Source organism: Microcoleus sp. T2B6, assembly GCF_036700475.1.
Taxonomy (GTDB): Bacteria; Cyanobacteriota; Cyanobacteriia; order Cyanobacteriales; family Microcoleaceae; genus Microcoleus.
The window spans coordinates 1-49,730 of record NZ_JAUBOZ010000058.1 but is presented as its reverse complement, the minus strand read 5'-3'; the positions used below and the strand labels follow the sequence as shown (position 1 = coordinate 49,730).

Below are 49,730 nucleotides of genomic sequence, written 5' to 3'. Positions count from 1 at the left end.
TCGGCTTTTTGACTTCGACTGCTAACTCTGGCGTAGAGGATGGTTGGTTTAGTAGATGGAATATTGACAACTGAGTCTCCGTCGTATCGTCGCTGTCCTGATGGTGTTCTGTACGCTTTGATTTTCCCTTCTTTCTCCCACCGTTAAGCGTGTTTTTGAACATACTCCGAGTCGTTGAATAGCGATTCTTGGTGGTACATATTTGGACATATCTGGGTTTGGTTAGGTGAATTATTCCCGTATACACCAATTGTCTAATTTATCACGGAAATGTCTAAGAAAAGCCCGTCCTAGGGATTACTCCTCACCCGACTTTTGGCAAGGGTTTTGGATGGAGTGGAAAATCCTTTTGCGATCGACGTTTCAGATGTTGCATCCTGGTTTGGGATTTCGGACAAGACGGCCCGCGAATGGCTGCTTGAGTGGACTGAAGGTAGTTTGATCCATCCAGTTTTAGCAGGTTCTGGGTCAAGAGTCCGCAGTTACGCACTAGCTGAAGAGTGGATCGCTGCTTGTTTCAAAATAAGGGAATCAGTTTCGGAAAATAGCGGAAGTTAATTTGAGCATTTAGCCCCTAATTTGAGGGATCTTTCACGAATTTACAAGGTTTTCGGCTGTTTTGAGTCTAAAAATAACGGAAGTAGGTTCGGAAAAATAACGCCTATTTAGCTTAGTTGGGGGTGCCATCGCACTCCGAAAAGAATAGTCCTGGATGCACGGGTGGTCAGAAACCGGGTTTTTTCCAAAATACTTGGTTGAGGCCCGCAGAAACGGCCAAAAACCCGGTTTCTAACGTAGCCTACTGACTAAACTGTTGAGCGTAATAGCCAGCATAGCGAGATCCCTTTTCCAGCAACTCCTCGTGCGTCCCCGATTCCACAATTCTGCCTTTTTCCAAAACTAAAATGCGATCGGCTCTCCGCACAGTAGCCAAGCGGTGCGCGATAATAAACACCGTGCGATCGCGCATCAATCTTTCCAGCGCTTCTTGTACTAAACCTTCGGATTCCGAATCCAGCGCCGATGTCGCTTCATCCAAAATCAATATTCTGGGATCAAGCAGAACTGCACGGGCGATCGCAATTCTTTGTTTTTGTCCCCCAGATAAATTTACACCCCTTTCTCCCACCCAAGTTTGATAGCCGTCAGGAAACTGACTAATGAATTGATGAGCGTTAGCAATCTCCGCAGCTTTTTGCACATCTTTCAGTTCATAATAAGATTGACCGAAAGCGATATTTTGAGCGATCGTACCCGAAAAAAGAATAGTTTCCTGCGGTACAATTCCAATTTGCCGCCGCAGAGTATTTAACGTGACATCTTGAATATCAATACCGTCAATTAAAATCTGTCCCGCTTGCGGATCGTAAAATCTCGGTAGCAAATTTACTAAAGTAGTTTTACCCGCACCGGATGCACCAACGAGAGCAATCATTTCTCCCGGAAGCACCAACAAACTCATGTTTTGCAGAATGGGTGTCTCTGAGTTATAGGCAAAATTAATGTTGCGGTATTCGACTTTGCCTGTAACATGGGGAAGTTCGATCGCCCCAGGCTTTTCGACTACTGTTGGTACAATTGCTAATAGTTCAAAAATGCGATCGCTAGAAGCTTCTCCCTGCTTAAAATCTCCGTAATTAGCAGTTGTAATAGCAATGGGGTCAATTAAAAGTGCCACCCCTGCGATATAACTGATAAATTGAGTACCTGTGAGATTTCCTTGAGCAATTTGCCAACCTCCCAGGAAAAAGAGCAAAATCACGCTCATCGCTTCCAAAAAGCCAACTACAACGAACTGAAGTGCTTTTACTCTTTCTGACAAATACTTAGCGCGGCGGTTGTGTTCTGCTTCTTCTGCAAAGCGGGCTATTTCGTAGTCTTCAGCCACAAATGCTTTGATTAAACGAATGCCGCTGAATACTTCTGTCAGCAAAGCGGATAAATCAGAGATGCGATTTTGACTTTGGCGTGAATAACTCAGCAATCTTTCGCCAAACCAGCCAATTAAAATAGCCATCAGCGGTGCAATAATTAATGCACCCAAGGTTAATTGCCAGTTGAGATAAATCATATATCCCATGACGGCAATTAGCTGCAAAACACAAGGGATAAACTGATGAAAAAATTTATTTACTACTTCGCCAATGCGGTCAATATCTTCGGTGAGGCGGTAGGATAAGTCTCCGGTTTTGGCGGTTTCAAAGTAGCCGATATTGAGAGTTTGAAGATGGGAGTAGACTTTTTTGCGAATTTCTAAAGCAATAGTCAAAGCAGCTTTGGCCATCAGTGTATCTTGACCGTACTGGGCTGTACCGCGAATTAGAAAGATAATGGCGCTGAGTGCCGCAATTTGAGCGAAGCCTTGTAAATCTCCTTTACCTATAAATTTGGCTGTTTCGCCAACTAGCCACGCTATAATCGGCCAAAATATGGTAAATACTACGGTACAAGCTAATGCTTTACCGATGGTTTGTTTTTGGGGACGGAGGTAGGGTAAGATTTGCCAGTATGTCGATCGAGTTTTCAAGATATTTTGCCCTCGCAAATTCTGTTTTTGGGGATCTCTGCAAGAATATTCAAACTTCGATCCCCCCTAACCCCCCTTAATAAGGGGGGGACAAGATTATTATTCAAAGTCCCCCTTATTAAGGGGGATTTAGGGGGATCTGTGGGTCACTCATTGCGTAAGTCATAGAGATATCTGAGCCAGAATATGATAACAGCGATCGGACAAATCTCAACAATCATTCTTGAGCGTCTGCATGAGTAGCTACTACCTTAGCCCCCGCGACAACTGCACCCAGAAAGGTGGCTGACTGTCCGGGTGCAAGAGTAACTGGTTGAGCGAAGATAAATCCGTTGTCAATTAAATTGCCTGACTCGTCCAAAACTTCATAATTGACTTTGACATTCTTGATTATTTTGCAGCCTTGATTAAGCACTTGACCGCTGAAAAAGTTGCCGTCATAATTGGCCGCCGCGATTGACACTTTTGCAGCGATGTTGGAACCGGGAATGCAAGTTTTGGCAGTTCCAGATGCTGGCTGTTTATCGCACAATCTGCCCAAGTCTACTGTTTTGCCGTCGGGGGTTTTCATGTAGCAAAACGGCTCATCAACTGGTGAATTTTGAGCCAGTGTATTTGTAGCGTCTGCCAGCAAAGGACGAGCAGATATCGGCGATATTAGCAAACTCGATAAAGCTACGGTTAAATGTAAAATGTTCATATTTATTCAGGATTTTTTCAAGTTAATTTTACTAAATAGTTTACCTAAAATTTCCGCTTACATATCTATTATATATAAATAGGTTTCAGTTAATGTTATAAAAATGAGATTGCGTAGCTTGGACACGAATGAACTAACCCTCCGTTTCACTCCACCCAAATTTTTCGCGGCAAGGATGTGTTGGGTTTCGTTCCTCAACCCAACCTACAAATCTAAAAAGCTCACTGTCAACTGTCAACTATTTAAATTATGCTATCATAAGACATCACACTTTAGAAAATAAAGTCATGGTCGTTACTCAAAATAACCCAGGACAAAAAACGTTAGAACTGATCGTAACTTGGGAGAAGTTGCCCGACGACTTCCAATTAGAAGAAAAACCAGTGGAGAATACAGGTCAACCGCTAATTGCTGGTGCACTGCGAGAAATCTTAGAACTGAGAGGATTTATCGGGCCACGAATGCTGATAGCCAGCAACTTTGGCATTTGCGCTACTGTCAACGGCGAGTTAGTAATCAAAGCACCAGATTGGGTTTATGTACCGTCGGTACTGCCTGCCGAATCGAGAAGAGACCGCAAAAGTTATACCCCAAACTTGGAAGGAGAAATCCCGACCATTGTCATGGAATTTTTGTCGGAAACAGACGGCGGCGAATATTCTGTCAAACGTACTTTTCCTCCGGGAAAGTGGTTTTTTTACGAACAAATTCTGCAAGTACCAACTTACATCATTTTTGACCCAGAAACTGGCTTGCTGGAAGTATATCGCTTGCAAAATGGCAACTACGAATTAGAATTTCCCGACGCGGAAGGTCGCCACTGGATGGCAGATATTGGTTTGTATTTAGGAACGTGGCGGGGGGAGAAAGAACAACGTTCAGGCTATTGGTTGCGCTGGTGGGATGAAGCAGGAAATCTGCTTTTATGGGGTGTAGAACAGTTAGCAGCAGAACGCCAGCGGGCCGATCGCGAACGTGAACGGGCCGAACGACTGGCTGAATATTTGCGCGATCGGGGAATTAACCCGGACGAGATTATTTGATAAGTTGTACGCCATAAGCTGTTGGGCATCTAAATTGTATTTTGGGGCGGGCTAGAAGCCCAACCCCTACTCCCCACAAGAATTAGATGCACGGGCTAGGAGCAACGGCAAACAAGAATTAGATGTACACCTTACGAGCTTATCTAATACTCGGCTTTCTATTCCCAAGATTCCGCGCTCCGGGAATTTTTCGGCTCGGACGGGGACTGTTCAAACTGCTCGCAGTTCGAGTATTCAAAGCATTAGCAGAAGGTATCAAACCCAAGTCTTGCAAAATTTCAAAAGCCGCCCTTTGTCCAGTTTCACAACCGCCTTCCATGTAACCTTGATTTTCCAGCGAAGTGTGTTCCCCGGCAAAATATAAATTGCCAACTCGTTCGCCTTCAACGCCGTACATTTGCGTCCACTGTCCGACTAAATAGCAGGAATAAGAACCTTTGAAAAAGCGTTCTCCCGGCCAATAAGCTCGCACAGCTTTGCCGGATCGCAAATTTCTCACTCCGGGAAAAACTCTTTCAAATTGGTTTAAAAATCTTTGTGCTTGGTCTTCTGGAGTTCCCGCACCGATCGACAAACCCTGCTTTCCTCCTGTAAAATTAGTAACTAAACCGTTAGGAGTAGGGGCGAAAGGCGTAGCTTCCCAGGTACTCTGGAATCCTAAATCGCTATAAACAGAAGCTGTCGATCGATAAAGTTCCCGCCAAATTCGGCTGCGGTAGCCAGTAATTAACTTAGAATTAGTACCGTAACCCAATTGCTCGATCGCCCTACGCTTCGGTTGTGGCAAAGGTACGTTAATTTTAACGTCTCGCAGAGTGCTAAACGGCAAAGTTAACAAAACTCGCTCGTAAGTGCGATCGAAGGCGCTTTGTCCCGATCGCAAATTTACGCGATAGCGGCCATCCGGCAAAAGAGTAATCGCTTCCAAAACCGTCCCCGCCTCGATCGAACCAGATAATTGACCGGCTAAACTGTTGATAATTTGACTGTTGCCGCCGTCAATTTGATAACGCTCATCGCTGTTGCCGTACAATTCAAAACTGCCAGATTCAGCACCGATTAAAAAAAGCAGATTTAACGCCGACTGTTCTTCAGGATCTCGACCGTATTCTCCCGTATAAGCAATGCGGAGTAACTGCCGGACAATAGTGCTAGTATCAGCTTGGTCTACATATTCAGCGATCGAAAGATTGTCCAATCTTTCCGCTGCTTCCGTAAAATCAAGATAGCTAATTTCATCGCCAACCGCCTGCAAATCTGCACTAATTTTACTAGCTAGGGGCGCAAAATCGGCGATTAATTGCTCAAGAGAAAAGCGCCGTCCTTCAAAGAAAAAAGTATCCTTCACCAGTCCACTCTGCACTTGGGCTAAGTCGATCGCCCGCAAACCCAATTCCGTCGCCAGCGAGATTAAATTAGTATGACCGGTGTCAATAAATTCTCCCCCCAAATCCGCCGGAATTAGCGTTCCAGCCACCTTGGGAATAGTGCGTATCCGCCCCCCCACGCGGTTAGTTGCCTCGATTATATCGGCGCGCACGCCCGCTTGGCCCAAGCGATAAGCCGCCGTCAAACCCGCAATCCCTGCACCCACAACCAAAATCGGCGATCGTCCGCCCTGTTGAGCAAAAGCTCCCCCTCCATCCCTGGTAAAAGTCGCAGCAGCGGCCGCCCCCGCAGCAGCTAAACCCCCGTGCAGCAACTGGCGACGAGATATGGCAGAATTAGGAATGCGATTCCCTACGGGATAGCTTCGCTTCACGCTCAGCATCCCCAGCAGTTCATCAGCCGGAATGCCCGTTTCCCTTGATTTCTGGGCAATACTCGCAGCGCGGCGCAGCATTGCCATCAGTGCAGACTTAGCCATAATTAAGACATCCTCACAAAACAAAACTTTGATGTAAACTGGATTCTCGATCGTGCACTTTCCAGACTAAAGCCCAGAGAGATTTTTTTAATAATGCTAACCCTCAGAACGCTGTTCGACAGGAAATTTTATCTCGAAAACAACCCAGATGTCGCCGTAGCAGTTGCCAGAGGCACGGTATCGAGTCCCTTCGATCACTACCGAAAAATTGGCAAATTTGAAAATCGCGACCCGAATGCCCTGTTCGACGCCAGCTATTATTTAGACACCAATACAGATGTAGCGGTATCAGCCAAACTCAACGGCTTTTCAGCAGCCGATCACTTTATTAGATTCGGTCAATTTGAACGACGCAACCCCAACCCTTTCTTTGATATTGGTTTCTATCTAGGAAGCAACCCAGACGTTCAGATAGCAGTCCAAACAAATCAATTTACCCCATTTGAACACTACTTAAAAGCCGGTCAATTAGAAAACCGCAAAGCCAGCATTTTCTTCGATCCCAGCTTTTATCTAGAAAAATATCCGCTGGTAGCAGCAGCAGTCCAAAGCGGCGCAGTTCAAAGTGCGATCGACCATTACATTCAATTCGGTCAACAAGAAGGACTGTTGAGCACTCTCCCCGATCCCGCAGACAATTTGAACGTAGCAAAAAGCCTGGGTATTCTCACAGAAATTCAAACTGCGAGCGATTTTGTGGGATCTGCTGAACCCGCCGACATTTACAGTTTTATCCTCAATACTCCCAGCCTTTTCAGTGTAACTATTGACGGTTTGAGTGCAGATGTTGATGTAGAATTAATTCAAGATCTCAACGGCAACGGCGCAGTTGGATTAGACGATATTATTGCTTCGTCTAACAATTTAGGCACGTCTTCAGAAACAATTGTCAGCAATGGGGCTTTACCTGCGGGGACTTATTTTGTCCGCGTTTCTCAATTTCAAGGCGATACAAATTATGACTTGAGATTGCTTTCCGCTCCTTCTCCCACGCCGCTTCTATGACATGAGGGTTTACACTCGAAGGCAGCCAAAATAGGAAGGTGGAAGACCGAATGCAGAATTACATAAAAATTTATAATTAAATAATTCTGCGGGATTGTCAGTTAGAGACTGTCCGGTTAATGACTTATAATATAATTGTTTGTTGTCATCCTCTTAAGAGAAGAGAAGACTTAAGCCCTCACTACAAACCTAATTATAAATTTTTGACCGTACTTGATATTAAAACAAACAATTCTCTTTTCCATCTTCTATCTTCCATTGGGCTGATCTTTCAATTATTAGTTTCGGGCCCGCTGGGAGAGGGCAAAGATTGAACAGGTGCCGGAGGCCAATTAGAGCGACTTCTGCTTAGAGTAGTAGACACCAAAGCATAGCCCAAAACAGCCGGAAGGACGATCGCACTCAGAAACACGATCGTCGCAGCCCAAGTCATCGCATTCGAGAGCGGGCCGTAATGAGTGCGGTAAGGGTCAAACAGTGGTAAATTAGGCATCGGCGCGTCCCGCAGCGCGATCGGACGTTTGAACCGCACCCGCCTGTCGTCTAGCTTTTCGAGCAAAATCCAGCCAACTTCCGCCTCTTCCTGGCATAGCTTGTGAAAAATCGCAGGATTGCGGAACAAATCGTTGCTAGCCCGCACAATCTTGTACTCCCAAACCGTCAAATCAACAGAATTGGGATCAGATGGGGGAGTGCCATTGGAGCGCGCATTTTCAGGCGCATTAAAATTATCCTCTTGAGATTCGTACCGAGTCAAAACTTCCTCCTCCTCATCGCATTTTTGCCCCGCATCCAATTGCTCGTGGTTCACCAAAAGACCCACAAGCCCAGCCTCCAAGCCGAGACTGCCAATCATCAAACTCCAAATCAGAATTTCCACCATAAAAGGAGTTAAAAGTTAAAAATCAAAAACTCAAAAGACTCGCTTTTAACTTTCAATCTTTAATTTTTAAATAGCCTTCTACCACACAATCTGCACCCACCGCGCGCCAAGAAATCCGCTCTAAAGTCAAAGCCTCAGTCATTGCCGAAAAGCCCAAATCTCCCACAGGAGTTGGAGCTCCTTGGCCACCGACAATTTTAGGAGCAATAAAAGCCATAATTTTTTGAACTGCACCCTCAGCAATTGCCCTCGCGGCCAAAGTGCCGCCGCACTCCCAGAGTACAGAAAGAAAAGATCGATCGTACAAATAACCCATAACATTAGTCGGCGTCAGCGGCGACAATTCCACAACTTCCACCCCTTTTGCGATCAAAAATTCCTGAAATTCCGGGTTAACCCCAGGCTCAGTCAGCACCAAAGTAGCCGCCACAGAGGTTTCCCACAACCAAGCCGACTTCGGCAAATCCAGAGTGCGACTCATCACCACCCGCAGGGGATTATTCCTATCAGGCTGGTGGCTCGTCAGTAGGGGATTGTCCAGACGCACCGTATTTCCCCCAACAATCACAGCATCGCAGCCGACGCGCACCCGGTGTACCTCGCTCCGAGCCTCCTCGCCTGTCACCCAAGCGCTGTGGCCGCTACTGGTAGCAATTTTACCGTCCAAAGTCATTGCATATTTCAAAATTCCAAAAGGCCGGCGGTACAAAATCCGGTGCACAAAAGCCTCGTTGAGTTTCTGGCAAGCTTCCCCTTCCACTCCCGCCACCACTTCAATGCCAGCCTCTCGCAACCGGGCTAGCCCAGTTCCAGCTACCAAAGGATTCGGATCGACCATGCCAGCCACTACTTTTGCCACCTTGGCGTTAACTAAAGCTTCGGAACAAGGGGGAGTCCGGCCGTAGTGGTTGCAGGGTTCCAGGTTCACGTAGACAGTCGCTCCTTCGGCGAGTTCCCCCGCTTCCCGGATCGCAAAAACTTCGGCGTGAGGTTGACCGGCACCGGGATGAAACCCTTCGCCGACAATCTTGCCGTCTCGGACAATTACAGAACCGACAAGGGGGTTGGGTGCGGTTTTGCCGAGAGCACGGCGAGCCAATTCTATGCAGCGGCGCATCATGGCTCGATCGAACTCTTGAACTTCGCTGTTTTCCAGTTGTTTTGTACCTTGCTGCTGTCGGTTAGCTAAGCTGGCGATCGCTTGAGCGTGCGCCGGAAAAGTTTCCATAAGATTTTGGTATTATATCTATCCCTGAGTGTACTGAACTTTGATGCTAATTTTGGCTGCGATCCGACGATCGATTGCGGCGGGGGAAAACTGTACGTTACCACTGAGATATTGCACCATTCTCAATTAGCCTTTATGAACAGGCTTTTCGGCCTGTTCCACAAAAGATAAATTTTCTTGTGGAACAGGCCGAAAAGCCTGTTGCTGACAAGGGTGCAAGATGTGAGTTACAGGAGTGAAAAGCAATTTAGGACATCGACCACGCACGATCGATCGCATAGCTTTAAGATTAAGAAACAATAGCAGGTGCTTGAGAAAAGAATGAGTCAGGACATGAAGCGGGAATTTGCCAGCCGCGACGAATTAATTGCCTACCTGCGCCAACAGTTCCCCGAAGTCGCCGCCGGGGACAGCAGCGTACCCCCGATCCTCGGCGGGCGGAAAGCAGCCGAGACAGCCCTGCAACAAATTGACCCCGGCAAGTACGCCTCAACCCGCAATTTCCTCAACGGTGCGGTAACGCGCTTGTCGCCCTATTTGCGCTACGGAGTTTTGAGTCTTGCGGAAGTCCGGGATGCCGTACTGGAGAAGGTGCGGCATCGAGAAGAGGCAGTAAAACTCGTCAACGAGTTGGGTTGGCGGGATTATTGGCAGCGACTGTACGCCGAATTGGGCAACGGGATTTGGCAAGACCGGGAACCCTACAAAACTGGTTACACTGCTAAAGATTACAGCGAAACTCTGCCGCAGGATGTCGTCGAGGGCACGACTGGTTTGGTTTGCATCGACAGTTTCAGTCGCCAGTTGCGAGAAACTGGTTATTTGCACAACCACCAGCGGATGTGGACTGCCGCTTATCTCGTACACTGGCGCCACGTGCGCTGGCAAGCCGGAGCTCGCTGGTTTTTGCAACATTTGCTAGATGGAGATCCGGCGAGCAATAATCTTTCTTGGCAGTGGGTAGCAAGCACTTTTAGTCACAAACCTTATTTTTTTAATCGGGAAAATTTGGATCGTTACACTAAGGCGGTTTATTGTCGGGATTGTCCTCTGTATGGGCAATGCGATTTTGAGGGAACTTACGAATATTTGGAAGGGAAGTTGTTTCCTAATGGAGAAAAGGTCGATCGTACCGGCGGTTCTAAAAGTTGGCAAGGCCCTAAAAAAGGTCGCAGAAATTAAAAAGTCAGTTGTCAGTAGTCATTAGTCAGTAGTCATTAGTCATTAGTTATCAACAGTTAATAGTTAACAGTCAACCGTCAACAGTCAACCGTCAACAGTCAACAGTCAACAGTCAACAGTCAACAGTCAACAGTCAACAGTCAACAATTCCCAATTTATGAACAATTCGATTATTTGGCTGCACGGCGACTGTTTGAGTCCTGAAGGCCCGGCTTTTCAAGCGCACCCAGAGGCACCGGCAATCTGGGTTTGGGATGATGCGCTGATTGATGAATGGCAGTTGAGTCTCAAACGAATGGTGTTTATTTACGAATGTTTGCTGGAGTTGCCGGTAGTTATTCGGCGGGGCGATGTGGCTGCGGAAGTTATCGCTTTTGCGATCGAATCCGGCGCAAATCAAGTGGTAACTACCGAAAGTCCCAGTCCTCGGTTTCAGGATATTTGCCGGGAAATTAAGCGATCGCACCCAGTAGAAGTTTTGCCACCGGAAGCCTTTGTCCGCTACGATGGTTACATTGATTTGAAGCGTTTTTCTCGCTATTGGCGCGTCGCTGAAAAATATGTTTTCTAATGGGGAATTGGGAAATGGTAACTAGAAATTGGTAACTGGTAATTGGTGTTAAATCCATTAAGTCCTGTACACTGCTCGTTGCCAAACTTCAAGCGAGCATCTCATATTTGTAAAAACAGTTCTTCTGCCCCCTTCCTTCTGCCTGTTTCCTCCTGCCTCCTGCCTCCTGCCTCCTGCCTCCAACTTCTAGCTTGCCTGCTTTCATTGAGATGCTCCCAACTTCAACTCCCCTTCAAACGCTCCAACAGCCATTGAAATCTTGATGCCGCCAAATCGGGATTTTCGACATTTTGGGGGATGCCGTCCTCGCCGTCGGGATCTTCATATATTAAACCATCACTATCATCGCCGAAGCGTTTGACTGTACCCCGCAGTCTCGACGACAGAAATTTGGTAATCGCCCGATAAAACCGCAGGGAAAAAAGCACGTCTTGCTCTAGTTTTTCAGTTAGCAGTCGCCGGGGAATTGACAGGATGAGGCACTCTTCAATTGCCGTGACGCTAGCAGAAGGAAGCCTCCCGTCTACAAAAGACATTTCGCCTAACACTTCGCCAGAAATAATTTTTCCGATTTCTTTGTCGCCCAAAGATGATACCGCAACGCTCAAAGTTCCCTCCAAAACTATGTACAGGGCGTCTAAGGGCTTACCTTCGGTGATCAGGGTTGTGCCGGGGAGGACTTGGGTGCGGGTGCCGTTGGCGAGCATCCAATCGATGTCGCGATCGCTCAATTCGCCTAATATCACTAGAACTTTGCTCATAAAGTCAGGTTGAGATGAGATAATTTGTATTTTTTTACTTGTTTAGTTGCGTGCTGTTGTTAGATGGTCAGACCCTGAGCGAAAGCGAAGGCTAAACTTTACAAATAGAACACTAAATTTTACACAATTTTCATAATATTCACTAATTTTGACACGATCGAGCCACAAATCTTTCTCGGATCGGTGGTATTATTCTACATTACTTGTCCTGGACCCTGCAGCAGCCGATCGCGTTGTATTAACTGCACTTGCTTGGGGCGGCGGGGTTGCCCAAACTGTTTTGACAGCTTGCTGTCTCTTGGTTTCGAGCTAGTGCCCCCTCAAAAACCGGGTTTTTCCGGCGTGGCTGCGAGTGCAGCGCCCCCAAGTACAGTATTGTAGAATGCAAGCGAGACGCGCGATCGACCCATCAATTAAACAGGATTAAGGATGGAATCATCCCTAGGATTGATTTTTTGCCGATCTATCGGTAAATTTAAATTAGCCTCTAAACCCGCCGTCCGTTCTTGAATCTAATCAGCTTGAGAGTTGACTATTCAACAGTAAAATGGCAATCTAGGAACAACACAACTCATATTTGTGTCTTTTTTGAGCAAAGCTCTCGATGTTCGCCCTCAAACACTTACACTTTTAACACACCCTTCATTGAGGAGTTTCTATGAATAGTCTATTTTCCAAGTCTACTTTTGCGTTAATAAATCTTGCAGCTTTAGCTGTTTGTTGCAGTACCATGTCAGCGAAAGCTGAAACTGGCAACTTGCCCGATGTCGCTACAACTGCAACAATCGCAGCTCAAAATATTGACCAAATTTCTGAGCCGACGGCAACTTCAGCAGTTAAACCCGACGCAGAAACAACGGCTAGTAATAAAAAAATTGATTCTATCAGTTGGAGCGAACTAACAGAAGTGGCAGAGCCAGCAGCCTCTGAATCGGCAGCCAACTTGCAAGTATCTATGGCTGCACCCGAAAAATCGGAAGCAGTAACATCTGAAATTGCTGAGACAGAAACAGCGCAAAATACATCCATTGCTGCTGAGACCCAAAAGTCGGAAGAAACCGCTAAAATTGCTGATAATGGTGTCAAAGTGCAGTCAACAGTCGAGACTGCCAAAAAGAGCGATCGACCTACCTCAATTGTTGCCCAGACCAATAATCTGGAAGTAACTGCAACGAAGGAAGAAAAAGAAGTCCAAACAGCACAAGAATTGTTGAGCAATCCTGTCAGCACTTCCGCCTCAGCTTTGACAAACCAACCGAAAGTTGCTGAAAAACCGGCAACTGTCTCGGAACCAACTGAAAAAGTAGCTCAAGGAACTCAAATCCGACCAGGCCGAGCTACTCGTTCTGGGCCCAGCTACATCGGCATTGGCGGCAATCTAGGTTTTGGCGGAGATTCAGCTTTAGGCGACGGTTCATTTGCGATTATTAGCAAAATCGGTTTGACGAACAATTTATCGGTGAGACCGACTGTTTTGTTCCGCGACAACTTAGCTTTTCTAGTTCCCGTTACCTTCGATTTTGTATCTCAAGATGCCGTCGAAGTCAGCGAGGATTTTGTGATTACTGCGGCTCCTTATGCAGGTGCTGGCGTGCTAATTTCTACCGGCGGTGACGGTACTTTTGGCTTCCTGATTTCGGGGGGTGTAGATGTGCCGCTGTCGAGAAATTTAACAGCAACAGCGGGACTGAATGTTGGTTTTGTAGACGGAGCTGAAGTGGGATTGTTAGTCGGTGTCGGCTATACGTTCCCGAATATTGCCCGGTAGTGTTGCTGTTTGAGCAAACGCAGGACAAATAAATATGTGCGGGGTTGGCTGTAGGAATACAGTCAACCCTTTTTGATGATGGAAAATCTGTCTATGCGATCAATGTAGGGTGCGCCACAAGCACAGAGCGGTAATGTAGGGTTGGAAATCTTCGTAGAAACCTGGTTTCTTTACTCGTCCTGGACGCACAAGCCCGATCGATGAAGGATAATAGGTCGTTTCAGCCATCAATCTAAGTCCAGAAAGCCGGAATATTCGTGACAGTGTGCAAGTCTGATAGTTGTATAATAGACAGACTAGCCAAGCGTAAAAAGTAGAATCCTATGCCGCAGGGAATCTTCAACAAAATCCTCAATCAGCTTGACACTCTGGAACTGCTAGAACTACAGCAACTAGAGCGCGCTATAGGGATATATCTGGCCCAGAAAGAACAAACTGCTCAACGGACAAAATTGCACCAAGCGCTGTTAACTTCTGGTTTAGTAAAAAAAATCAAGCATTCTTCTGGGAGTCAGCAAACAGAACGGCGACTAATTCAGGTACAGGGTAAGCCTGTTTCTGAGACAATTATTGAGGAACGCCGCTAGATGACAATTTATTTTGTAGATAGCAGTGCGCTGGTCAAACGCTACATTAATGAAATAGGTTCGGCATGGGTTTTGAGTTTGTGCGATCCTGCACTTAACAACGATATATTGATTGCTGCTATTACAAGTGTTGAAATTGTTGCTGCAATTACCATAAGGTCGCGCGGCCGAAGTATCAATGCGACAGATGCTACAGCAGCGTGCAATCAGTTCAGGAGTGACCTACAATCTTAGTATCAGGTTGTAGAATTCACCGAAAGCATTATTAACTCTGCAATGGCATTAGCTGAAACCTACGGATTGCGAGGCTATGATGCTGTGCAGCTAGCAACAGGCTGTGGCATAAATAACCTTTGCACAGCTAACAGTTTGCCTGCGATGACTTTTGTATCTGCTGACGGGGAGCTGAATGCAGCAGCAACAAGTGAGGGTTTGATAGTTGAAAATCCCAACAATTACCCGTAAGGTTGCAAGCCCGTACAGTAAAAACCGCACAAATCTCGTTTGTAGCCGAGTATCGGGATGCTCCCGGATCGATCGTACTTTCTCACCAACCACCCGAAAAAACCGTGACCAAAACAGAAATCTTAGCAGCACTCAAAAATCTGACAGCAGAAGAACGCCTAGAAATCATCGAAACAGCTTCGCGGATGATGCGCGAAGAAATAGAAGAAAAAGCCCAGCGCAAAGCTGAGAGAAAGCGGAGACTCAGAGCCGCAGCCGAAGCAGCGGTTCCTTTGTATGAACCAGGAGGGCCGCTGCACGATTTGTGGTCGCCCGACAGCGAACCGTATTTCGATTCAGAGGAAGAATACCTGAGCGCAGGGGTAGAAACTAATGCGTAAGGGCGAAGTGTGGCTCGTCAGACTAGATCCAACGGTGGGAGATGAAATCGGCAAAACTAGACCTGTTGTGGTTGTCAGCGATGATGAAGTGGGAAATTTGCGCCTCAAAGTAATTGTTCCAATTACAGCATGGAACGATCTTTTTTCCCCGCTTGATTGGATGGTGCAGCTCGAACCGACATCAGAAAATGGCTTGGCCAAACTCTCCGCCGCCGACGCTTTTCAAGTCCGTTCCGTTTCTCAACAAAGATTTCTCCGACAACTCGGAACCCTGTCCGAGACAATTATGGAAGAAATTACAGAAGCACTGACAATTGTTCTGGATCTAGATTGAATAACTAGGCAACAGCGTACAAATAGTGTTATTTATAGATAGATTGTATGGCGCGATGGCCTAAATGATTCCTATACAACTTACACTCAAAAATTTTCTCAGCTATCGCGAAGCTGCTTTAGACTTTCGCGGCTTGCACACTGCTTGCATTTGCGGGCCTAACGGTGCTGGCAAATCCTCCCTCTTAGAAGCCATATCCTGGGCACTTTGGGGCTGTTGCCGCAGCGATACGGAAGACGATATCATCCATATCGGCGAAATTGATGTGCGCGTTGATTTCACTTTCTCCACCGGCGGCCAAATCTACCGGGTGATTCGCAACCGTCGGCGCGGACAATCGGGAAGTTTGGAATTTCAAGTCAGCTTGAATTCTGCCGAGAGTGAGGAAAAACTTAATTTTCGCACGCTCACAGACAAGGGGCTGAGAACAACTCAGCAAAAAATCCTCGAACACATCAAACTAGATTACGATACTTTCATCAACTCGGCGTATTTGCGACAGGGGCGAGCTGATGAATTTATGCTCAAAAAGCCGATCGAACGCAAACAAGTTTTAGCCAACCTGCTCAAGCTCGACTCCTACGATACTTTATCCGACCAAGCCAAAGATACCTCCAAACAATTTAAAGCTCAAGTCGAAGTGCTCAAACAGAGTTTGCTAACCGTACAAGAGCAACTGCAACAAAAAGAGGCTCTCGCCTCCGAACAAACTCAATTGCAGCAAGCAACCGATTTGCTTCAGCAGCAGCAGCAAGCCGACACAACCGAGTTACAGCAACTGCAACTCCAGCACCACAACCGGCAAACTTGGCAAAAACTCCTCGCCGGCCACCAGCAACAGCACTACAATATCACTCAAGAATGCCGCCGCTTGCAGCAAGAACTCAGCGCAGCCAAACAGCAGCAAAATGAGCTACAAGCCCTCCTAGAACAAGAAAAGGAAATAACAGCAGGCATCGCGTATTTCCACAGCTTGCAAGCGACAGAAGAAAGTCTGGCTGGCAAATTCAAGGCAAACCAACAAACCCAAAATCAGCGCCAGCAATTGCAAGAACAGCAGCGGCAAGAACTGAGCTTTTTGCAAAGCAAAATTCAGCAGTTGCAAGCTCAATTAGAGGTTTTAGAACAAGATGAAAAAGATGTTCTGGAAATTCTCAAACAGCAGCCGGAGGTTGACAAAGGACTCGCACAGTTGCAAGCAGTTCGATCGCGCCTCAACGAACTAGAGCAACTGCAACTGCAAGTTTCGCCGCTGCTACAACAGCAGCAGCAAAAGCAACAAAAGCTCGATCGCGCCCGCGCCGGTTTAACCGCCCGCTTAGAGGAAATCAACCGACAGGTGCAAGTTCAGCAGCAGAAGCGACAGCCGCAATTACAGCAGGAAATCTCGGCCATCGCCAATCAAATTTTGCAGTTGGAAAACAAGCGAGTTTATCAGCAGCGAGTCCGCGAAAAAGGTCAAGAAAGGCACGACTTTCTAGGAAACCTGCAAGCCAAAAGCCGCGACTATCAAACCAGACTCGCCGAGCTCGACCAAAAACTGCAACTCCTGCGGAAACATGAAGGAGAAAAAACCGCAGGTGAAGGTAAAGCCGCGAATTTTGCGGAAAACGAGCCATCGAATTCGCATTTAATGGTGCGGGATGCAAATTTTGGCAATTGTCCTTTGTGCGATCGACCTTTAGACGAACACTACTGGAATTTAGTAGTCACAAAACACCACACCCAACAGCAGGAAATCTGGAACCAACTGTGGGTTGTGCGCGAACAGTTGGCCGTCTCCGAGCGCGAAATTCAAGTCCTCAGACATGAATACCGCGAACTAGAAGAGGAATTAGCGCCCTACCAAGAATTGCGGGAACGCCGCAGTCATTTGCAAGCACAATTAGATAGCCTGGGCCAAGATGAAAACCGACTGCAAAGTATGCGTCAAGACGCTGCAGAAATAGAGCGGTTGTTACGCACCGGCGAGTATGCAGCGGAGGATTTGGGCGAACTTCAGCAAATCGAACAGCAACTGCAACAGCTCAATTACAGCGATCGCAGCCACTCCCTCGCCCGCAGCGATGAAAAGCGCTTGCGGTGGGCGGAAATTAAGCAAGCTCAAATCAAAGACGCTCAGCAGAAACTGAATAAAATTAATGCCCGCCGCCCGGATTTGCAAACTCAATTAGCTACAGTACAGCAACAGTTAGAACAGCAAAAAAATAGCTCCGAAATACAGCAGCAAATTCTATCTTTAGATAGATACATTGCGGAAATTGGCTATAATTTGGAACAGCACGAACACGTCCGCAGCGAAATGCGCCGATCGCAGTTTTGGATCGCCCGCGCCGAAAAATTGCGATCGGCAACTGTGCAGTACCCGCAAGTGCAGCAGCGGGTTAATGAAATAGCAAATTCCATCGCTGTGCGCGATCGAGATTTGCAAGCTGTCAGCGCTCAAACTGCAGCGATGAACCAGCAATTGCAAGAACATCCCGATCCCACAGCCAGAATAAGTGCGATCGAACAGCAAATCAGTCGCCGCCGCCAGCAGCTAGACCAACATTTGGGAAGTCTCGGACGCCTCCAGCAGCAGCAGCAAAATCTGGAAACTCTGCAAGTTCAGCTAGTAGCTCAAAAAGAGCAAATGCAAGTTGCCAAACGCCAGCAGCGAGTTTATCAAGAGCTGGGTCAAGCATTTGGTAAAAACGGCATTCAAGCTTTAATGATTGAAAATGTTTTGCCTCAACTCGAAGCTGAAACCAATCAGATATTGTCGAGATTGAGCGCGAATCAATTGCACGTTCAATTTATTACTCAGCGGGCGGCTGCTTCTAAAAAAGCAACTAAGTTGATTGACACTTTAGACATTTTAATTGCTGATGCTCGCGGTACTCGCGCCTATGAAACTTATTCGGGCGGTGAAGCTTTTCGGATTAATTTTGCGATTCGGCTGGCGCTGGCGAGACTGCTGTCTCAGCGGGCGGGCACGGCTTTGCAAATGTTGATTATTGATGAGGGATTCGGGACTCAGGATGCGGAAGGGTGCGATCGACTGATTGCTGCAATTAATGCGATCGCCTCCGACTTCGCCTGCATCCTCACCGTTACCCATATGCCCCACCTGAAAGAAGCTTTTCAAGCCAGGATTGAAGTCAGCAAAACTGCTCAGGGTTCTTGCATCAACTTGTCCATTTAAAAGGGTTGGCGAGGCGGATGGAAGGAGGAGAAGAAAAAAACTTGAAAAGATCAGTATTTTCACCTTCTGTTTTCTTGCCGCCTTCGGTATTTTCACCTTCTGTTTTCTGGATAAGTGCCTCATGCCTTCGGTGATACTAATTTCCCAAAAGAAGGCAACTGTAGACCCACGATCCCAACCATGATGGAATCAGTCATTGCCAATCCAAAATCTCACACCTAAAATGGTATTAGTCGTCTCCCTCGCCGACTTTTTTGGGCTGCTGACTTTGTTAAGAAAGCTAAATTAAAAATAAGATTATAGAATAAGAATGGCTTCAGGTGTTTATATTTTTTTATTCTTCTGTCCGCTCCGAAGGAGCGTGAATATTGCTACAGATGACAACAGACTCTTTCAACCTGTCTCTCCTAGAACGGGCGATCGCAGCGTCGAGCAACAGCATCCTCATCGCGGATGCTCGCAAGCCTGACACACCTATAATCTACTGCAATCCTGCTTTTGAGAAACTGACCGGTTACAGTACCCAAGAAGTTATTGGACGCAACTGCCGATTTTTGCAGGGCCCCGATACCGATCAGGCCGAATTAAATAAACTCCGCCGCAGCTTGCAAGCAGGAACGGAAATTCAGGTAGTTCTCAAAAATTATCGCAAAGACAAAACTCCTTTTTGGAACGAATTAATGGTTTCCCCCATTCTCGACAATGACGGAGAATTAACTCATTTTATTGGAGTTCAGAACGATATTACCAAAAGAGTAGCAGCCGAAACAGCCAGGGAAGAAAGCGAAGAAAGATTGCGGGCGATCGCCCGCACGACTCCCGTTCCCCTGTTAATTACGCGCCTAGAAGACAGCCTTATTTTGTATGCAAATCCTGCTCTCGGTGAAAGTTTAGGTTTGAGTTACGCACAAGTTGTCGCACGCAAAAAAATTGAACTTTATGCCAATATCAATGACCGCCGTCAATTGCTAGAATTAGTCAAACAAAACGGCTTTAGTGACAGCGAAGAAATCTGCCTCAAAAAAGCAAATGGCAGTTTTTTTTGGGTAAAAATGTCGATGCGAGCGATTAATTTTAATGGCGAAGCCGCAATTTTATCGGCATTTTACGATATTACCGATCGCGTAGAAGCAGAAACCGCACTACGGCAAAGCGAAGCGAGGTTTCAAAAACTAGCCGCCAACGTTCCGGGAATGATTTATCAATTTCAGTTAGCAGCAGACGGCACTGTGTCATTCCCCTACGTCAGTTCCGGCTGTCGCGAGCTCTGGGAATTAGAACCAGAGGTACTCCAAATTTCAGCTATTCCCGCGATCGAAATGATTCATCCAGACGATGCGCCAAGCTTCCATGAATCTGTTGCTATCTCAGCTAAAACTTTAGAGCCTTGGCGGTGGGAAGGCAGATTTGTTTTTCCGGGCGATCGGATTAAGTGGGTTAGCGGGGCTTCCCGGCCAGAACAGAGCGAAAAAGGTGACATTATTTGGGACGGCGTGTTGATTGATATTAGCGATCGCAAACTTGCAGAATCAGCACTGCGGCAAAGCGAAGCCAGATTTCAAAAAATGGCCGCCAATGTGCCGGGAATGATTTATCAATACTTGCTGCATCCCGACGGTTCAAATGAATTCATTTATCTCAGTTCCGGCTGTTGGGAACTCTACGAATTAGATCCTGAAAAAGTTCAACAAAACTCCGATTTAATTTGGGCAAGGGTGCATCCAGAAGACCTAAAAAATCTGTTAGAATCAATCGCCATTTCCGGCGAAACTCTCAAACCTTGGATATATGAAGGGCGGATCGTAACCGGATCTGGAAAAGTGAAATGGATTCGCGGCATTGCCCGCCCCGAACTGCAGCCGGGGGGCGATATACTGTGGGAGGGAGTGACAATCGACATCAGCGATCGCAAGCTAGCAGAAATCGCCCTCAGCGAGTCAAAAATCGCCCTGCAACAAGCCAATCAAGAACTTGAAAAGCGCGTCCTAGAACGCACGGAAGCCTTGGAAACATCCCAAAATATGCTGTGGTTGGTAATCAATAACATCCCTCAGTTAATCGCCTGGAAAGATCGAGATTTAGTTTACTTGGGAGGCAACAAAAACTTTGCCAAAGTCGCAGGTTTCAATCACCCCAGTGAAATCGCCGGTCTCACCGACTTCGATATGCCCTGGAAGCCCGAAGAAACAGAATTTTTTCGAGCCTGCGACCGCCGCATCATGGCAACCAACACCCCAGAATATCACATCCTAGAATCCAAAATGCAAGCCGACGGCACCCAGTGCTGTCTGGATACAAATAAAATACCTTTACACGACAATTCCGGCAATGTTGTCGGCATTTTGTCTACGTTTGAAGACATCACCGATAGGCTTTCCCTAGCAGCTCAAGTCCGGGCCAGCGAGGAACTATTTCGCACAATTTTTGAAGATGCACCGATCGCTATCTACTTAGCTAATTTAGATGATAACAAGTTAGTGAGAGTTAATAAAACTTACTGCGAAATGCTGGGATATACCGCAGCCGAATTGCTCGCCAAAACATTTATTGAACTTGGACATCCCGAAGATTCTCCAAAAAATCTCCAAGTTGCTGATTCTCTGGAGCGGGGAGAAATTACTCACTATCAAATCGAACTCCGCCAGATTACCGCTATCGGTAAAATTGTTTGGGTAAACGTGACAGCTACTTTGATTCGAGACGGCGAAGGAAAACCCATTTACAATTTAGGGATGATTGAAAATATAACCAACCGCAAAATTTCCGCCGCCGCACTCCAAGCTTCCGAATCTCAATTGAGAAAACAAGCAGCCCAATTGCAAGAAGCCTACGAAAAGCTACAACACGCTCAAATCCAATTAGTTCAATCAGAAAAAATGTCTAGCCTCGGTCAGATGGTGGCTGGCATCGCCCACGAAATCAACAATCCCGCAACTTTTATTAACGGCAATATTTCTCACACATACAACTATTTTCACGATTTAATTGAACTGTTAAGTCTCTACCAGGAATGCTATCCGTCCCCAGTGCCTCAGATTGCTGAAAAAGTTAAGGAGTTAGAGTTAGATTTTCTGAAGGAAGACTTGCCACGAATGCTAAATTCCATGAGAGTAGGAGTAGAAAGAATCAGTAATATTGTGCTGTCGCTGCGGAATTTTTCGAGACTGGATGAATCAGAAATGAAGTTGGTAGACGTTCATGAAGGAATTGACAGTACACTGTTAATCTTGCAGCACAGATTGCATCAGAGCAGTATAAAAAACGGGATTGAAATTATTAAAGAATACGGAAAAATACCCAAAATTTACTGTTGTGCGGGTCAGTTAAACCAGGTATTTCTAAATATTATCAGCAATGCGATCGACGCTCTAGAAAATCAACGGGAACCTCGGACGATCGTGATTCGCACCCTCATGAAAAAAGCTGGCATGAAAAGCCACAGTAAAAACCAGCTCAGTGATTGCGATCGCATTGTAATTTGCATCGCCGACAGTGGCCCGGGAATGAGCGAAGAGGTTCGCAAGCGGCTATTTGACCCGTTCTTCACCACCAAGCCCGTAGGGGCTGGAACCGGCTTAGGATTATCCATCAGCCATCAGATTGTGGTAGAAAAACATAAGGGAAGCCTGCGGTGCATCTCAGCGCCCGGACAGGGAGCGGAATTCTGGATTGAAATCCCCTGCTGAGCGATCGTCCATTAATCTAAAAGTTTACATATCTAACTTTTAATTCCCAATTGCCGTCGGTGCTTGAGTTATCAGGGTTTTGAATTAACCGCACTCAGAGGCCGAAATAAATCCCACTCAGCGGTGTGCTAATCTGCTGCCCTTATTCGCTAGGCAATTATGCTGAAAAAACTACCTTTATCCTGGTCTCGCTACATTCCAGCCGGGTTGACGCTGGCTTTGGGTGTCGGACTGTCGATCCTAGCATTCGCCTTGGTTTGGGACTGGGAAGACAAGCGCCGCGACTACGAAATGCAGCGCCGCATCGACGATATTTCGATCGGCATCGAACGCCAGCTCAACTCCGACTTAGATACTGTTCTGGCCCTCAGCGACTACATGAAAGCCTTCAGCGCCGTCGAGCGTTCCTCTTTTGCCCGGTTTGTCGCCCGTCCCCTAGCCGTCCACCCCAGCCTGCAACTCCTGGCTTGGGCCCCCCGCGTCCCCAATTCCGAGCGGCGCAACTACGAAACCAAAGCTAGAACCGAAACAGAGCCCAGCTTCGAGATTACAGAGCGCGGCCCGCGAGGAGAACTCCGCAAGGCTCTCCAGCGTTCCGAATACTTCCCGGCTTTCTACGTCGAACCACCAGCCGGAAACGAGATAGTATTAGGCTTTGACCTCGCCTCCCACCCAGAAATCCGCGCCGCGCTCGATCGAGGGCGCGATACAGGAGAAATGATTGTCACCAGCTACATCGGCTTAACTCAGGGCAACTCCCCGGAACTAGGTCTTTTAGCCATAGTTCCGATTTACGAAAACAGCAGTAAACCGACTACCCTGGAATCCCGTCGCCAACTGCTACAAGGATTTGTTCTGGGCGTATTTCGAGGCAAAGATATTTTCCAAACCTCTTTAAAAGGACGCAATACCGACTACCTCAATATTTATCTCGTTAGCGAGGCTCCAGACAAGCAACAAGCAGCGTCACTGTTACCGCAAAGGGCCAACCCGGTTCTCAAAAATCTCCCTGCTGAGAGGCAAATTCAGCTATTTGCGGTGCAGTTCCAATCCGAGAGCCAACAAGTGCTTCCAGCATCAGCCGCTGCTGACCGAGCGCTGATGCAAAACTGCCCGATTCTTGACAATCCAGGCCCGAACTATACAGCTTGCAGAAGGCGGCTGAAAATTAGCGGCCGCCAGTGGTCTATGTACGTGTCGGCAACGCCGGAAATTCGCCGGATTCGCAAGCACTGGCGCTCTTGGGGAACTCTGACGATGGGGATGCTGTGGACTCTGATTCCGGTGACATATATGCTGACAGCTTTGAGCCGCACCGCCCAAATCGAAAAGCTAGCCCGAGAAAGAATTCGCCAAGCCGAACAGTTGCAGGCTGCTTACCTACAGTTGGAACTCGAACAAGCTAAATCCGAGCAACTGCTGCTGAACGTTTTGCCTGCTGCGATCGCCCTGCGTTTGAAGGACAATGAACACAATATCGCCGAAAGTTTTGCGGAAGTAACTGTGATGTTTGCCGACATTGTGGGGTTTACAGAGCTTTCGTCGAGAATTTCAGCGACGGCGGTGGTGAAAGTGCTCAACGATATTTTTTCGGCTTTTGACCACTTGGCCGATCGCCACGGTTTGGAGAAAATTAAGACTATTGGTGATGCTTACATGGTTGTCGGCGGTTTGCCTACGCCCAGAGACGATCACGCCGAGGCGGTTGCGAACATGGCGATCGATATGCTGCACGAAATTCGGCTGCTAAGTTTAGAACATTCGGAACCTTTCAGCATTCGGATCGGGATTAGCAGTGGCCCAGTCGTTGCCGGCGTTATCGGCTTAAAAAAGTTTATTTACGACCTCTGGGGCGACACAGTAAATATTGCTTCGCGCATGGAATCCCACGGGATTACCGGCTGCATTCAAGTCACCGCCGAAACCTACGAGATATTAAAAGATAAATATACTTTTCAGAAGCGTGGCGCCATTCAAGTTAAGGGCAAGGGATACATGGTTACTTATTTACTGACTGGGAAAAAAGATTATTGACAATCAAGCATCCGGGATACAAGCCCCCGGATTCATCCGTCCAGAAATAAAAAACCTGTATCCGATGAAACTTGCCCCCCAAATTGATCCGTGGGGTCAGTCGATTTTAGATTTTAGATTTTAGATTTTAGATTTACCCCACAGATAAATCTGGGATATTGAACTAGGGTCTAAAAATTTTATCTTTCCACGACAGGAGTACGTGGCACGGTATCCGTTTTTGGGCTGGGTCAAGGCTTCTATTCTTTAATCTTTAATCTTTAATCTTTAATCTTTAATCTTTAATCTTTAATCTTTAATCTTTAATCTTTAATCTTTAATCTAAAAATGCTTCAATTCTAAAATCTAAAATCTAAAATCTAAAATCTAAAATCGATTGACCCAGCCCAAAAACGGATACAAGCCTCCGATTCCCCGATCGACTAAGACTTTCGAGCGCCAAGCTAAGATATGATAAGCTCAAGGTATTCTATCACCCCTGCACCAACTGAGGAAAAACCATGACGACGCTGCTAATCCAAACCGAAAGCGTCCCACTGACGGTCAATTTCCCTGCGATCCAATCGATGACTGTTGAACAGTTCTATGAATTCTGTATAGTTAATCGCGATTTAAGAATTGAGCGTACTGCCAGTGGGGAAGTCATTATCATGTCACCAGCCTTTTCAGATACAGGGAATCGCAACATTAAAATTGCTCAGCAACTTGCGAACTGGGCAGAAGAAGATGGCACAGGTGAAACGTTTGACTCCAGTGCAGGCTTTACCTTGCCGAATGGAGCAACCCGATCCCCCGATGCCTCATGGATTAAACTAGAGCGCTGGAATGCCTTAACTGAAGAAGAAAAAGCCTCATTCGCACCGATTTGTCCAGACTTTGTGATTGAATTGCGGTCTGCTAGTGACGCTCTCAAGGGATTGCAAAACAAGATGCAAGAATATATTGAGAACGGTGTATCACTCGGCTTTTTGCTCGATCGCAAAAACAGAAAAGTCTACATCTACCGTCCCGATTGCGAACCTGAAATCTTAGATAATCCTGAAACGGTCAGCGGCGAGCCAGAGTTACCGGGATTTGTCTTGCGGATGGCAAAAATCTGGTGATTTAGATCGTTACGCCATACTCAAAGACATCAATTCATCGCTCATTTCAAAATTCGCCGTCACACTTTGCACGTCATCCAAATCTTCGAGTGCATCCATTAACTTAAGGAGCGATCGAGCTTTTTCAGGAGTGTATATTTCCACTGTATTGCTGGGAATCCAGCGATTTTCCGACTGCAAAACTGCCAAGTTTTTGTGTTTCAAATGACACTCCCCGCTCTTTCAGAGACTGGGATTCTTGGTTCATAGATACCTTATTTTTTAGCTCGAATCACTAAATCAATTAACTGTTCTCTTCCCCAGAGTTGTACCCCATTCGCTTGAGCCAGTTTATGAGCATTGGATGTAAACATACTGTTTGTAATAACGATCGCATCTTGCGCCCCGTAATACTTAACCGCACTAACCACTTCTTGCACGGCGGAATTTCCCACTTTTCCTTGATAGCGTTTTGCCTGGACAACGGTTTTCTTGCGGGCTTTAGAGAGAATCAAGTCCGCACCAAAATCCCCCGTTTTGGGTGTCATTTCGACCGCATAACCGAGATTGCGGAAACAGCAGGCTAAAAATTCCTCAAACTCTTCTCCAGTCATGCGATCGACCTGATCGATTAAATACCCAATCTCTGCCACTTCTAACCGCGTAGAACCTGCTAAAATCTGCTTGAATTTTTTCAGCAGAATTGCACTCAACTTAGTAGAAGGAGAATGAGAAGATAAGGGAGGCGCTTGTGATTCAGTATCTATTAAATTCGCAATCTTTGGCACGTCTAATCGCCCAGCAACTTTTATGATTTTTTGGAAATTTTGCAGCATACTCGAAGTCAAATTATTAGTAGAAGGAGAATCAGAAGATAAAGAGGGAATTTGTGACTCAGCTTGGACTTCAGTTTGTGCTTCAGTGGCTTCCGATACCCCATCCTCGATCGAAGTTTGCTGGGCTGGCTTTTGAGCTTGCTTTCTTTTGCTCAAAACAGCCCGTTGAATTGTCAGCCAAATTTTCCCCTCTTGTTGATTAATTTCACCGTCAGCCTCGATGATCTCAGTGCATCGCTTTAAAAGTGGTTCGGCAAAGTCAAGTTCGAGTTGTGCGAGTAAAATATCCAACTTGGGAAGCAATTTAGACTTATTTGTCACAGCTTCAATCTCAGCTAAAGTCCTGGGATTTAAATTCGCCGCTCGTAATTCCGGTAATAACTCATCCCATCGGGTGAATTTTTTGCTGGCATAGACGACATACACCAAAATCCAATCCATCACCGTTTCTTGTGCGATCGCTGTCTCTAAATATTGCTCACTTTCCGCTTGCAATACCTCTTGTAAATCTCCGAGCTTGGTTTCGATTTCCGAGGAATCGAGATGCGCTTCATAAAACCGACAAGCACCGTATCCCAGCGCGTAAATCATTGTCGCACTGGCGCTAGCATTAATTACCGCACCCGCCAAGGGAATATTGCTGACAAGCGTAACTCCAGCTTCGATAGCTAAATTGCTACCCAAGGACAAACCAAAAATAGCGACAACTTCTGCTTTGCGATCGCTCGATCGCAAATCCATGCCATAGGCTGCAGCAATTTGATAAACCAACTCGGCAGATAACGCCGTCATTGCCGCTAAATCCATGCCAGACAACGCCAAAGCCACGCCGGGAACTAAACTGCTCACCAAGCCACTTCCTGCCGCTAGCAAGGCTTTTTCCACCATCAAGTGATGTGCGATCTCTTCGGGTTTCTCGTGAGGATATTGGCGCTGTAACTCTCGAACTTGCGCCTCGGCATTTACCACATCAACAGCATCTATAGCATTAACTAACCAGTCGATTTTGAAATTTTGGGTCAGTTTTTTCAGGATAGGACTCTGCGAAATAAAAACTAGGGATGAACCAAAAAAATTGGGAACTTGCATTGCTGCACTTCCCGCACTCGCCGCTGCATTCCCCACCGCACTCGCGGTATTAACAAAAATCGCACTTCCAGCACTGACGGCGGCATTCCCCACCGCACTCGCCGTATCAACAATCGCACTTCCAGCAGTGCCCGCGGCATTCCCCACCGCACTCGCCGTATCAACAATCGCACTTCCAGCACTCGCCGCCGCACTCCCCACCGCACTCGCCGTATCAACAATCGCACTTCCAGCACTCGCCGCCGCACTCCCCACCGCACTCGCGCTTGCAGAGACGGCTCCGAAAACGGAACCGAACCAATTGGATGTATCCTCTGGTTTAGCCGGCACCTCCGATTTGGCTCGATCCTTGGTTTCTGAGACTTCGGTTGCTGAGAGAACTTCTTGTGAGTGGGTGCTGTCTTTTTTGCTTTCGTTGTCTAGCATGGCTTTACTGTGGGTGGAGATTTTCAATGCAGCTTTTTCAGCAATTCCTTGGATTGACACTCCCCCCTCGCATACAGATGGGGATTCGTTTCCTGGTAATAGTGTAGCGCGATCGTCCCGCTGGCGATTTTTCGTCTTTTGCAGCAGTGACAGCAGGACGATCCCGATCCCTCATTTTTCAACCATTAAACCATGATCGAAGACATCAATTCATCTGTCATTTCAAAATTAGCTGTCACACTTTGCACGTCGTCCAAATCTTCCAGTGCATCCATTAACTTCAAGAGCGATCGAGCTTTTTCAGGAGTGTCTATTTCCACTGTATTGCTCGGAATCCAGCGATTTTCCGACTGCAAAACAGCAAAACTTTTTTGTTTCAAAACATCAGCCAAGTGTTCCAAATTAGCCACACTTGTAAATACCTCTGCACCTTCAGTATCCTCATCAATTAATATCAAATCATAAGATTCGGCAGCCGCCTCTAGCGACGCTTCAAACAATTGTTCCTCATCAATAGGGCCGCGTACCGTACAAACCCCTTTGTGGTCAAACATCCAGCCCACACAACCAGTTTCGCCCAGGTTGCCGCCATTTTTAGTAAAAGCTTCTCGCAAGTCAGCCGCTGTGCGGTTGCGATTGTCTGTCAGCGCTTCAATCAGAATAGCAACCCCGCCAATGCCGTAACCTTCGTAGCGAATAGCTTCTAAATCCGAACTTCCTCCCGCCAAGCCGGCACCTTTGGCGATCGCCCTTTCTATGTTTTCATTAGGAATATCCGCCGCCTTGGCTTTTTCAATAGCCGTCCGCAGTTGAAAATTGCCAGCGGGATCGGGAACTCCACTGCGGGCCGCGACAATAATTTCGCGAGATATTCTAGCAAAAACCTTGCCTTTAACGGCATCAACTCTAGCTTTTTGGCGTTTAATATTCGCCCACTTACTGTGTCCAGCCATACCTATTTGAGATTTTCGATTTAAAATGTGCGATCGAGATTAAACAATAACACCCAGATTCGGACAAATCAGATTAACGTAGGGTGCTCTTCTGCCGCGCACCTTACACACATAGCATAAAATGCAATTTTTCGCACGAATCTCAACTTTAATTAAACCGGATCGCGGTTTCAGAGTCAGTCAGGTGAGAAGTATCGCCATTAAGTGCGATCGACCATTCTCCCTCACCCCGCACCACTTTCACCAAACAGCACAAAGAAGCGTTAATTTCCGTTTCAACACAGCCAGCCAGCCCGATCGCAGTTCCTAAAACCGACGCACCGTGACCTACCAATAACATATCTTCGGGAAACTCAGCCGCGAGGCGTTTAGCAGTTTCCCCCGCCCTTTTGAGACAAGCTTCCCCAGTTTCGGGATAATTAGCAATACCGCCTTTGTAGGAAGCATCAATCCTGGGAAAGCGCCTGCACAAAGCTTCGACGGACTCAGTTTCCGGCATTTCTGGCATCCATTCAGGATTCAGCCATTCGCACAGTCCCCACTCTAGTTTAATTGACAAATCGAGAGCTTCGGCCGCATGATTTGCTGTTTGGACAGTTCGCAGAAAAGGGGAAGCAAAAATATGAGAAATTCCTTCTCCTTTGAGGCGATTGGCGAGTTGTTTAGCTTGAACGTGACCGTCTTCGGAAAGGTGGGGGTCATAGGGGCGTTCTGCGGTGAGAAACCAGTCGGGGTTAACGAAGTCGATGCGGTTTCCGTGTCGTGCGATCCAGACTGTTTGTGGCATGAGTTGCTTTGAGTTTTGCTTCTAGGTGTAATATTATATCAAATATTAGTCATTAGTCATCAGTCACGAGTCATTTTTTTAAGTATTAACTAATTTTACGACCGTTAATAAAATACAAAAGTCTTTAATTAATTTTACCGCAACTGTGCGTGATATTGTACGCAATTATTTGACACGGCGCTAAAATTAAACCAGTCACTCTGTATTGTCCAATGGCTCAATCTATAAAGCAACTCCACGCCCAAATTCAAGCCATGCCCAGCGATTCGGTTAAGGCGATCGTGCTTTCATGGCTGAATCAGTCCAACGGTATTTATCTCAGCGACTTTGAACGCCTAATAGCAGAAATTGGCGAGGAAACGGAGGGATATCAGTGGGGAGAAATTGACACAGAAAACGAGTTTCAACCCCTCAGCGAAGAAGAAACGATCGCCCAGAGTCTCGCAGCCTTGCAAGATTACCCGACAAACAAGACGGGCCGAAGAGCACGATCGGGTTAAGCAATGGGCAGATAGTCTAGGGAGCGATCGTTTTGGCTACCTATGCCAAAATAAAGTTAGAAAATAAAGTTAACCATTCATCATAACTTTTATGACTCTTACACTCACCTTACCCCCCCAAATCGAAGCACTGCTGCGCCAACGGGCGGAAAGTACAGGACAAGATATCACCAGCGTTACCCTAGCTGTTATCGCGTTCGGACTTAGCTTTGATGAAAGCGATTTCTTCGAGGCATTAGAAGGGATTCAACGCGGACTTGATGACTTCGATCGGGGTCAGTTTTCTACTCTGGAAGAGTTTGTCGATAGACAAAACCAGAAATACGGACTTTCTTTGGAAGCATAATGTATCGCATTGACTTTTCTAGTACAGCTCAATCTGAAGCTGATGCAGCGTTTCTGAACTTTTCCCAATTCACGACTCCCGAACGCGCTCAAGCATGGTATCAGGGCCTGATTAAAGCGATTTCCTCACTCCAAGAAATGCCGCGTCGTTGTGTTTTAGCCCGTGAAAACGCATTTTTCAGCCAAGAGATTCGCCAGCTTCTGTATGGAAGTGGTAAAAACACGTATCCCATACTCTTCACTATTTTTGACGATCAACCCATACCAACGGTGAGGATTATCCACATTCGCCATGCAGTCCAGCGTGCGATTGGCGAACCCCAAGATGAGGCATGACCTTATGCTTAGCTTATCTAATTTTTTTGAAATAAGCGATCGCAAATTGCCATGCCCTCCGCAGCCGCGAATTACATTCGCCCCCTAACTCGCAGCATCTTATTCCCGCCTTTTTGAAACTCATAAGGAGCCTCTTGAATTTCTACACTAAAATTTCTCTTTTTCAATTCGGCGACGATCGGATTTAAGTGATCGGATTCTTCCCCGCTAAAACTCTGCAATAGAGGAAAGACGCGGACTTCCTTCGCAACCCGACACATTTCTGTAATTGCTGATCGATGAAATTCTTCGGAAAGCAGGTGAGAATAAGCAAATAAGAAATGGCTGCACAAAGCTAAATCGAATTGACCGTTCTCGAAAGGCAAAACTGGCAGCTCAGCATTAATGTAGCGGCCTTGCTGCAAGCCAGATGGAAAATCTTCTAAAAATTCCTGCATCGCCTTCATTCGCACTTCGCCTAGCTGGTAGGGCGATTCAAAATTATTCCACAGGTAGCCGTCTAAATTGGCTTTAACACCGTCAATCACAGTTTGATATGTTTCTTGGATGCGATCGCCAATTTCCACCGCAGTAAACTGATAAACTGGATCGCAAGAAATTACCTTTTTACCTTGGCGAGTCATTTCGGCATTGAAACTCGCCGGGCCGCCTGCACAATCAAGGATTGCTAGTTTGAGGTCACTTGATGTCAAGCTAAACATTCCTATGTATTCATCCAAGCAGCGTCCCCAGGGAATTACTTTATCCAATTTTAGTGACACTTGTCTTTGTCCCGCAGATATAATTATCTAATATTTTACCTCAAATCAGGGCGGTTTTTTCCTATCTCCTTTCTGTGGCGGGTTGATTTGTATCCCGAGTTATGTGTGAAAAATTTTGCTCAAACGAGATCCTAATCCTGAGAACAGTTGGCGGGCTTTACAGTTTCTTTACAAACAAGGGGCAAAATAGTTAAGTGCGATCGCACAATTTTTATGATTCCACCTGTGGATTTTGCAGCGAAGCGAGGCTACACTGGACAGCAGGGAAAATAAACTAAAATCCACTAGCTAAATTGCTCTTGTTCAATGGCAGGCTGCAACCAGGAAAGAAAGATGAAACATACCATTCAAACCGCTACAAGTCTGAGTTTGTCAGCACTCCTGGTGCTATTGAGTTCGCTGCCCAGTATAGCTCAGTTGCCTGCCGTCAGAACTCCTGCAGGCACTCCTAACCCAAACAGGCCGAGAGTACCGCCGCCGCCACCTGCGGGTTCGGGTTTGCCGGCGAGCGGCAATTCTGGTTCGCTGACGCAAGAAGCAGCTTATACTTTAGGGTCGGGCGATCGCATTGCTTTAGAGATATTCGGCGTCCCTGAATTCAGCAGAGAATATCAAGTGTTAGTTGACGGGACGCTCAATTTGCCAATCATTCGCAGCGTCTCAATTCAAGGGTTGACGCTGGAACAAGCCGCTAACGTAATTACCAGGCGATACGAACCCTTCATCAATGTTCCCGTTGTTACCGTGACTCTGATGGTCGCTCGCCCCCTAAATATAGGTCTTGCAGGTGAAGTTACTCGCCCGGGTTCCTACAAGATTAATCCCACTAGAGAAGGAGGAGGAGTAAAATTCCCGACTTTGATGGAAATGCTGCAACTTGCAAAAGGGGTGACATCAGCAGGAGATATGCGAAATGTCCAAATTCGCCGTCCCCGCAGAGGCGGGCCGGAGCAAGTTACTACTGTTGATTTGCAGGATTTTTTAGAGACGGGAAATTTGCGTCAAGACGTTACCATTCGAGATGGAGATACAATTTTTGTACCGACAGCAAGTGCCCTTAATACTGAAGAAGTCCGTCAAAGAGCCAGTGCTAATTTTTCCGCTGATATTACTCAACCAATTGGCGTGGTAATTGTCGGGGAAGTAAACCGGCCGGGGCCTTATACTGTATTTGCTTCGGATGTGCGATCGAGCAACCAACAAACAGAGTTGAGTTTTGTATCTATCGACCAACAGCAAGGAGCTGTTGTGGGCTTACCAACGATAACTAGAGCATTGAAAATTGCTGGTGGTATCACTACAGAAGCTGACATTCGCCGAGTGCAAATCCGCCGCCGAGTCAGAGGGGGCAACGAACAAACTATCATGGTAAATCTGTGGGATTTGCTGCAAAGAGGCGACGCAACTCAAGATATTTTGCTGCAAGAAGGAGATAGCGTAATTATCCCGACAGCAGCTACTGTAGACTTAGCTGAAGTTTCTCAAGTCGCAAATAGCAGTTTTTCTCCGAACGCGATTAGCATCAATATTGTAGGAGAAGTAATTAGGCCTGGGGCTTTGGAGGTGCGGCCTAGTACATCCCTGCACCAAGCTTTGCTGACCGCAGGCAGTTTCAATCAATTGCGGGCTAAAAAAGACAAGGTAGAACTATTGCGATTGAACCCCAACGGTACTGTTTCTCGCCGCACCATCGAGGTGGATTTTGCTCAAGGGTTGAATCCTAATAATAACCCTACTCTCCGCAACAACGATGTGATTCTGGTAGCGCGATCGGGCTATGCTAGGGTAGCAGACAATATAAACAGATTCTTGCAGCCCATAACAGGAGTAGCAAGTGGCATTAGCACGGTTAGCGGCGTTCTTACGGGGTTTCAAGCAACTATCAACGCTTTTCAAAACTTATTTTTGGGAGGGGATTTCGAGCGGCAAAATCAGCTCAGACAGCTTCGCGAACAACGTGAAGACAGACAAGAGCAACGTCAAGACAGACTGCTAGACAGAGAGCTCCAACGTGAAGACAGACAGCGGCAAGCTGAAGACAGACGCTTGCAACTGGAAGACAGACAGCGGCAAATCGATCTGCAAAATCGGCAACTTCAGATTCAGCAGCAGCAACTTCAACTTCAGAATCAGCAGCCGCAGCAAATGCAGCCACAAACTACGACAACTACTCCTTGATATCTAGTCAGGTAAAATAACCCTTATAAGTTTGTAGTGAGGACTTCAGTCCTCCCTGCAAAAAAGATGATTGGGGTCGTTGAGTTCAAAACACACGATTAAAGTCCGCAAGGAATTTAACCTAATAATTTAAACACATATTATCTCATAAAAATTGCGAGTTGTTAAGTGATAATTAAAATATTTAACAAAAGTTTTCTGTATATATCTAAACCTTTAGCATTGAGGTGAACACCGTCAATTGTTAAATCTGCATTGAGAGCTGATTCCTTAAACAATGCTTGTATGCCTTGAGATTCAACAGGAACATTTTCGGCCACAGCTACTCTCTCGATCAGAACATTAATTTCGTCAACTCTTGCAATCGTTCCTGCTACTTTAGGATTGTAACTGGCGGCAAGTGTGGAGTAAAAAGCAGGAATGAGAATGATTTGTTTAGTGCCGAGAGATCGCATCACGGCGATCGCCTGTTTCAAATTGCTGACAAACTGCTCGTCGCTAATGCCGTACATAGCATCATTTGTACCGATCGCCAAAATCGATTTTTCGCAGGTAAACCGCAAAGGAACTACCAGCTTAAGCTATTCTAGCAGGGAAACTGTACTCATTCCGCCGATCGCAAAATTAAAGTTTTGTTCGCCCAAAGAATCGCCGAGGGCCGAGGAAATAGAATCGCCCCACACACAGCCTTGATATTGCCGGTCTTTAATTTGTTGTACCTGATTGTACACAGCAACTTGCCACCACAGTGCAGAACTAACTGTATCACCCGAAGGTTGCGGGTTAGCTAACACGCGAAAGGGGATGTACGCCGACAACAACAAAGTCAAGAGGACGGAAATCAACTTAAATTTAACTTTCATAAAACTTGCTACTACTCTTGCTGCTAGTTTAGTTTATGCTATTGCTTGAATTCGTGGGCGATGTCACGAGTATTATCCCCCAGATTATTCAACCCTACATATATCAAACTGAGGTGTTGACACTCCTCGGCCTGAAGGCACGAGGATTCTTGGATCAGCCAGTCGATTTGCTCATTGATGCTGCCATCAAAGAGTAGAGATCGGTCTGTCCCCCAGCGTGAATTCCGGTGTGCCCCACCGTATTTAAATTGATTCCTGCTTGCTTCAACCCTTTGACCAAAATGTTGCGAGCCGCATTGTGGTCGCGATCTAGTATCGTTCCACAACTACAAATATGGGTTCGAGTTGACAGTGTTTTCTTGACCAAGTTGCCACAGTTTGAACAGTTTTGCGAAGTGTATTGGGGAGCTACAGCAATAACTGTTTTGCCATACACTTTCCCAAAATACTCCAAATAATGATCAAGTTTGTGACCAAGCTGCATCGCTAATTGATTTGGCAAGCTTGTGGTTTTTCACCATGTTCCGAACCTGAAGGTCTTCGTAGGCTACAAAATCGTTAGATTTTACCGCGCACAACGCCGTTTTGATGGCGAAGTCTTTACGCTGCCTACTGACTTTTAGATGTTTTCTTCCTAACTTGTTAATCGCTTTTTTCCGGTTCTTAGAACCTTTCTTTTTCCGAGAAACTCGTTTCTGCGCTCTCTTCAAAGCTTTTTCGCTTTTTCTGAGATACCGAGGGTTTGCGACTGTTTCGCCGTTGCTATTAGTATAGAAGTGGCTTAACCCAACGTCTATCCCAATAGCCTTGCCAGTCGGAACAAGTTCCTCTTTTCGCTCAACGTTGACACAAAATTGGGCGTAGTACCCATCGGCGCGGCGTACAATTCTAATTCGCTTAATCTCACCAGGCGCATAAAAATGCAAATCTCGACTGCCGATTAACTTGAATTTCCCAGCAGCAAAGCCGTCTTTAAATGTTAGACATTTCTTGTCGGTGGAAAGCTCCCATCCAGAAGTTTTGTATTCAACAGAACGGGTATGTTTCTTGAACTGCGGGTAGCCTTTTTTTCCAGGTTTCTTAGCTTTGCAATTAGCAAAAAAACGTTGGATAGCAAAAATGGCACGTTCAGCGGAAGCCTGACGTGCCATTGAATTAAGCTTGCCTGCCCATTCAAATTCTTTCGCCATAACAGCGCATTGCTTGTACAGGTCTACGAGTTTAATTCCTTGATTATCTACCCAGTATCTAAGAGTTTTATTTCGGACAAATTGAGCCGTCCGAATCATGTCATCAATGATTCGATATTGCTCCGCTTTGCCTTTCAATTTAAACTCTAATACTATCATTGCAATAGTTTATCACTTTTGCGAAAACTTTTACTTTCAAGTCTGTATATTTAACAAGACTTCATATTCCTTGTAATTAAAGCCGTCCTATAAGGACGGGGCTTTAGACCCAGTTTCTTGGTAAAATAATTCAGGACTTATATATGTCTAAACCAGTTGACTGGACAGTTGGCATTCCCGCTAGGACACTTATAGCCGTCGGAACCCTAGTCAGCGGCCGATTTCCTCTAGATGGAGGTGGTGCCAGAAACTTACTCTACCGCATGGATGGCAATAACATTACCAGCTATATCGTCTACGATGACAGTGGACGGGCAATTAAGCGAGTAGACTTGACATGAAGGGCTCATGCAAATGTGCCGACACCTCACGCCGTTGAATACAAACACAACCAAAACTCAGGAGGAGACATTTTCGTGCAAGCTGAGAAAACAGTTAGGCCAGTTAGATTGGATGAAATACCCTAGAAATTATGTCCCTCAAACAACTATCCTTGAATGCAGATAAACTAATCGATTTCCAGCAATGGAAAAAAGCCAACGGCGATGATTTCTCGCTTTGGGATTATCTTTTTGGAGCAGCTAACATTGAAATTGCCATAGCTTTCACAAAACTATTCTGGCCAGATTTTGTCGAACATGAAGGCGGTATCTTTTTGTCCGAAGCCTTTAACAGTCAAATATACGAACAGTGGAAAATCGAGCTGGGGAATGATGTCGCCGGAATTGAACAGGTGATGAACCACCAGCACGTTGATGACATTCTCCCCGGTGCCCAAAACGCTAGCACTGACAATTTATTGTATTTGGGACAAGCATTAGCTCAGATGTGGGAAAGTCGCCTAAAATCGCTTTATCCTCAGCGCCGTTTTCAAGTTAAATGCGATCGGGACGAACACACGGTGGTAGTGACTTTTTTTCAAGACAATTAATCAACCTTTCGCCCCCAACAACTCCTGCTGCAAAACCTGATTTAATTTGCCGCTGCGAAACCCCTCCAAATCCAAAGTCGCGTACACAAAACCAAACTCCTGAAACACCGCCACCAATGTAGGCAAATCCGTATTTAGCACAAACTCCTGAATCTCCTCTGCGGGTAACTCAATCCGCGCCGTATCTCCGTCCGATCGCACTCGCAAATTTTTCAGTCCCAACTGCCGCAAATAGCGTTCGGCGCGCCCCACTCTTTGCAACTTTCCAACGGTGATTTCTTCGCCGTAAGGAAAGCGCGAACTCAAACAAGGTTGAGCCGGTTTGTCCCACCAAGGCAAACCCAATTCTTTTGCCAATTGCCGCACTTCCAATTTAGTCATGCCTACTTCTGCTAAGGGCGATCGGGCGCCCCGTTCCTTCGCAGCCTGAATTCCGGGACGATAATCCTTTAAATCGTCACCATTAACCCCATCAACCACATAAGGATAACCCTTTGCTAGTGCTAGCGGTTTCAGAGTATCGTGCAGTTCGCTTTTGCAGAAATAGCAGCGGTTAACCGGGTTAGAAGTGTAATTTGGATTTGCCATTTCCTGAGTTTGTACTTCTTGGTGGGCAATCCCAATTTCTGCTGCTTGAATGCGCGCATCTTCTAAATCTTCTGGCAGTAAAGACGGCGAAACAGCCGTCACTGCCAAAGCGCGATCGCCCAACACATCAAAAGCGATTTTTGCTACCAAAGTGCTGTCAATTCCGCCGGAGTAGGCAATCAAAGCCCGTTCCATCTGTGCGAAAATATCTTTTAATTGTTCGAGTTTTTCTACTAACATAATTTCAACTTTTTGTTACAAACAGAGAAGTAAGAAAGCAAACTCAAGAAAGAAGGATGAAGAAAGCATATCTCGATCGGGTTCTCTTCTTCCCTCGAACCGGTTCCTTCTTCCAACGGACATCGGACTTCTAATGCTATTCGGGCTCGATACCGAGGGCTGCCAATCGAGCCAAAAGCTCTGGATTTCGCAGCGTCTCGGCTAACTCTTTGTGTTGCTGTTGGCGATCGGCCCGTTGACGTTCATTTTCTGCCCTTTCTTCCGGCCACAAAAGCAACTCGCCCGCCGTCCACCAGCGCAGCCAATATCCCGTTCTACCTTCGCGAGTTCCCTGCCACACTCCCAAAAATAAATTTAATCCAGGTATTAAATAACGACCGTTTTCATCAGAATTTTGATTTTCATAACGATCTGATTCAAGCGCATAAACTTCTATTCTGCCTGTATTCTGTCGAAAAATGACATAGCGAGGAACTTTAATTACTTGTTCGTAAAAAAACCACTTGCCGATTTCTTCTGTGTGTTCTACCGAGTATTCATCGCCGTAAGTAGCTGATAGAAATTCCATCACTACAAAAGGGACAGTTCCTTCGGTATGAGGCGTGTAACTGCGGCGGGGATAGTTGTGAGCCCAAGGTTCAACCGGCTGCACGTACATCCAGTCTGGGGCTTTGCAAATAGTGCGATCGTCCACAGCAGCGCACAAAGCAAAATTAGAAACTATGAGTGCGTCTTGCATTAGTTCCGGGGAATCCACTACAGACTGGCGCAAACCGTTAGCTAGCAAGGGATGGTCTATATCGTCTACAGGGTCGTCTGGTAGGATGAAATCATCGGGTAGCAGAGGCCAAGTAATCTTGAGCTGGGATATCGGTTTGTGAATTACAGTAGTCATAAGTCACCTAATTTTACCAATAAAAGTTTGAGTTTTAGTCGAGATTGCTGAGCGATAACCTTCTCTATATCTTAGCGCGCTAAGTCGATAATAAAATTGGTTTGTAGTAAGGACTTTAGTCCTCACTACAAACAATTAGCCTGAAGTTACGGAAGGCTGCTTTTAAAATTCCCGGCGGGAAAATATGGCGATCGCAATTGACAACAGCAGCACCACATACAGCAAACCGTAGCCAGCATCTGTAATCAAACCTGCCAAGTAAGGAACTTGTCCGTAAACAGCATCGTTTCTCAAATTGAATCTGGCTAAATCCGGCAAAACCAGATAAAGTCCCATCATCAATTGTTCAAGGCCAGGATTTTTAGTTAACTTGCCCAAAGCCACTAAATCCCGCGTCGAATGTCCCATCAAATAAACGCCAAATGTCAGTAAAGTTGCCAACAGCGAACTGCTAAAAACCCCAAATAAAATCCCGACACCAGCCATCAGACACAGCTCAAACCAGATAAACAGGGAAGCGATTAAAATGCTTTCCAAAGGGAAAGGAATGCGGCTCAAACTCAGAATAGCCAGATAGATAACAGTCATTGCTGCTACAAGCACGGCCAGCACCGCCGACAGCCCTAAGTGCTTGCCCACAATTAACTCAGCCCGACTTATCGGCTTGGCAACTAACAGATAAACAGTCCGCTTTTCAATTTCTTTGTTGACCAATCCGGTAGCCACAAAGACTGTGGCAATTAAACCGAGAATGCTCATAGCAGCCAAACCGACATCTAAGATAATTTTCTTCTCGGTTGTCGCCGCCAATTCCGGTATCAACCGTACCGAGGCTCCCATCAACAGAGCAAAAATAATAATTAAGTAAAGGATGCGATCGCGAATTACTTCCCAAAATACATTGGTCGCGACTGTCAAAATTCTTCTCAAATTCATAAAAAAATTCGGTAACTGGGAAACTCAGCGACTTCAGTCCTGAGAGGGAAACGACCCGGCGATTTCAATCGCCTTGAATCTTCAAATTCACAATGAGTAACTGTAGCCATCTTTGTGGTGAACAATTTTGCAGTATTTATGGCTAATCCCTTGCACCAATTCTGATGCCGAGATATTGAACGAACCCGTCGATCTAACCGCAACCCGACCAACATATTCACCTATTTTTTTGCCACTGGTAACGACTGCTTTTACAATGTCGCCGGTTTGAAAACCTTTGACAAACTTGTTTCTCGGAACGTACCGAGATGGGAAGCCAAAGTTGTCTGTGCGGCACATTTGACGAGTTCCGTGTCCAGTCGCCTTGATTAGCAATGGTTTACTCGTTACTACAGACAATGATTCAAGTTGACCGACACAAGCAGCATCAAGCCAATGAGTTTTAGGTAGTTGCAGTCGAGTACGATTAAACTTGGTCAGTCCACCTGAACCAGTTAAGACGGGCAACCCCGTTTCTTTCAGTCGAGAGAACAACGCCCATCGAGTCGAATTCACAGCAGCAGCATCCTTAAGCGGACGTTTTGCTTGTGCAAGAATGTGCTTCAAGATGTCAGGTTTCTTGACTAAAAATTGCTCAACATCTTGAGTGCCTTTCTTCTGGTTGCACTTCTCGCAAGCAAGGCAGAGATTAGAAATTCGATTGCTTCCACCTTTAGCTTTTGGATGAATGTGTTCAACTTGCAAAGGTACATTTTCAGTGTCGCAGTAAGCACATTTTCTGTTCCATTTGTTGAGTAGATATTCACGAACTTCGTAACCTTGTAGTTCGCCTTGTTGGTACTCAACGCCGGAGATATCAGGATTTTCTAGTTGTTGTAGGTCAAATCTGACAAGCTCTTGAACGATCAAACTGATTGGTGCAAGTCTGCGTAATTTGTTAACCCAAGTTAGGGTGGTTTCTACCCGGTGCTGCAAGGATGGTGCTAACCAACCTTTTTGGCGGGTACGGTTTAAAAACCTTGCTTGGCGGTAGCGAGTATGACGGTTTCGTCTTCCTCGACGCAGTGCGCGACGGGAATCAAGACTTGCTTTGATGGCTTGACCTCGATGAGTTAGTTCAGCGCCAAAAATTACTTTCTCACCTTCTAGTAAAGCGATGCCAGTAGTTTTAGAACCTGGATCTAACTTGAGACTAATTGATTCAATAGTTGCTGTTACCACCTTTTTGAGAATAATTGTGAAGGGGAACCTTCTAAAAACAGCCGCTTTACGGGCAGTTAACAACTTGTGAGCCATTGACGGCTTACAAGGTGTTAGTGGTCTTTTGTTTGTATCGAGTACGAAAATAAAGTTGGACATTGTTGCGTCCCTCCACTTGCGTGTAATGTTAGCTTCGCCAATGTTATAAAAGCTTTTTAAACCTGCAACACTGCCTCAGTGACTTTAAGACTGTTTAATTGCAGATGACAGAGCAGGGAACTAGCTTCGCATTCGCATGGTGTCGTGACTTGAATAACGTAGATTTCAAGAATCTTAGGCTGGTCAGCATAGCTTGCTCGATTTCTCTTGCAAGCTCAGTGGCTTTAGCCCTGAGTTACTGACCTAGTTATTAACCCGCTGGAAACTTTCGCCATACTTTAGTGTAAGGAAGAAGGAAGAAGGAAGAAGGAAGAGGGAAGAGGGAAGAAGGAAGAGAGAAGAGGGAAGAAGGAAGAAGGAGGATTTTTTCGATCTCAGACTCTCAGACTCTCCCACTCTCCCGCTATACCGATCGCAATTAGTTAACAGAGACAGAATCACACTTGACTGTCTCCCGCAGTTCCATCTTTTTTCTGTCCGGGTTGAGAGCGTTTGATGGCATCGCAGGTTACAGTCGCCCTATTGGCTATCTGGAACACCTCGCAAGATTTGGTAAACGAATATATTTCCGGTCTAAAAACCAGCCCCAGCCAAGTGGCCTGCATATCTAACTGATAGCGGGACTCTCCTTGGACGATCGAAGTTTTGACATCCCAGCTAGCATCTTCTGGGACTATCCCAGTTGTTTTTAAGGCTTGATTCCGCAGAAAAAATCGCTCGTTGTCAATATCTATTAACATTTGCTCTACTTGCGCCCACGGTTTTGTGCGGGCTTCATTTCGCAGGTATCCCTCCATTGCATTGAGGATGACAACTCCTCGGGAGCGATTAATAGTTGGCCGTTGAAATGTCACCACATAATCGCTTTGCCTTAAATCCTGAGATAAAACGCTCGGATACTGTTGTATCCAACCTTGAATTAAAAAGTGAAAAGCAAACCAACAGGAAAACAGCACGTGAACTAGAGTAATCATCAAAAACTGAGGACGCACCAACGACCTGATACCTTCCCGTTTTGACTCGCTATTCCAAATCTCTATTGTAGCAAGAACTACTACTGCTATAAGTGGGCCGGATATCCATGCTATTTCCTTCCTATCCGACGGCAATCTTACCAGCAACCACAAGCCAATTAAGATGCTTGTCACCCACGGACTCAGACTTACTCCTTTAATCACAAAAGGTTGCTGGCTGGTCAGCAAACCCATTGAAAGTGTAAAAAATAACCAGCTCATATCAAAAAGCAGAGTTCTCGTCCGCCAGTCAGTGACTGCCGCCACTGTCAGCAAAGCTAAAAAGATGCTGAGTAGTAAAGGAGTCTTCCAGTGAACAACTTTAGGCGGAATCATCGCCTTTTGGATTTTTTTATTGGTTTCCCAAAGGTTGTTCGTCAGCTTAGTGAGTTGCTGAGTGACATCTAAAAATTGCTTCATCATAAATTTCAATAGACGCTTTGCAAAAACAACACGGTTAAAATAACGATATTGCTAACAGTGTGGGCGATTAAAATTCCCCCAAACTGGGTAGTTACTTGAAAAGTTTTTTTGGGAGGACGGCGGGTGAGGGTTGGTGGTCCTAAAAACTGAGGTTTGGAAGCTTTTTTATTGCCTGAAACCATGTTTTCTATGAATTCTAATCCCTGCCATTTAGCTAGAAAGGTGACGGCTAATACTGAGAGTGCTATCATAGTTATGGGAGCGTAAACATTATCCCCACGTCCTAATAAGATATAACCGATAAGCTGTTCCCGCAATTCTTTGCTAAGAACGCTTTCAATGCCGAAGAAAACTAACCAGCCTACGCAAGTGCAAGAGAGATTGAGGATGGCTGTATATTCAATGCTGGTTTTGGGGCCGAGTTTAAGTAGTTTTTGCAAAAACCACGATTCGATCGCGATCGCCAAAAACATAATTAAAATTTGCACCAAAACAGTCCGAAATGGGAAAACACTCGCAATCATAAGCCTTTAGGTATATCAGTCCGTGTTGAATTTTAATTGTACAGCACAAACGGAATAATCTTAACCGGAGGTTTGAGCACCTGATTGCGTTAGATCGCGACTTAAAAAATTGGGGGTTAGGACTTATCGTATAATCTGTTGAGATCCGCCAACAGAATGGAAAAATTAGACATTCAAGGCGCGCGATCGAATACCCACCCCGATACAGACTCAAACAACTGCTGATTATGGTAAGGAATGGCATTGGTATTCGGACAGCCTCATCCCGGTCGGAACGCGCCGCAGGTCAGATTCACGTCTACGACGGCGCTGGTAAAGGCAAGTCTCAGGCAGCTTTGGGAGTAGTGTTGCGCTCGATCGGGCTGGGTATCAATTCAGACTCGCCCACGCGAGTCTTGTTGCTGCGCTTTCTCAAAGGCCCCGGCCGCTCCTACGACGAAGACGGGGCAATAGAAGCCTTGCAACGGGCATTTCCGCACTTAATCGACCAAGTGCGTACCGGCCGTGCCGAATATTTTGGGGCCGAAGCAATCACCCGCTTCGATCGCGCCGAAGCTCAGCGAGGCTGGGATATCGCCAAAGGAGCGATCGCAAGCTCGCTCTATTCCGTCGTGGTACTAGACGAACTAAACCCGGTATTGGACTTGGGTTTGCTGCCAGTTGACGAAGTAGTCCAAACCCTCAAAAACAAACCAGAATATTTAGAAGTCATCGCCACAGGGCGAGCGGCCCCCGAAGCTTTGCTGGAGATTGCCGACTTACACTCAGAAATGAAGCCCCACTATAACCCCGCAGCGGCAGAGCATCATATTTCCGGTATCGAAATATACACCGGAGCGGGAAAAGGCAAGTCTACGAGCGCTTTGGGCAAAGCTTTGCAGGCAATAGGTAGGGGTATCAGTCAAGACCAATCTCACCGGGTGTTAATCGTGCAATGGCTCAAAGGTGGCACCGGTTATACAGAAGATGCGGCGATCGCAGCTTTGCGCCAAAGCTACCCGCAGCTAGTAGATCACCAGCGGTGCGGCCGAGATGCTATAGTTTGGCGGGGGCAACAGCAAGAGCTAGACTGCATCGAAGCAGAACGCGGCTGGGAAATCGCCAAATGTGCGATCGCCAGCGGCTGGTACAAAACGATTATTCTCGACGAACTCAATCCCACAGTAGACTTAGAACTGCTGCCGGTAGAGCCGATCGTCGAAGCCCTGCTACGCAAGCCGCGGGATACAGAAATTATTATCACCGGGCGCTGCCACAAACCCCACGCTTACTTTGACTTGGCAAGCGTACACTCCGAGGTATACTGTCACAAACACTACGGCGATCGGGGCGTAGAACTAAAGCGGGGCGTAGACTTTTAAAGCCCGGAGCGGTACTCGGTTCAATCCGGGTCAGAATTATTAAATGACGGCCCTGCCTGGAAAACCGGAAATTGCCACAAAGCCTTGTTACCAAGTAACAAATCTCCCAATTTCCCTTGTCTTCCCGATCACCCAGATCAGCCTTTTTTAATCTTTAATTTCCTCCCCCGGACGCGATCCCCGACCGCCAATCCAGAATGGAACATTAAGAATATGAGCCGCGTCTTATAGAGCGTGAGCACCTGAGACAGTGCACCAGGATTATTAAAGGGTGAAGACATTGAATATAAAAGCTTACAAGCAAAAAATCCGCGAGGGAGAAAGTCTAGACAGGGTTAACACCAGTAGGCTAGACTTGCGGCTGGCAAACAGGTTAAACTACAGCGGAATCCAAACATTCGGTGTTCTAGGCAGTGTCTGTAGTCGCACCAGCGATGACCAACAAGTAGAGGAGTGAAGCTTTATGACAACGTTAACTGACAATTCCGATCAAACTAATTTAAACACTCCGGGACTGGGCCCGGATACAATCTTCGCTGGAGCGGGGGCGGATTTAATTACAACTTCTACCCTCGGCGGCAGTTTAATATTTGGCCAAGGGGATAACGATACTCTGACTTCCGTCGGCCCGAACGATACACTGTACGGCGGCAACGACGAAGATTCATTAGTAGCCCAGCGCGAGCGGGCTTTTCTGCATGGCGACGCAGGCAGTGACACCGTAGTCGCTCAAAGCCGGAATACGACCCTGTACGGCGGTGCGGGAGAAGACTTGCTCCAAGGTACAGTCGATGGCAACCTCATGTTTGGTAATGAGGGTACTGATACGATGCTCGGAGGCGCCCTCGGAAGAGACTCCCTCTACGGGGGCAAGGACAATGACTCCCTCGGCTTCTTCATCTCCGGCGGCGGCAACAACCTCGGTCTTCCCGTCGGCGGCAGCGCCGGTGGCAATGCAGGTAGCAACTACTTGCGGGGGGACCTTGGCGCCGACTACGTTGTAGGTATCAATCAAAAAGATACTCTGTTCGGCGGTAAAGACAACGACACACTGTACGGTGTGGCCAGCAACAGCTATCTGTCGGGCGACCTTGACAACGATACTTTAGTCATTCGCAACACTAGCCAGCCGAACCAGTTTGCTCTAGGCAGCTTCGTCACCATTGGCGTTGAGAAAACCACCTTGCTCGGCGGTGCCGGCAACGATTCTCTCGTCGGCGGTATCGCCGAGTTTGGCGCCGGCAAAAACTTCTTCGACGGCGGCGACGGCAACGACACGATCAGGGTTTTTGCTACCCAGGATACCGCGTTGGGAGGTGTCGGCGACGACTTCATCACGTCAGGAACGACGGTGAATGTAACTTTGAGCGGAGGTGCCCAGAGTTCATTTGGAGGCTTCGCGGGTCGCAACTTGCTCGACGGCGGAGTGGGCAATGACACGATCGTCGCTGCCTTCTCCAGCGATTCGATGATCGGCGGCGAAGGCAACGACAGCCTGAGCGGTACATTTACTAATGCAGTCGGTGGAGATGGCAACGATACTATCAATGCTACCGCTGCCATTTTTGGTAATGCTACTGGTACTGCTTTGATTACTCTCGAAGGCGCGCTGGGCGGCGATCTGTTAATTGGCTACACCAATCCTACTACTGCCAGCAGCTTCACCGTCACCAACCTCTTTAACGGTGGCGAGGGAAGTGACACCCTGATCTTTGGCAGCGATCGCGATAGCCTGATTGGCAACGCTGCCGGTAACGACTTCATCTCCTACGCTAGCAGCGTCACCTTTAGCGGCACAGTCGCCAACTTGATTACCGATACCTTAGGCAGCAACTTCATTACTGGTGGCAACGGCACTGATGTGATCACTACGGGTAACGGGGATGACGTCCTATTCGGCGACTCATCCAACGCAACATTGGGGGACGATACCTTAAATTCCGGCGCCGGAAACGACACCCTGCTGGGCGGCTTTGGAAACGACTATTTGATCGGCGGCGACGGTAACGACTCTCTCGGCGGCGGGCCTGGTGCTGACACGCTGATTGGCGGATCGGGTAATGACAGCTTCTACTACAACAACTTCGGTGAGGGCGCCGATGGTACTAACCCAGACCAAATCGGCGATTTTACGATCGGCCAAGACAAGTTTATCTTCCAAATCAATGGCTCCAACGGCTTCCCCAACTTGAGGGGAGTGCAAAATACGAATCGACTTTCTTCGCAGGCGTTCTTGGCGCTTGAGAGTGGGCAGTACAACGGCAGTTTTGGTCCAGCCGGGGCGGGCCCGTCAGATCCGTTCGTCTTTTATGAAAATGAAACCGGACGACTAGGATATGACTCTAACGGTCTTGCTGCTGATGGAGTAGTTACGCTGGCAAATCTAAATGGCAGACCGGGCATTACGGCTGCTGACATTACCCTGATTTAATTTGGGTAAAAGTGGGTGGAGTCGATTCTGAAACATCGCCCTACCAACTCTCAAAACTAATTGTGCTATGTTTCGAGCTGGGGATATCCATCCCTGGCTTTTTTGTGGGCATTGGGAATTGGGCATCGGGGATAGGGCATTGGGCATTGGGCATTGAAAGGAAGGGCAGATTCACCGATCCATTTTGCCACCCATCAATAATGTTGATAAACCAGCCACCCAGCTCAAAGACGATATAATTGACATTTGAGTAAAAGTCGATTATCGTAGCAGACTAATATTCTCTTTTGTCCTTCAAAAACAGTTATTAATAGTGAAACTGCCCAATGGTCATCTAGCAGATTTAGGCAATAAAATAGAAGAATATTCTCTAAATCCGAATCATCAAGAAGGAAAAAATAAAGCTGTTTTGTTTGCCAGTAAGTTAGGCATTACCCTAAAAAATGCTGAAATGCTCAAACAGGCTTTAAAAGAAGCTGCTATCAACGAAGATGTTGTTATTCAAAAAAACAATGAATACGGAACACATTACAACATGAAATTCTTGCTGAAAACCGAAGTAGGTGAATCTCTGATTCTAGCAGCTTGGATCGTCCGCTTAGGTGAAAGTTTCCCCAGATTAACAAGTTGTTATCCCGTCAAAAAGTGAGGTAAAAACAATGAAAACAATTAAAGACCTAGATATTGTTGCTTTAACTGAAGATTTAGAAGCCACCCATTTTGAAACAAAACAAATCATTAAATTATATAAAGGACAAGTAGGAACAGTTGTGATGGAATTTGATGGCAGTGCTTTTGAGGTAGAATTCTCTCATCAAGATGGCACAACTTATGCAATGGAAACAATTCCAGCCACAAAATTAATGCTTTTGCACTATGAATTACTAGAATCTGTAGGGGTAGTTAGCCGATGAATTTTGCCACTAATAATCGTTGGTAAAACCCGCCCCAAGATATTGGTACAAATGATTTAGGCTAATTATAAAAAATCCCGAAAACGATATGTTTGCGGGATTTAGTAGGCAGGAAACTTGTAGGGAATACTGTTATTAAGCTCGGTCTACAATCTCTTTTGCTTTATCTTTGAGGTCTTCTTTCAGGTGAATTGCTGATGCTTCATCCTGCTTGGATTGACCTTCTAATTTATCTTTTTGATTGCCTGTAACTTCGCTAACAGCTTCTTGGATTTTGCCTTCAATATTCTTCGCTGTTGCTTCGACTCTATTTTCAATGTTCATAATTTTTTATTCTAACTCTACAACTATTAATATATGATTTTAAAGTTGAGTCTAAATCCATCTTTAGATAGATTTGCTGTTAACTTTATAGATATCCGGTAGGGAGACGGCACCGTGCCCATAGGTGTCAACTTAAGCTCAAACCAAGTTACAGATTGCTGTTTGACTATTAAGGCCAGATCCCCCCGGCGCCTAGGGCGGGCACGGGGGCACCGCCCCTACGAAGGGGGGGACAGGAAGCCTCTTTAAGTCAACCCCTACTCCCCTTCTTAAGGGGGATTTAGGGGGATCTAGACTCGACTATTAGCGAGATTTCTCAAGGGTTTTAGTCTTAAGTTGACACGACGAAAGGCACTGCCGTGTCCCTACGGAGAGATAGAAGTTGCAGGTTCGATCGCAACTTCGACAAGTTTATTTTTCGAGGAAAGACCTGATTTAATGCCGATCGCAGATTTCGGCACTTTAAACTTTTTGGCCAACAGCATGATTAATTCTTGGTTTGCTTTACCATCAACGGGCGGCGACTTGAGATGTATTGTGAGGCTGCCGTCGGGTTGCTCTTCGATGCTTTGCTGTTTGGAATTAGGTTTAACTTTGACTGTGAAAATAGTCATACTTCGACTTTCTCTGAATGTTCGATCTTCGTTCCCAAAACTTTCAGGAATTCAGCTAGCCAGTTAGGATGTGCTGGCCACGCGGGGGCGGTGACTAAATTGCCATCGACTACGGCTTCGGTAACGGGAACTTCTGTATATTTGCCGCCGGCCCGGAGTACGTCCGGGCTGCAAGCCGGGTATGCGGTGCAGCGTTTGCCTTCGAGTACGCCGGCGGCGGTTAGAACCTGTAAGCCGTGACAAATAGATGCGATCGGCTTTTTGCTGTTGGCAAAGTAGCGGGTAATTTGCAGCACTTGTTCGTTGAGGCGGATGTATTCTGGGGCGCGTCCTCCGGGGATAACCAAAGCGTCGTAGTCGGCGGGGTTGATTTCGTCAAAAGTTGCGTTTAAAGTGAAGTTGTGACCGGGTTTTTCGCTGTAGGTTTGATCGCCTTCAAAGTCGTGAATTGCGGTGCGAATTGTTTGACCCGCGGCTTTGTCCGGGCAGACGGCGTGGACGGTGTGACCTACCATTTGCAGTGCTTGGAAAGGTACCATTACTTCGTAGTCTTCTACAAAGTCGCCGACTAACATTAATATTTTTTTTGCTGTCATGTTTCCAACTCCTGTTATTTTGATTTGGTTAAATAGGATGAAAAAAAATGCGGGGCCGTTAAAAAGCTGGCCCCGCAAGCTATTCTGGAATCTAGAAACCGTTGCGTCCCCAAATGACCATTGAAATTGAGAAGGAGAACAGAACTAGCACCGAAACCCAACCGAGTGACAAAATATCCATAGCTATTTATTGAACAAACTGTACAAAGTGACTCCAACCCCTATGATAAGTCAATTTGAGCCATTTTTGAAATGAGGGCGCTGTGAAGGATTCGTCAAATTTTAGTGCGGCTGAACGGGTAGAATCTTTGAAGGCAGGGACGGTTGCTGGTTTGTCTTGTTTGCTGGCTTTTGGGGCGATCGCCCTTGGTAATAGCTTAATTCTAGCGGATAGGTTGGATTCTCTGGCGAGTTTGCAGGTAAGGGAAATTGACCTAAATTTTGCCGCCCGAGGCACGATCGCACTTTTGGGCGGTTTTTTGTTCGGCGTGACTTACCGCTATGCGATTCGCCGAGATGTTAACCCGCAGCTTAAATCTGGTGCGGTGTTGGCTTTTGGGTTGGTGCGGGCTTTTGGACAGTTGGATGCTGGATTGTTTTTTGAATCCGGGAAGATGCCCGCCCTACAGGAGTTATTGCCGTTTGCGGTTCGCGGTGTCGAGAGTGTGGTGTTGTTTGCGATCGCGGCTTTGGTTTTGGATTGGGCGATCGGGCGATCGTGGATTAAGCCTTTTGATTCTTGAGATTTGCCGTTGGTTGGGGACAGGTTTACGATCGCCCTCCGTCAAAAACTTGTAGATACTGTCTTGACCTGTCAAGGGGTAGCAGTCAAATAATTGGGGTCGAAAGGCTTTTGGGATTTTAAAATCCC

General features: G+C 46.5%; 51 protein-coding genes and 2 pseudogenes. 28 read left to right on the top strand and 25 right to left on the bottom strand.

The window, feature by feature from the left end:
- Window positions 1-336: 336 nt before the first annotated feature.
- A complete protein-coding gene (locus QUA00_RS22855) occupies window positions 337-558 on the top strand; it encodes a hypothetical protein (RefSeq protein ID WP_333411221.1) in 222 nt (73 codons plus the stop codon).
- A 241-nt stretch (window positions 559-799) separates the two neighbouring features.
- Here the strand turns inward: QUA00_RS22855 and QUA00_RS22850 are convergent, their stop codons facing one another.
- The gene (locus tag QUA00_RS22850; RefSeq protein ID WP_333411220.1) at window positions 800-2,527 is read right to left on the bottom strand and encodes an ABC transporter ATP-binding protein; all 1,728 of its coding nucleotides are present in this window, start codon (window positions 2,525-2,527) and stop codon (window positions 800-802) included.
- Window positions 2,528-2,744: 217 nt separating this feature from the next.
- Window positions 2,745-3,227, bottom strand: coding sequence for an FxLYD domain-containing protein (locus QUA00_RS22845; protein WP_333411219.1), 483 nt, complete (start codon window positions 3,225-3,227; stop codon window positions 2,745-2,747).
- 287 nt (window positions 3,228-3,514) lie between these two features.
- On the opposite strand from QUA00_RS22845, the gene QUA00_RS22840 reads away from it, so the two are divergent.
- The gene (locus tag QUA00_RS22840) at window positions 3,515-4,270 is read left to right on the top strand and encodes a Uma2 family endonuclease (RefSeq protein ID WP_333411218.1); all 756 of its coding nucleotides are present in this window, start codon (window positions 3,515-3,517) and stop codon (window positions 4,268-4,270) included.
- 139 nt (window positions 4,271-4,409) lie between these two features.
- Here the strand turns inward: QUA00_RS22840 and QUA00_RS22835 are convergent, their stop codons facing one another.
- On the bottom strand, window positions 4,410-6,137 hold the full coding sequence (locus tag QUA00_RS22835; protein WP_333411217.1) for an NAD(P)/FAD-dependent oxidoreductase: 1,728 nt from the start codon (window positions 6,135-6,137) through the stop codon (window positions 4,410-4,412).
- 93 nt (window positions 6,138-6,230) lie between these two features.
- Here QUA00_RS22835 and QUA00_RS22830 point away from each other — a divergent pair, with 93 nt between their 5' ends.
- Entirely contained in the window at window positions 6,231-7,142 is a 912-nt protein-coding gene (locus QUA00_RS22830; protein ID WP_333411216.1) for a PPC domain-containing protein, read from the top strand.
- A 271-nt stretch (window positions 7,143-7,413) separates the two neighbouring features.
- On the opposite strand, the gene QUA00_RS22825 is transcribed toward QUA00_RS22830, so the two are convergent.
- The 3 genes from QUA00_RS22825 to QUA00_RS22815 form a co-directional block, all read right to left on the bottom strand.
- On the bottom strand, window positions 7,414-8,025 hold the full coding sequence (locus QUA00_RS22825; RefSeq protein WP_333306942.1) for a hypothetical protein: 612 nt from the start codon (window positions 8,023-8,025) through the stop codon (window positions 7,414-7,416).
- Window positions 8,026-8,077: 52 nt separating this feature from the next.
- Window positions 8,078-9,253, bottom strand: coding sequence for a bifunctional diaminohydroxyphosphoribosylaminopyrimidine deaminase/5-amino-6-(5-phosphoribosylamino)uracil reductase RibD (gene ribD / locus QUA00_RS22820; protein WP_333411215.1), 1,176 nt, complete (start codon window positions 9,251-9,253; stop codon window positions 8,078-8,080).
- A gap of 126 nt (window positions 9,254-9,379) precedes the next feature.
- Window positions 9,380-9,553: a hypothetical protein gene (locus tag QUA00_RS22815; RefSeq protein ID WP_333411214.1), complete on the bottom strand. Its 174-nt coding sequence runs from the start codon at window positions 9,551-9,553 to the stop codon at window positions 9,380-9,382.
- A 21-nt stretch (window positions 9,554-9,574) separates the two neighbouring features.
- Here QUA00_RS22815 and QUA00_RS22810 point away from each other — a divergent pair, with 21 nt between their 5' ends.
- Together QUA00_RS22810 and QUA00_RS22805 are read left to right on the top strand one after the other, a co-directional pair.
- Window positions 9,575-10,435: an FAD-binding domain-containing protein gene (locus tag QUA00_RS22810; protein WP_333411213.1), complete on the top strand. Its 861-nt coding sequence runs from the start codon at window positions 9,575-9,577 to the stop codon at window positions 10,433-10,435.
- A 157-nt stretch (window positions 10,436-10,592) separates the two neighbouring features.
- Window positions 10,593-11,006, top strand: coding sequence for a hypothetical protein (locus QUA00_RS22805; protein ID WP_333411212.1), 414 nt, complete (start codon window positions 10,593-10,595; stop codon window positions 11,004-11,006).
- 221 nt (window positions 11,007-11,227) lie between these two features.
- Here QUA00_RS22805 and QUA00_RS22800 read toward each other — a convergent pair whose 3' ends face one another.
- The gene (locus QUA00_RS22800) at window positions 11,228-11,767 is read right to left on the bottom strand and encodes a cyclic nucleotide-binding domain-containing protein (RefSeq protein ID WP_333141825.1); all 540 of its coding nucleotides are present in this window, start codon (window positions 11,765-11,767) and stop codon (window positions 11,228-11,230) included.
- A 658-nt stretch (window positions 11,768-12,425) separates the two neighbouring features.
- On the opposite strand from QUA00_RS22800, the gene QUA00_RS22795 reads away from it, so the two are divergent.
- The 10 genes from QUA00_RS22795 to QUA00_RS22750 all read left to right on the top strand — a co-directional run bounded on the left by QUA00_RS22795 (window position 12,426) and on the right by QUA00_RS22750 (window position 25,308).
- Window positions 12,426-13,535: a hypothetical protein gene (locus QUA00_RS22795; protein WP_333141829.1), complete on the top strand. Its 1,110-nt coding sequence runs from the start codon at window positions 12,426-12,428 to the stop codon at window positions 13,533-13,535.
- Window positions 13,536-13,858: 323 nt separating this feature from the next.
- The gene (locus QUA00_RS22790) at window positions 13,859-14,122 is read left to right on the top strand and encodes a hypothetical protein (RefSeq protein WP_333025420.1); all 264 of its coding nucleotides are present in this window, start codon (window positions 13,859-13,861) and stop codon (window positions 14,120-14,122) included.
- Window positions 14,123-14,356 (top strand): type II toxin-antitoxin system VapC family toxin, encoded by a 234-nt coding sequence (locus QUA00_RS22785; RefSeq protein ID WP_333141831.1) that lies wholly within the window; start codon window positions 14,123-14,125, stop codon window positions 14,354-14,356.
- Between the two features lie 42 nt (window positions 14,357-14,398).
- Window positions 14,399-14,587: a type II toxin-antitoxin system VapC family toxin gene (locus tag QUA00_RS22780; RefSeq protein WP_333141833.1), complete on the top strand. Its 189-nt coding sequence runs from the start codon at window positions 14,399-14,401 to the stop codon at window positions 14,585-14,587.
- Between the two features lie 2 nt (window positions 14,588-14,589).
- Window positions 14,590-14,967, top strand: coding sequence for a hypothetical protein (locus tag QUA00_RS22775; protein ID WP_333141835.1), 378 nt, complete (start codon window positions 14,590-14,592; stop codon window positions 14,965-14,967).
- Window positions 14,960-15,301: a type II toxin-antitoxin system PemK/MazF family toxin gene (locus QUA00_RS22770; protein WP_333141837.1), complete on the top strand. Its 342-nt coding sequence runs from the start codon at window positions 14,960-14,962 to the stop codon at window positions 15,299-15,301. Before QUA00_RS22775 ends, QUA00_RS22770 begins: the two co-directional genes overlap by 8 nt.
- Window positions 15,302-15,365: 64 nt before the next feature.
- Window positions 15,366-18,485: an AAA family ATPase gene (locus QUA00_RS22765; protein WP_333411211.1), complete on the top strand. Its 3,120-nt coding sequence runs from the start codon at window positions 15,366-15,368 to the stop codon at window positions 18,483-18,485.
- 377 nt (window positions 18,486-18,862) lie between these two features.
- Window positions 18,863-22,171, top strand: coding sequence for a PAS domain S-box protein (locus QUA00_RS22760; protein ID WP_333411210.1), 3,309 nt, complete (start codon window positions 18,863-18,865; stop codon window positions 22,169-22,171).
- A 159-nt stretch (window positions 22,172-22,330) separates the two neighbouring features.
- Window positions 22,331-24,205, top strand: coding sequence for an adenylate/guanylate cyclase domain-containing protein (locus QUA00_RS22755; protein ID WP_333141843.1), 1,875 nt, complete (start codon window positions 22,331-22,333; stop codon window positions 24,203-24,205).
- A 500-nt stretch (window positions 24,206-24,705) separates the two neighbouring features.
- Complete coding sequence (locus QUA00_RS22750; protein ID WP_333411209.1) at window positions 24,706-25,308, top strand: Uma2 family endonuclease; 603 nt, start codon at window positions 24,706-24,708, stop codon at window positions 25,306-25,308.
- A 9-nt stretch (window positions 25,309-25,317) separates the two neighbouring features.
- Here the strand turns inward: QUA00_RS22750 and QUA00_RS22745 are convergent.
- The 4 genes and pseudogenes from QUA00_RS22745 to QUA00_RS22730 all read right to left on the bottom strand — a co-directional run.
- Window positions 25,318-25,512, bottom strand: a pseudogene (locus QUA00_RS22745) (YebC/PmpR family DNA-binding transcriptional regulator); the annotation flags it as partial.
- 50 nt (window positions 25,513-25,562) lie between these two features.
- The gene (locus QUA00_RS22740; RefSeq protein WP_333411208.1) at window positions 25,563-27,698 is read right to left on the bottom strand and encodes a restriction endonuclease; all 2,136 of its coding nucleotides are present in this window, start codon (window positions 27,696-27,698) and stop codon (window positions 25,563-25,565) included.
- Window positions 27,699-27,823: 125 nt separating this feature from the next.
- Entirely contained in the window at window positions 27,824-28,591 is a 768-nt protein-coding gene (locus QUA00_RS22735; RefSeq protein WP_333411207.1) for a YebC/PmpR family DNA-binding transcriptional regulator, read from the bottom strand.
- A gap of 148 nt (window positions 28,592-28,739) precedes the next feature.
- Window positions 28,740-29,378, bottom strand: a complete 639-nt coding sequence (locus QUA00_RS22730) for a histidine phosphatase family protein (RefSeq protein ID WP_333310868.1) — start codon at window positions 29,376-29,378, stop codon at window positions 28,740-28,742.
- A gap of 212 nt (window positions 29,379-29,590) precedes the next feature.
- Between QUA00_RS22730 and QUA00_RS22725 the strand changes: the two genes are divergently transcribed.
- The 3 genes from QUA00_RS22725 (at window position 29,591) to QUA00_RS22715 (ending at window position 30,559) form a co-directional block, all read left to right on the top strand.
- Entirely contained in the window at window positions 29,591-29,878 is a 288-nt protein-coding gene (locus QUA00_RS22725) for a hypothetical protein (protein ID WP_333310866.1), read from the top strand.
- 91 nt (window positions 29,879-29,969) lie between these two features.
- On the top strand, window positions 29,970-30,224 hold the full coding sequence (locus QUA00_RS22720) for a hypothetical protein (protein WP_242716968.1): 255 nt from the start codon (window positions 29,970-29,972) through the stop codon (window positions 30,222-30,224).
- On the top strand, window positions 30,224-30,559 hold the full coding sequence (locus tag QUA00_RS22715) for a type II toxin-antitoxin system RelE/ParE family toxin (RefSeq protein ID WP_333141856.1): 336 nt from the start codon (window positions 30,224-30,226) through the stop codon (window positions 30,557-30,559). Before QUA00_RS22720 ends, QUA00_RS22715 begins: the two co-directional genes overlap by 1 nt.
- Before the next feature lie 71 nt (window positions 30,560-30,630).
- Here QUA00_RS22715 and QUA00_RS22710 read toward each other — a convergent pair whose 3' ends face one another.
- Window positions 30,631-31,320 carry a class I SAM-dependent methyltransferase gene (locus QUA00_RS22710; protein ID WP_333141858.1) on the bottom strand — a complete coding sequence of 230 codons (690 nt, stop codon included), beginning with the start codon at window positions 31,318-31,320 and terminating at the stop codon, window positions 30,631-30,633.
- A 333-nt stretch (window positions 31,321-31,653) separates the two neighbouring features.
- Here QUA00_RS22710 and QUA00_RS22705 point away from each other — a divergent pair, with 333 nt between their 5' ends.
- Window positions 31,654-33,498, top strand: a complete 1,845-nt coding sequence (locus QUA00_RS22705) for a polysaccharide biosynthesis/export family protein (protein WP_333411206.1) — start codon at window positions 31,654-31,656, stop codon at window positions 33,496-33,498.
- A gap of 164 nt (window positions 33,499-33,662) precedes the next feature.
- On the opposite strand, the gene QUA00_RS22700 is transcribed toward QUA00_RS22705, so the two are convergent.
- On the bottom strand, window positions 33,663-34,061 hold the full coding sequence (locus QUA00_RS22700) for an SGNH/GDSL hydrolase family protein (protein WP_333411205.1): 399 nt from the start codon (window positions 34,059-34,061) through the stop codon (window positions 33,663-33,665).
- Between the two features lie 18 nt (window positions 34,062-34,079).
- On the bottom strand, window positions 34,080-34,361 hold the full coding sequence (locus QUA00_RS22695; RefSeq protein ID WP_333411204.1) for a hypothetical protein: 282 nt from the start codon (window positions 34,359-34,361) through the stop codon (window positions 34,080-34,082).
- 35 nt (window positions 34,362-34,396) lie between these two features.
- Here QUA00_RS22695 and QUA00_RS22690 point away from each other — a divergent pair, with 35 nt between their 5' ends.
- On the top strand, window positions 34,397-34,558 hold the full coding sequence (locus QUA00_RS22690) for a hypothetical protein (protein ID WP_333411222.1): 162 nt from the start codon (window positions 34,397-34,399) through the stop codon (window positions 34,556-34,558).
- On the opposite strand, the pseudogene QUA00_RS22685 reads toward QUA00_RS22690, so the two are convergent.
- Window positions 34,516-35,710 (bottom strand): annotated as a pseudogene (locus QUA00_RS22685) (RNA-guided endonuclease InsQ/TnpB family protein). The gene QUA00_RS22690 and the pseudogene QUA00_RS22685 sit on opposite strands and share 43 nt — an antisense overlap.
- 143 nt (window positions 35,711-35,853) lie before the next feature.
- On the opposite strand from QUA00_RS22685, the gene QUA00_RS22680 reads away from it, so the two are divergent.
- Window positions 35,854-36,051: a hypothetical protein gene (locus tag QUA00_RS22680; RefSeq protein WP_333411203.1), complete on the top strand. Its 198-nt coding sequence runs from the start codon at window positions 35,854-35,856 to the stop codon at window positions 36,049-36,051.
- A 131-nt stretch (window positions 36,052-36,182) separates the two neighbouring features.
- Window positions 36,183-36,641 carry a hypothetical protein gene (locus tag QUA00_RS22675; RefSeq protein ID WP_333411202.1) on the top strand — a complete coding sequence of 153 codons (459 nt, stop codon included), beginning with the start codon at window positions 36,183-36,185 and terminating at the stop codon, window positions 36,639-36,641.
- Here the strand turns inward: QUA00_RS22675 and larE are convergent, their stop codons facing one another.
- The 6 genes from larE to fraC form a co-directional block, all read right to left on the bottom strand.
- A complete protein-coding gene (larE, locus tag QUA00_RS22670) occupies window positions 36,642-37,469 on the bottom strand; it encodes an ATP-dependent sacrificial sulfur transferase LarE (RefSeq protein ID WP_333411201.1) in 828 nt (275 codons plus the stop codon).
- A gap of 136 nt (window positions 37,470-37,605) precedes the next feature.
- Window positions 37,606-38,364, bottom strand: a complete 759-nt coding sequence (locus QUA00_RS22665) for a Uma2 family endonuclease (protein WP_333411200.1) — start codon at window positions 38,362-38,364, stop codon at window positions 37,606-37,608.
- Between the two features lie 162 nt (window positions 38,365-38,526).
- Window positions 38,527-39,300: an ABC transporter permease gene (locus QUA00_RS22660; protein WP_333290674.1), complete on the bottom strand. Its 774-nt coding sequence runs from the start codon at window positions 39,298-39,300 to the stop codon at window positions 38,527-38,529.
- A gap of 87 nt (window positions 39,301-39,387) precedes the next feature.
- Entirely contained in the window at window positions 39,388-40,659 is a 1,272-nt protein-coding gene (iscB, locus tag QUA00_RS22655) for an RNA-guided endonuclease IscB (RefSeq protein WP_333411199.1), read from the bottom strand.
- Between the two features lie 437 nt (window positions 40,660-41,096).
- Window positions 41,097-42,095 carry a DUF5357 family protein gene (locus QUA00_RS22650; protein ID WP_333411198.1) on the bottom strand — a complete coding sequence of 333 codons (999 nt, stop codon included), beginning with the start codon at window positions 42,093-42,095 and terminating at the stop codon, window positions 41,097-41,099.
- A 5-nt stretch (window positions 42,096-42,100) separates the two neighbouring features.
- Window positions 42,101-42,619, bottom strand: coding sequence for a filament integrity protein FraC (gene fraC / locus QUA00_RS22645; protein ID WP_333142471.1), 519 nt, complete (start codon window positions 42,617-42,619; stop codon window positions 42,101-42,103).
- Window positions 42,620-42,846: 227 nt separating this feature from the next.
- On the opposite strand from fraC, the gene QUA00_RS22640 reads away from it, so the two are divergent.
- From QUA00_RS22640 to QUA00_RS22620, 5 genes are all read left to right on the top strand, one after another.
- Window positions 42,847-43,980 carry a cob(I)yrinic acid a,c-diamide adenosyltransferase gene (locus tag QUA00_RS22640; protein ID WP_333290677.1) on the top strand — a complete coding sequence of 378 codons (1,134 nt, stop codon included), beginning with the start codon at window positions 42,847-42,849 and terminating at the stop codon, window positions 43,978-43,980.
- A 280-nt stretch (window positions 43,981-44,260) separates the two neighbouring features.
- Window positions 44,261-44,437, top strand: a complete 177-nt coding sequence (locus tag QUA00_RS22635; RefSeq protein WP_333411197.1) for a hypothetical protein — start codon at window positions 44,261-44,263, stop codon at window positions 44,435-44,437.
- Between the two features lie 6 nt (window positions 44,438-44,443).
- Window positions 44,444-46,411 (top strand): calcium-binding protein, encoded by a 1,968-nt coding sequence (locus QUA00_RS22630; RefSeq protein ID WP_333411196.1) that lies wholly within the window; start codon window positions 44,444-44,446, stop codon window positions 46,409-46,411.
- 313 nt (window positions 46,412-46,724) lie between these two features.
- Window positions 46,725-47,060 carry a DUF6883 domain-containing protein gene (locus QUA00_RS22625; protein ID WP_333142475.1) on the top strand — a complete coding sequence of 112 codons (336 nt, stop codon included), beginning with the start codon at window positions 46,725-46,727 and terminating at the stop codon, window positions 47,058-47,060.
- Between the two features lie 10 nt (window positions 47,061-47,070).
- Entirely contained in the window at window positions 47,071-47,325 is a 255-nt protein-coding gene (locus QUA00_RS22620) for a DUF4926 domain-containing protein (protein WP_333104936.1), read from the top strand.
- A gap of 135 nt (window positions 47,326-47,460) precedes the next feature.
- On the opposite strand, the gene QUA00_RS22615 is transcribed toward QUA00_RS22620, so the two are convergent.
- The 4 genes from QUA00_RS22615 to petN all read right to left on the bottom strand — a co-directional run bounded on the left by QUA00_RS22615 (window position 47,461) and on the right by petN (window position 49,040).
- Window positions 47,461-47,649 carry a CsbD family protein gene (locus QUA00_RS22615; RefSeq protein WP_333411195.1) on the bottom strand — a complete coding sequence of 63 codons (189 nt, stop codon included), beginning with the start codon at window positions 47,647-47,649 and terminating at the stop codon, window positions 47,461-47,463.
- 365 nt (window positions 47,650-48,014) lie between these two features.
- On the bottom strand, window positions 48,015-48,263 hold the full coding sequence (locus QUA00_RS22610) for a DUF167 domain-containing protein (protein WP_333411194.1): 249 nt from the start codon (window positions 48,261-48,263) through the stop codon (window positions 48,015-48,017).
- Complete coding sequence (locus QUA00_RS22605) at window positions 48,260-48,859, bottom strand: DJ-1/PfpI family protein (RefSeq protein ID WP_333411193.1); 600 nt, start codon at window positions 48,857-48,859, stop codon at window positions 48,260-48,262. Before QUA00_RS22605 ends, QUA00_RS22610 begins: the two co-directional genes overlap by 4 nt.
- Window positions 48,860-48,950: 91 nt before the next feature.
- Window positions 48,951-49,040: a cytochrome b6-f complex subunit PetN gene (gene petN, locus QUA00_RS22600; protein WP_071883976.1), complete on the bottom strand. Its 90-nt coding sequence runs from the start codon at window positions 49,038-49,040 to the stop codon at window positions 48,951-48,953.
- An 82-nt stretch (window positions 49,041-49,122) separates the two neighbouring features.
- On the opposite strand from petN, the gene QUA00_RS22595 reads away from it, so the two are divergent.
- Window positions 49,123-49,602 carry a hypothetical protein gene (locus tag QUA00_RS22595; RefSeq protein WP_333411192.1) on the top strand — a complete coding sequence of 160 codons (480 nt, stop codon included), beginning with the start codon at window positions 49,123-49,125 and terminating at the stop codon, window positions 49,600-49,602.
- Window positions 49,603-49,730: the final 128 nt, after the last annotated feature.

Excerpts from the sequence above, each read along its gene's own strand:
- ribD (WP_333411215.1), bottom strand. The coding sequence starts at position 9,253 with ATGGAAACTTTTCCGGCGCACGCTCAAGCGATCGCCAGCTTAGCTAAC.
- QUA00_RS22765 (WP_333411211.1), top strand. The coding sequence starts at position 15,366 with ATGATTCCTATACAACTTACACTCAAAAATTTTCTCAGCTATCGCGAA.
- QUA00_RS22825 (WP_333306942.1), bottom strand. The coding sequence starts at position 8,025 with ATGGTGGAAATTCTGATTTGGAGTTTGATGATTGGCAGTCTCGGCTTG.
- QUA00_RS22675 (WP_333411202.1), top strand. The coding sequence starts at position 36,183 with ATGTCCCTCAAACAACTATCCTTGAATGCAGATAAACTAATCGATTTC.
- QUA00_RS22615 (WP_333411195.1), bottom strand. The coding sequence starts at position 47,649 with ATGAACATTGAAAATAGAGTCGAAGCAACAGCGAAGAATATTGAAGGC.
- QUA00_RS22785 (WP_333141831.1), top strand. The coding sequence starts at position 14,123 with ATGACAATTTATTTTGTAGATAGCAGTGCGCTGGTCAAACGCTACATT.
- QUA00_RS22750 (WP_333411209.1), top strand. The coding sequence starts at position 24,706 with ATGACGACGCTGCTAATCCAAACCGAAAGCGTCCCACTGACGGTCAAT.
- iscB (WP_333411199.1), bottom strand. The coding sequence starts at position 40,659 with ATGTCCAACTTTATTTTCGTACTCGATACAAACAAAAGACCACTAACA.
- QUA00_RS22715 (WP_333141856.1), top strand. The coding sequence starts at position 30,224 with ATGTATCGCATTGACTTTTCTAGTACAGCTCAATCTGAAGCTGATGCA.
- QUA00_RS22790 (WP_333025420.1), top strand. The coding sequence starts at position 13,859 with ATGCCGCAGGGAATCTTCAACAAAATCCTCAATCAGCTTGACACTCTG.
- QUA00_RS22760 (WP_333411210.1), top strand. The coding sequence starts at position 18,863 with ATGACAACAGACTCTTTCAACCTGTCTCTCCTAGAACGGGCGATCGCA.
- QUA00_RS22830 (WP_333411216.1), top strand. The coding sequence starts at position 6,231 with ATGCTAACCCTCAGAACGCTGTTCGACAGGAAATTTTATCTCGAAAAC.
- QUA00_RS22665 (WP_333411200.1), bottom strand. The coding sequence starts at position 38,364 with ATGACTACTGTAATTCACAAACCGATATCCCAGCTCAAGATTACTTGG.
- QUA00_RS22720 (WP_242716968.1), top strand. The coding sequence starts at position 29,970 with ATGACTCTTACACTCACCTTACCCCCCCAAATCGAAGCACTGCTGCGC.
- fraC (WP_333142471.1), bottom strand. The coding sequence starts at position 42,619 with ATGATTGCGAGTGTTTTCCCATTTCGGACTGTTTTGGTGCAAATTTTA.
- QUA00_RS22705 (WP_333411206.1), top strand. The coding sequence starts at position 31,654 with ATGAAACATACCATTCAAACCGCTACAAGTCTGAGTTTGTCAGCACTC.
- QUA00_RS22680 (WP_333411203.1), top strand. The coding sequence starts at position 35,854 with ATGTCTAAACCAGTTGACTGGACAGTTGGCATTCCCGCTAGGACACTT.
- QUA00_RS22780 (WP_333141833.1), top strand. The coding sequence starts at position 14,399 with ATGGCATTAGCTGAAACCTACGGATTGCGAGGCTATGATGCTGTGCAG.
- QUA00_RS22800 (WP_333141825.1), bottom strand. The coding sequence starts at position 11,767 with ATGAGCAAAGTTCTAGTGATATTAGGCGAATTGAGCGATCGCGACATC.
- QUA00_RS22770 (WP_333141837.1), top strand. The coding sequence starts at position 14,960 with ATGCGTAAGGGCGAAGTGTGGCTCGTCAGACTAGATCCAACGGTGGGA.
- QUA00_RS22695 (WP_333411204.1), bottom strand. The coding sequence starts at position 34,361 with ATGAAAGTTAAATTTAAGTTGATTTCCGTCCTCTTGACTTTGTTGTTG.
- QUA00_RS22610 (WP_333411194.1), bottom strand. The coding sequence starts at position 48,263 with ATGACTATTTTCACAGTCAAAGTTAAACCTAATTCCAAACAGCAAAGC.
- QUA00_RS22660 (WP_333290674.1), bottom strand. The coding sequence starts at position 39,300 with ATGAATTTGAGAAGAATTTTGACAGTCGCGACCAATGTATTTTGGGAA.
- QUA00_RS22730 (WP_333310868.1), bottom strand. The coding sequence starts at position 29,378 with ATGCCACAAACAGTCTGGATCGCACGACACGGAAACCGCATCGACTTC.
- QUA00_RS22795 (WP_333141829.1), top strand. The coding sequence starts at position 12,426 with ATGAATAGTCTATTTTCCAAGTCTACTTTTGCGTTAATAAATCTTGCA.
- QUA00_RS22650 (WP_333411198.1), bottom strand. The coding sequence starts at position 42,095 with ATGATGAAGCAATTTTTAGATGTCACTCAGCAACTCACTAAGCTGACG.
- QUA00_RS22605 (WP_333411193.1), bottom strand. The coding sequence starts at position 48,859 with ATGACAGCAAAAAAAATATTAATGTTAGTCGGCGACTTTGTAGAAGAC.
- QUA00_RS22840 (WP_333411218.1), top strand. The coding sequence starts at position 3,515 with ATGGTCGTTACTCAAAATAACCCAGGACAAAAAACGTTAGAACTGATC.
- QUA00_RS22690 (WP_333411222.1), top strand. The coding sequence starts at position 34,397 with ATGCTATTGCTTGAATTCGTGGGCGATGTCACGAGTATTATCCCCCAG.
- larE (WP_333411201.1), bottom strand. The coding sequence starts at position 37,469 with ATGTTAGTAGAAAAACTCGAACAATTAAAAGATATTTTCGCACAGATG.
- QUA00_RS22620 (WP_333104936.1), top strand. The coding sequence starts at position 47,071 with ATGAAAACAATTAAAGACCTAGATATTGTTGCTTTAACTGAAGATTTA.
- petN (WP_071883976.1), bottom strand. The coding sequence starts at position 49,040 with ATGGATATTTTGTCACTCGGTTGGGTTTCGGTGCTAGTTCTGTTCTCC.
- QUA00_RS22640 (WP_333290677.1), top strand. The coding sequence starts at position 42,847 with ATGGTAAGGAATGGCATTGGTATTCGGACAGCCTCATCCCGGTCGGAA.
- QUA00_RS22725 (WP_333310866.1), top strand. The coding sequence starts at position 29,591 with ATGGCTCAATCTATAAAGCAACTCCACGCCCAAATTCAAGCCATGCCC.
- QUA00_RS22630 (WP_333411196.1), top strand. The coding sequence starts at position 44,444 with ATGACAACGTTAACTGACAATTCCGATCAAACTAATTTAAACACTCCG.
- QUA00_RS22810 (WP_333411213.1), top strand. The coding sequence starts at position 9,575 with ATGAGTCAGGACATGAAGCGGGAATTTGCCAGCCGCGACGAATTAATT.
- QUA00_RS22835 (WP_333411217.1), bottom strand. The coding sequence starts at position 6,137 with ATGGCTAAGTCTGCACTGATGGCAATGCTGCGCCGCGCTGCGAGTATT.
- QUA00_RS22805 (WP_333411212.1), top strand. The coding sequence starts at position 10,593 with ATGAACAATTCGATTATTTGGCTGCACGGCGACTGTTTGAGTCCTGAA.
- QUA00_RS22735 (WP_333411207.1), bottom strand. The coding sequence starts at position 28,591 with ATGGCTGGACACAGTAAGTGGGCGAATATTAAACGCCAAAAAGCTAGA.
- QUA00_RS22845 (WP_333411219.1), bottom strand. The coding sequence starts at position 3,227 with ATGAACATTTTACATTTAACCGTAGCTTTATCGAGTTTGCTAATATCG.
- QUA00_RS22755 (WP_333141843.1), top strand. The coding sequence starts at position 22,331 with ATGCTGAAAAAACTACCTTTATCCTGGTCTCGCTACATTCCAGCCGGG.